The sequence below is a fragment of the Vibrio furnissii CIP 102972 genome, from assembly GCF_000176175.1.
In the GTDB taxonomy this organism is placed as follows: domain Bacteria; phylum Pseudomonadota; class Gammaproteobacteria; order Enterobacterales; family Vibrionaceae; genus Vibrio; species Vibrio furnissii.
In genome coordinates this window covers 1-57671 of sequence record NZ_ACZP01000020.1, presented here as the reverse complement: position 1 = coordinate 57671, position 57671 = coordinate 1, and the positions used below count along the sequence as shown (strand labels likewise).

At 51.3% G+C, this 57671-nt stretch carries 50 protein-coding genes, 1 rRNA gene and 1 other annotated feature (1 of these 52 running past the window's edge); of the genes, 28 read left to right on the top strand and 23 right to left on the bottom strand.

All coding sequences use genetic code 11. The annotated features are described in order from the left end of the window. Both vpsR and VFA_RS20765 read left to right on the top strand, forming a co-directional pair. A protein-coding gene (gene vpsR / locus VFA_RS20770; protein WP_004728911.1) for a cyclic-di-GMP-binding transcriptional regulator VpsR crosses the window boundary here: on the top strand, positions 1-212 show its 3' portion. It extends 1123 nt beyond the left edge of the window; the window shows 212 of its 1335 coding nt (coding positions 1124-1335); its start codon lies beyond the left edge, outside the window; it ends in the stop codon at positions 210-212. Between the two features lie 519 nt (positions 213-731). Then, a complete protein-coding gene (locus tag VFA_RS20765; protein WP_004728907.1) occupies positions 732-983 on the top strand; it encodes a hypothetical protein in 252 nt (83 codons plus the stop codon). A gap of 40 nt (positions 984-1023) precedes the next feature. On the opposite strand, the gene VFA_RS20760 is transcribed toward VFA_RS20765, so the two are convergent. Continuing rightward, positions 1024-2058, bottom strand: coding sequence for an NADP(H)-dependent aldo-keto reductase (locus tag VFA_RS20760; protein WP_004728906.1), 1035 nt, complete (start codon positions 2056-2058; stop codon positions 1024-1026). 187 nt (positions 2059-2245) lie between these two features. On the opposite strand from VFA_RS20760, the gene VFA_RS20755 reads away from it, so the two are divergent. Then, positions 2246-2560 carry a DUF6482 family protein gene (locus VFA_RS20755; RefSeq protein ID WP_004728904.1) on the top strand — a complete coding sequence of 105 codons (315 nt, stop codon included), beginning with the start codon at positions 2246-2248 and terminating at the stop codon, positions 2558-2560. Between the two features lie 3 nt (positions 2561-2563). On the opposite strand, the gene mutH is transcribed toward VFA_RS20755, so the two are convergent. After that, positions 2564-3229, bottom strand: coding sequence for a DNA mismatch repair endonuclease MutH (gene mutH, locus VFA_RS20750; RefSeq protein ID WP_004728902.1), 666 nt, complete (start codon positions 3227-3229; stop codon positions 2564-2566). A 618-nt stretch (positions 3230-3847) separates the two neighbouring features. On the opposite strand from mutH, the gene rppH reads away from it, so the two are divergent. From rppH to VFA_RS20725, 5 genes are read left to right on the top strand one after another with little or no spacing between them, the layout of a single operon-like run. Beyond that, a complete protein-coding gene (gene rppH, locus VFA_RS20745) occupies positions 3848-4366 on the top strand; it encodes an RNA pyrophosphohydrolase (RefSeq protein ID WP_004728900.1) in 519 nt (172 codons plus the stop codon). A 2-nt stretch (positions 4367-4368) separates the two neighbouring features. Next, positions 4369-6615 carry a phosphoenolpyruvate--protein phosphotransferase gene (gene ptsP / locus VFA_RS20740; protein WP_004728897.1) on the top strand — a complete coding sequence of 749 codons (2247 nt, stop codon included), beginning with the start codon at positions 4369-4371 and terminating at the stop codon, positions 6613-6615. A gap of 9 nt (positions 6616-6624) precedes the next feature. Next, a complete protein-coding gene (locus VFA_RS20735; protein WP_014204510.1) occupies positions 6625-7419 on the top strand; it encodes a sulfite exporter TauE/SafE family protein in 795 nt (264 codons plus the stop codon). A 31-nt stretch (positions 7420-7450) separates the two neighbouring features. After that, a complete protein-coding gene (gene lgt / locus VFA_RS20730) occupies positions 7451-8266 on the top strand; it encodes a prolipoprotein diacylglyceryl transferase (RefSeq protein WP_004728892.1) in 816 nt (271 codons plus the stop codon). A 9-nt stretch (positions 8267-8275) separates the two neighbouring features. After that, a complete protein-coding gene (locus tag VFA_RS20725) occupies positions 8276-9127 on the top strand; it encodes a thymidylate synthase (protein ID WP_004728890.1) in 852 nt (283 codons plus the stop codon). Positions 9128-9273: 146 nt separating this feature from the next. On the opposite strand, the gene VFA_RS20720 is transcribed toward VFA_RS20725, so the two are convergent. Continuing rightward, entirely contained in the window at positions 9274-10422 is a 1149-nt protein-coding gene (locus tag VFA_RS20720; RefSeq protein WP_004728888.1) for a Na/Pi symporter, read from the bottom strand. 393 nt (positions 10423-10815) lie between these two features. Here VFA_RS20720 and nhaR point away from each other — a divergent pair, with 393 nt between their 5' ends. Together nhaR and VFA_RS20710 are read left to right on the top strand one after the other, a co-directional pair. Next, complete coding sequence (gene nhaR / locus VFA_RS20715; RefSeq protein ID WP_004728887.1) at positions 10816-11706, top strand: transcriptional activator NhaR; 891 nt, start codon at positions 10816-10818, stop codon at positions 11704-11706. A gap of 262 nt (positions 11707-11968) precedes the next feature. Then, a complete protein-coding gene (locus VFA_RS20710) occupies positions 11969-12265 on the top strand; it encodes an ArsR/SmtB family transcription factor (RefSeq protein ID WP_004728885.1) in 297 nt (98 codons plus the stop codon). Positions 12266-12422: 157 nt separating this feature from the next. Here VFA_RS20710 and rpsT read toward each other — a convergent pair whose 3' ends face one another. After that, complete coding sequence (gene rpsT / locus VFA_RS20705; protein WP_004728884.1) at positions 12423-12683, bottom strand: 30S ribosomal protein S20; 261 nt, start codon at positions 12681-12683, stop codon at positions 12423-12425. 258 nt (positions 12684-12941) lie between these two features. Here rpsT and murJ point away from each other — a divergent pair, with 258 nt between their 5' ends. The 6 genes from murJ to ispH all read left to right on the top strand — a co-directional run bounded on the left by murJ (position 12942) and on the right by ispH (position 20558). Beyond that, positions 12942-14504 (top strand): murein biosynthesis integral membrane protein MurJ, encoded by a 1563-nt coding sequence (gene murJ / locus VFA_RS20700; RefSeq protein WP_004728882.1) that lies wholly within the window; start codon positions 12942-12944, stop codon positions 14502-14504. Positions 14505-14575: 71 nt separating this feature from the next. Continuing rightward, entirely contained in the window at positions 14576-15511 is a 936-nt protein-coding gene (gene ribF, locus VFA_RS20695; RefSeq protein WP_004728880.1) for a bifunctional riboflavin kinase/FAD synthetase, read from the top strand. A gap of 63 nt (positions 15512-15574) precedes the next feature. Next, positions 15575-18421, top strand: coding sequence for an isoleucine--tRNA ligase (gene ileS, locus VFA_RS20690; RefSeq protein WP_004728878.1), 2847 nt, complete (start codon positions 15575-15577; stop codon positions 18419-18421). 9 nt (positions 18422-18430) lie between these two features. Next, a complete protein-coding gene (gene lspA / locus VFA_RS20685; RefSeq protein ID WP_004728875.1) occupies positions 18431-18937 on the top strand; it encodes a signal peptidase II in 507 nt (168 codons plus the stop codon). A 181-nt stretch (positions 18938-19118) separates the two neighbouring features. Then, positions 19119-19562 (top strand): FKBP-type peptidyl-prolyl cis-trans isomerase, encoded by a 444-nt coding sequence (gene fkpB / locus VFA_RS20680; protein WP_004728873.1) that lies wholly within the window; start codon positions 19119-19121, stop codon positions 19560-19562. Positions 19563-19595: 33 nt separating this feature from the next. Then, positions 19596-20558, top strand: coding sequence for a 4-hydroxy-3-methylbut-2-enyl diphosphate reductase (ispH, locus tag VFA_RS20675; protein WP_004728872.1), 963 nt, complete (start codon positions 19596-19598; stop codon positions 20556-20558). 118 nt (positions 20559-20676) lie between these two features. On the opposite strand, the gene VFA_RS20670 is transcribed toward ispH, so the two are convergent. Next, positions 20677-22161, bottom strand: a complete 1485-nt coding sequence (locus tag VFA_RS20670) for a carbon starvation CstA family protein (RefSeq protein WP_004728870.1) — start codon at positions 22159-22161, stop codon at positions 20677-20679. 239 nt (positions 22162-22400) lie between these two features. Here VFA_RS20670 and VFA_RS20665 point away from each other — a divergent pair, with 239 nt between their 5' ends. Continuing rightward, positions 22401-22742 carry a DUF2799 domain-containing protein gene (locus tag VFA_RS20665; protein WP_004728867.1) on the top strand — a complete coding sequence of 114 codons (342 nt, stop codon included), beginning with the start codon at positions 22401-22403 and terminating at the stop codon, positions 22740-22742. A 22-nt stretch (positions 22743-22764) separates the two neighbouring features. Continuing rightward, a complete protein-coding gene (locus tag VFA_RS20660) occupies positions 22765-24576 on the top strand; it encodes a cation:proton antiporter (protein WP_004728865.1) in 1812 nt (603 codons plus the stop codon). Here the strand turns inward: VFA_RS20660 and murQ are convergent. After that, positions 24573-25505, bottom strand: coding sequence for an N-acetylmuramic acid 6-phosphate etherase (gene murQ, locus VFA_RS20655; RefSeq protein ID WP_004728863.1), 933 nt, complete (start codon positions 25503-25505; stop codon positions 24573-24575). The two genes, VFA_RS20660 and murQ, sit on opposite strands and share 4 nt — an antisense overlap. Positions 25506-25547: 42 nt before the next feature. Further along, positions 25548-26660: an anhydro-N-acetylmuramic acid kinase gene (locus VFA_RS20650; RefSeq protein WP_004728861.1), complete on the bottom strand. Its 1113-nt coding sequence runs from the start codon at positions 26658-26660 to the stop codon at positions 25548-25550. Positions 26661-26796: 136 nt separating this feature from the next. Between VFA_RS20650 and nagZ the strand changes: the two genes are divergently transcribed. After that, positions 26797-27786, top strand: coding sequence for a beta-N-acetylhexosaminidase (nagZ, locus tag VFA_RS20645; RefSeq protein WP_004728859.1), 990 nt, complete (start codon positions 26797-26799; stop codon positions 27784-27786). Between the two features lie 71 nt (positions 27787-27857). Here nagZ and btsR read toward each other — a convergent pair whose 3' ends face one another. Together btsR and VFA_RS20635 are read right to left on the bottom strand one after the other, a co-directional pair. After that, positions 27858-28574, bottom strand: coding sequence for a two-component system response regulator BtsR (gene btsR, locus VFA_RS20640; protein WP_004728857.1), 717 nt, complete (start codon positions 28572-28574; stop codon positions 27858-27860). Beyond that, entirely contained in the window at positions 28574-30250 is a 1677-nt protein-coding gene (locus tag VFA_RS20635) for a sensor histidine kinase (protein WP_004728855.1), read from the bottom strand. Before VFA_RS20635 ends, btsR begins: the two co-directional genes overlap by 1 nt. Positions 30251-30568: 318 nt before the next feature. Here VFA_RS20635 and VFA_RS20630 point away from each other — a divergent pair, with 318 nt between their 5' ends. Together VFA_RS20630 and tyrA are read left to right on the top strand one after the other, a co-directional pair. Further along, positions 30569-31642, top strand: a complete 1074-nt coding sequence (locus tag VFA_RS20630) for a 3-deoxy-7-phosphoheptulonate synthase (RefSeq protein ID WP_004728853.1) — start codon at positions 30569-30571, stop codon at positions 31640-31642. A 14-nt stretch (positions 31643-31656) separates the two neighbouring features. Next, positions 31657-32784: a bifunctional chorismate mutase/prephenate dehydrogenase gene (tyrA, locus tag VFA_RS20625; RefSeq protein ID WP_004728851.1), complete on the top strand. Its 1128-nt coding sequence runs from the start codon at positions 31657-31659 to the stop codon at positions 32782-32784. Positions 32785-32837: 53 nt separating this feature from the next. On the opposite strand, the gene VFA_RS20620 is transcribed toward tyrA, so the two are convergent. Both VFA_RS20620 and ettA read right to left on the bottom strand, forming a co-directional pair. Next, positions 32838-33215: a PilZ domain-containing protein gene (locus VFA_RS20620; RefSeq protein ID WP_004728849.1), complete on the bottom strand. Its 378-nt coding sequence runs from the start codon at positions 33213-33215 to the stop codon at positions 32838-32840. Between the two features lie 152 nt (positions 33216-33367). Beyond that, on the bottom strand, positions 33368-35035 hold the full coding sequence (gene ettA, locus VFA_RS20615) for an energy-dependent translational throttle protein EttA (protein WP_004728847.1): 1668 nt from the start codon (positions 35033-35035) through the stop codon (positions 33368-33370). Between the two features lie 257 nt (positions 35036-35292). Between ettA and sltY the strand changes: the two genes are divergently transcribed. Both sltY and trpR read left to right on the top strand, forming a co-directional pair. Beyond that, entirely contained in the window at positions 35293-37239 is a 1947-nt protein-coding gene (gene sltY, locus VFA_RS20610; RefSeq protein WP_004728845.1) for a murein transglycosylase, read from the top strand. Positions 37240-37293: 54 nt separating this feature from the next. Beyond that, entirely contained in the window at positions 37294-37587 is a 294-nt protein-coding gene (trpR, locus tag VFA_RS20605; protein WP_004728843.1) for a trp operon repressor, read from the top strand. A gap of 38 nt (positions 37588-37625) precedes the next feature. On the opposite strand, the gene yjjX is transcribed toward trpR, so the two are convergent. The 7 genes from yjjX to VFA_RS20570 form a co-directional block, all read right to left on the bottom strand. Further along, positions 37626-38153 carry an inosine/xanthosine triphosphatase gene (gene yjjX / locus VFA_RS20600; protein ID WP_004728841.1) on the bottom strand — a complete coding sequence of 176 codons (528 nt, stop codon included), beginning with the start codon at positions 38151-38153 and terminating at the stop codon, positions 37626-37628. Continuing rightward, positions 38125-40473 (bottom strand): putative bifunctional diguanylate cyclase/phosphodiesterase, encoded by a 2349-nt coding sequence (locus VFA_RS20595; protein WP_004728839.1) that lies wholly within the window; start codon positions 40471-40473, stop codon positions 38125-38127. Before VFA_RS20595 ends, yjjX begins: the two co-directional genes overlap by 29 nt. Then, positions 40457-41503, bottom strand: coding sequence for a polyamine ABC transporter substrate-binding protein (locus VFA_RS20590; RefSeq protein ID WP_004728837.1), 1047 nt, complete (start codon positions 41501-41503; stop codon positions 40457-40459). The genes VFA_RS20595 and VFA_RS20590 overlap by 17 nt, the downstream gene beginning before the upstream one ends. A 177-nt stretch (positions 41504-41680) precedes the next feature. After that, positions 41681-42862, bottom strand: a complete 1182-nt coding sequence (gene pheA / locus VFA_RS20585; RefSeq protein WP_004728835.1) for a prephenate dehydratase — start codon at positions 42860-42862, stop codon at positions 41681-41683. 12 nt (positions 42863-42874) lie between these two features. After that, positions 42875-42995: a sequence feature (Phe leader region), on the bottom strand. Between the two features lie 111 nt (positions 42996-43106). Continuing rightward, on the bottom strand, positions 43107-43436 hold the full coding sequence (hpf, locus tag VFA_RS20580) for a ribosome hibernation-promoting factor, HPF/YfiA family (protein WP_004728834.1): 330 nt from the start codon (positions 43434-43436) through the stop codon (positions 43107-43109). 294 nt (positions 43437-43730) lie between these two features. Continuing rightward, positions 43731-45176 (bottom strand): MltF family protein, encoded by a 1446-nt coding sequence (locus tag VFA_RS20575; RefSeq protein ID WP_370447164.1) that lies wholly within the window; start codon positions 45174-45176, stop codon positions 43731-43733. Positions 45177-45296: 120 nt separating this feature from the next. After that, positions 45297-46022 (bottom strand): outer membrane protein assembly factor BamD, encoded by a 726-nt coding sequence (locus VFA_RS20570; RefSeq protein WP_004728830.1) that lies wholly within the window; start codon positions 46020-46022, stop codon positions 45297-45299. 155 nt (positions 46023-46177) lie between these two features. On the opposite strand from VFA_RS20570, the gene rluD reads away from it, so the two are divergent. From rluD to clpB, 3 genes are all read left to right on the top strand, one after another. Next, entirely contained in the window at positions 46178-47152 is a 975-nt protein-coding gene (gene rluD, locus VFA_RS20565) for a 23S rRNA pseudouridine(1911/1915/1917) synthase RluD (RefSeq protein ID WP_004728828.1), read from the top strand. 3 nt (positions 47153-47155) lie between these two features. Beyond that, positions 47156-47890: a peptidoglycan editing factor PgeF gene (gene pgeF, locus VFA_RS20560; RefSeq protein WP_004728825.1), complete on the top strand. Its 735-nt coding sequence runs from the start codon at positions 47156-47158 to the stop codon at positions 47888-47890. 99 nt (positions 47891-47989) lie between these two features. Beyond that, complete coding sequence (gene clpB, locus VFA_RS20555) at positions 47990-50563, top strand: ATP-dependent chaperone ClpB (protein WP_004728823.1); 2574 nt, start codon at positions 47990-47992, stop codon at positions 50561-50563. Positions 50564-50660: 97 nt separating this feature from the next. Here the strand turns inward: clpB and VFA_RS20550 are convergent, their stop codons facing one another. The 5 genes from VFA_RS20550 to VFA_RS20530 all read right to left on the bottom strand — a co-directional run bounded on the left by VFA_RS20550 (position 50661) and on the right by VFA_RS20530 (position 54871). Continuing rightward, positions 50661-51647 carry an isopenicillin N synthase family dioxygenase gene (locus VFA_RS20550; protein WP_004728821.1) on the bottom strand — a complete coding sequence of 329 codons (987 nt, stop codon included), beginning with the start codon at positions 51645-51647 and terminating at the stop codon, positions 50661-50663. A 103-nt stretch (positions 51648-51750) separates the two neighbouring features. Next, positions 51751-52227 (bottom strand): nucleoside deaminase, encoded by a 477-nt coding sequence (locus tag VFA_RS20545; protein ID WP_004728820.1) that lies wholly within the window; start codon positions 52225-52227, stop codon positions 51751-51753. Between the two features lie 9 nt (positions 52228-52236). Continuing rightward, positions 52237-53019 carry an ABC transporter permease gene (locus tag VFA_RS20540; RefSeq protein ID WP_004728818.1) on the bottom strand — a complete coding sequence of 261 codons (783 nt, stop codon included), beginning with the start codon at positions 53017-53019 and terminating at the stop codon, positions 52237-52239. Between the two features lie 24 nt (positions 53020-53043). Continuing rightward, on the bottom strand, positions 53044-53868 hold the full coding sequence (locus VFA_RS20535) for an ABC transporter ATP-binding protein (RefSeq protein WP_004728816.1): 825 nt from the start codon (positions 53866-53868) through the stop codon (positions 53044-53046). A gap of 10 nt (positions 53869-53878) precedes the next feature. Further along, positions 53879-54871 carry an ABC transporter substrate-binding protein gene (locus tag VFA_RS20530; protein ID WP_038152674.1) on the bottom strand — a complete coding sequence of 331 codons (993 nt, stop codon included), beginning with the start codon at positions 54869-54871 and terminating at the stop codon, positions 53879-53881. 481 nt (positions 54872-55352) lie between these two features. On the opposite strand from VFA_RS20530, the gene VFA_RS20525 reads away from it, so the two are divergent. Both VFA_RS20525 and VFA_RS20520 read left to right on the top strand, forming a co-directional pair. Further along, positions 55353-56711 carry an amidohydrolase family protein gene (locus VFA_RS20525; protein WP_004728812.1) on the top strand — a complete coding sequence of 453 codons (1359 nt, stop codon included), beginning with the start codon at positions 55353-55355 and terminating at the stop codon, positions 56709-56711. Between the two features lie 489 nt (positions 56712-57200). Continuing rightward, positions 57201-57671 (top strand): 16S ribosomal RNA (locus VFA_RS20520); the annotation flags it as partial.

The window sequence follows — 57671 nt, the reverse complement described above, 5'->3', positions numbered from 1 at the left end:
TGGAAGAGTCGCATCTTGATTTACCGAAACGGGGCGATGGCAAACGCAGCCTGAAAAGCATTCGTGAACGCTCTGAGCGGGATGCGTTGCTGCTGGTGCTGGAGTCGCATTCTGGTCAGGTGTCGAATGCTGCCAAAGAGTTGGGTGTGTCGCGTGCGACCATGTACCGGTTGTTGAACAAGCACAACCTCATTTCTGACAACTCGTACTGATCGCTGTGATGCTGTCAGCTCAAGCCACCTGCGGGTGGCTTTTTTGATCGGGGTATCAGCGGAGGAATGACTATGCCCGAATATGTTGCATATTGGCTTATTCCGCTGGTGAATACGTTATATCTTTCTGTTATTGAGTGAAAGTCTGGAGATATTGGTTGTTTTTTCGCTGATTGTTAATTAAAGGTTGAAGATAACGCTCAGTTGCATAGAATTTAACCGTGAGTCTAGCTCACTGAAAACACACTTCTTTTCGGATTAATGATTTTTGCTTGGAGGCGCAATATGAAACATTTTGTATCGATTCATACCCTTTGCGCTTCTATTCACGGTTCATGTGCCGCGACCGCAGCTCCCATGTCTGCTGATCGTCGTGCCATCGATACCAAAGGCAAAGATTTCTAATTAATCCGTAACCTCTGACAGGCTGCGGAAATTGGCAGCTAACAGGGGTCATCCCATGCTTTCCAGCACCATAGCGCCATTTTCCCAGTCTCAATCTTCAACTGGAGAAAAATTATGCGTCATTCTGTTTATCTACAACTGGCTACACTCTTGGTTCGTGCTGATCTACGTCGTGAAGAACGTGAATGGAAACGAAAAGTTCGCCGCAGTGCGTTTGATATTCCCTGGCACAACGAACATTTACTGAAAGATATCGGCTTGCAAGTGGACGGTCGCCCAATGGGAAGCAGCGTACCGGATGCCATCAAAGCGGAACGCCGTGTGCGTCATATCCGTCGTGTCTTAAGTGCGCGAATACCGACGTAATCAAAAGGGGCTGGCTGCTGCGCCAGCCCCGCTCTGAATTCTAAGGACAAGGATTGGAGTAGCGTGTGCCAATCTCTTGAATCTTAAGCAGCAATTCTTCACTTAACTCAAGCTCTAGACTATCAATATTGGATTTTAACTGTTGCAAGTTGGTGGCCCCGATGATGTTGGCGGCCACGAACGGGCGCTGATTAACAAATGCGAGTGCCATCTGGGCCGGATCGAGACCAAACTCTCTGGCAAGATTGACGTACGCTTCAGTCGCCTTTAAGCCTTGCGGCGTAAAGTAGCGTTGAAACCGTTCAAACAAGCTGCAACGCGCACCCGTTGGGCGGGCGCCATTGAGGTATTTGCCGCTAAGGACGCCAAACGCCATCGGGGAGTACGCCAACAGTTTCACCCCTTCATGATGACTGATTTCCGACAAGCCGACTTCAAAGCTGCGATTAAGCAGGTTGTATGGGTTTTGAATTGAGACCATGCGTGGCAAGTCATGCTTTTCGGCCAAACGCAGGTAGGTCATTAAGCCCCACGGGGTTTCGTTGGAGACGCCGATGTAACGCACTTTCCCCATGCGCACTAAATCGCTGAGCGCTTCGAGCGTCTCAATCAGCGTGACTTCTTCTTGTTTGTCTGGGTAGGGGTAGTTGAGCTGACCAAAGGTATTGGTTTGACGCTGTGGCCAGTGCAACTGATACAAGTCAATGTAATCGGTTTTCAGCCGGCTGAGGCTGTCGTCGATCGCTTGGTGAATGTGGCGATGGTCGAGCGCCATATTGTCCCGAATGTAGGGCACATTGCGCGGACCGGCGACTTTGGTCGCCAACACCACTTTTTCTCGCTTGCCGGATTTTTCTAACCAGTTGCCGATGAATGCTTCGGTTTTCCCTTGCGTTTCTGCTTTGGGAGGCACTGGGTACATTTCTGCGGTGTCGATAAAATTGATGCCGCGTTCGAGCGCGTAATCAAGCTGGCTGAACGCGTCTGCTTGTGTATTTTGTTCGCCAAACGTCATGGTGCCAAGGCACAGTTTGCTGATTTCAAGGCTCGAGTGAGGCAGTTTGGTGTATTGCATGGCACTTCCTTGTCTGCATTCGGAACACGCCGCTTATAGCTTATTGAAACTAAAGCGGCTTTTGATATGAATTTCACTATAAGCGAAGAATTGGTGCAAAAGGAAATGAAATTTGTACGTCGGCAGCAGCGGCTGGAGGAACTTGAGCTCTGTGGCGGCTCGTCTACACTGAGGGAAATGGAGGTGAATGATGCACAAACAACAACTGACGAAGTGGCTGCACAGCCCGCATAAACCCGGCTTTGAGCCGCCGAAAGTGTATGTGATTGGGTGCGCTGATGCGACTCATTATACGTTGGGGGTCGAGGTGAAACATCGTGTGGAACCGCTGCTTGATCGCGGCGAGCCGTTGCATTTTTCATCCCTGCATGCCGCCAAAGATCAACTCTCCCAACTGGGGCTGACCCACGCCTATTTACGCATGAGCTGCGCGTATGAAGAGTGTGGGATCGCCGGCGGCCAGAAATACAGCGATATTCCGCTGCCTATCAGCAAGCATTAAGAGTCAAGCGTAGTAAGTTGCCAAAATTTGTGCGGTAAACTGAGTTCGTAAATAAAAGCCGCGCGGCAGCGTTTGGATTGGGCGGCCATTGGCGCCATAGGCTTCAGTTTTTACGCGGCCGTTGGCGGCTTTCGGGCGCAGTTGCAACACTTCGCCGTGGCGTGCGCTGATTTCCGAAATCTTGCCCAGCACAATGAATTCCATCAACTCTTCCCAATCGGCTTTGAGCTGTGCTTCCTCTTCGGGAGACGGACTCCAGATCAGCGGCGAGCCAACCCGGCGCTGCGCCAGTGGGATTTCTCGTTCACCTTCGACCGGAATCCACAATACGCGAGACAATTTATTGCGCACGTGGCTCTGCTCCCACGTGAGGCCATGCACGCCGGTGAGTGGCGCGACACAGACAAACGTGGTTTCCAAGGGCTTGCCGTTGTAACCGATGGGAATGCTTTTGAGTTCAATGCCCAACGATTCGAAATCTTGTTGCGGTTTACTGCCTGCGGTGGCGCCTAAATGCCATTCCAGCAATTGGCCAACCCAGCCTTTATCCTTGCGCAGATCCGGTGGCACCGCCATCTGTGCCTCTTGAGCGAGCTCGGTAAACGAGACGCCGGCAATGTGCTGCGCCCGTGCTAGCAGTTCCTGTTCGGTTTGTGGTTCTGGTTTCATAAAAAGCGCTGTGGGCAAAAAGGCGATTGTAGCAAATTTTCGGCGTACGCGGATCGTGGAGAAATAATGATCAACGTGTGCAAAAGATCATCTTTTTGCTAGTTATCCACAGGTGGCTCAGGGCTACAAATGAGATTAATGTGACATGTATGCATAAACAGGGGTTTCCGGTTGAATCGCGACCGGGATGACGGCGAAAAAAAGCGCATTTTGACGCGGTGGTGTGGATAACAGCAGAATTGGTGGATCTTTGAGCGTTTTTTGAGTTTGAATGATCTTTTCTTATTTTACGTCTAGCTTGATTGAATTACATGTTTTTTAACTCATGAATTATAAGGGAAAATTATTGGTTTTGTGTTTGGTTTTTGAAGTGGGACATTGTGGGTTTGATGGCTTTTTTACACAGTCCACTGTCTTCTGCACATGGTTATTCACAGAAAACGTGAATAAATGTGGGCTACCTCTCACTCTGCTGTTGATAAGTTTTAATTTGAACAAAACTTATTCAATTTGCAGGTCGCAAGCAATAAATTTCGTGTGAATCACATTAGTAAGTTTGCTCCCGTTGGGGATATGTGGAAAAATCAAAGCAATTAAGATTTTACTAGAGGTTTGCCAGTGATAGATGGCGATGGTTACCGACTCAATGTGGGTATTGTGATTTGTAACAACCATGGTCAGGTATTCTGGGCGAAACGATACGGGCAACACTCATGGCAATTCCCGCAAGGTGGAATAGATGAGGGTGAAACTCCTGAGCAAGCGATGTTTCGGGAGCTTTACGAAGAGGTTGGCTTAACGAAAAAGGACGTCAAAATCATTGCGACCAGTCGACATTGGCTTCGATACAAGCTGCCAAAACGTTTGGTTCGATGGGATTCGCAGCCTGTCTGTATTGGACAAAAACAGAAATGGTTCCTACTGCGTTTGGAATGTGATGAATCAAGAATCAACATGCAGCGTGGTAGCACCCCTGAATTTGATGGTTGGCGCTGGGTGAGTTATTGGTATCCGGTGAGACAAGTGGTCTCTTTTAAGCGTGATGTGTATCGTCGGGCGATGAAAGAATTTGCGTCATTGGCGATGCCGTTTAAAGAACGTAAAGTGAAAGGTAAGCGCAAAAATCGAAGAGGATAGAGATGCTCTCTCAGCTAAGGGATATAGTTGAACAGGTTTCAAAAGTTGAAGACGTTTACCAAGCGTTGGATATTTTTGTAAAACAGACATGCAGTGCGATGAGCACTGAGTGTTGTACTGTCTATTTAGCAAATGAAGAGATGCATCGTCTGGAATTGATGGCGACCCAAGGCTTGAAATTCAAAGGCGATAAAATCCTCATTGATTTTGATGAAGGTCTGGTTGGGTTGGTGAAGCGTTCTGCCGAGCCAATCAACCTCGCTGAAGCGTCGAAGCATCCCAACTTTAAATACTTCAAACAGCTGGGCGAAGAGGTTTACAACTCGTTCCTCGGCACACCGATTATCTACCGCAAACAAGTGTTGGGCGTTTTGGTTGTCCAACAGAAATCTCCTCGTCTGTTTAGCGAGATGGAAGTCTCGTTTCTCGTCACGCTCGCGGCTCAGCTGGCGGTGATCGTCGCGCATGCGCGAACGCAAGGCCATTGGCTGCTGACCAAAAAACAGCAAGCGATCAGTGGGATCCCGGCGTCTCCCGGTGTTGCTATAGGCGAATTATGGTGGGATGACTCCCAACCACAGCTTGCGGAAGTGTATCCGGCGTCAACGCTGGATGTGGATCGCGAACAGGAATGGCTGACGCGTGCCATTGAAAGCGCGCTGAGCGATTTTCGTAAGATGCGTAAAAAGCTCGACAGCGAAATCAACAAAGAAGCGCTGGCGATCTTTGACCTCTTTACGCACCTCTTGAACGACCCGATGCTGCGCAAAGATCTCAAGGTGCAGATTCAAAAAGGCGATCGCGCCGACTGGGCGTTGCGTCAGGTGGTCGAAACCTATTCCAACCGGTTTGCTCGCATGTCGGATGCCTATCTGCGAGAACGGGCACAAGATGTTCGTGAACTGGGACAACGTCTGCTCTATTTCCTCTACAACACCGAACACGAACAGCAACAGCTTGATAAACCGATTATTTTGGTGGTGCGAGAGCTGACCGCGTCTATTCTGGCGGCGCTGCCCAAAGATAAGTTGTTGGCCGTTGTGTCGCTCGAAGGGGCGGCAAACTCGCATGCAGCGATTTTATCGCGCGCGCTGGGCATTCCCGCCATCATGGGCGTGTCGGTGAACCTCAAACAGATCAATGGCAAGAAGGGCATTGTTGACGGCTACAGTGGCAAGCTCTTTATTTCGCCGGCCAAACAGGTGCTGTCTGAGTATCGCGCGCTCGCCAATGAAGAGCGTGAGCTGTCGAAAATGGTCAACGAGGCGATTTCGGAGCCTGCGTTTACGCAAGACGGGCAACGAATCGAATTGCTGCTCAATGCCGGTTTGAGCGCCGACACCAACATTGCCATCAACCAAGGTGTGGATGGGGTGGGGTTGTACCGGACCGAAATCTCGTTTCTATTGCAGCACCGTTTCCCGTCAGAAGAAGAGCAGATTCAACTGTATCGTACGGTGCTTGCGGCGTATCCGAATCAACGCGTGGTGATGCGCACCCTCGATATTGGCGGAGATAAACCACTGCCGTATCTGCCGATTGAAGAAGACAACCCGTTTTTGGGATGGCGTGGAATTCGCTTTACGCTCGATCACCCCGACATCTTCATGATTCAACTGCGGGCGATGATGCGCGCCAGCCGAGGCTACAACAACCTGAGCATTCTGCTGCCGATGATCTCCGGCACCAAAGAGCTCGATGATGCATTGGCCTTGATTCATCAAGCCTATGCCGAAACGCGCAAAGTCGACGATCAAATTGTGATGCCGGAGATTGGCATCATGGTTGAAGTGCCGTCAATGCTGTATTTGTTGCCGCTGGTGGCCAACAAAATTGATTTCGTCTCGGTGGGCACCAACGACTTAACGCAATATCTGTTGGCGGTCGATCGGAACAATTCCCGTGTGGCTGATGTCTATGAATCGATGCATCCAGCTGTGGTGATGGCGCTAAAGCAGATTCAACACACCTGCGAACAGCATCAGATTCCGGTTTGTGTGTGTGGCGAGTTGGCGGGCGATCCGATTGGCTCTTTATTGCTGATTGGGTTAGGGTACACCGCGCTGAGTATGAACACCTCGAACGTCGCGCGGGTGAAATACTTGGTTCGTCACTCCGACATGAGCGAATTGCGCTCACTTGCTGACAAAGCGCTGATGCAACCCTACGGTCATGATATTTATAATATGATGCTCACTCATTTCGAAGAGAAAGGCTTCGCCGGCTTTGTCAGAGCGGGTAAAAAATAGGAACACAATGTGAGTATCGGATTAATGGCCCTGCTGTTGTTACTTGGGGCTATCGTGGGTGTGCTGGCAGGTTTGCTCGGCATTGGCGGTGGGTTGGTCGTCGTGCCTGCGTTACTGTTTCTGTTACCGCTATCGGGCATCTCGCCGGATATCGTCATGCAACTGGCGCTGGCGACATCGCTGGCAACCATCATCGTGACCTCGGGCTCTTCTGCGCTCAATCATCTTAAACTCGGGAATGTCGACATGTTCGTCGTCAAATGGCTGCTGCCTGGCGTGTTGGTCGGCGGCTTTCTCGGTTCGGTGATTGCAGAGTGGATTCCCAACCACTATTTGCCGAAAGTGTTTGGCGCGATTGTGTTGGTGTTGGCGCTGCAAATGTATCGCTCCATTCGCGTGACGCACACGTGGCCCATGCCGGGTGCGATGATGACGGCGCTCTACGGCAGTGGGATTGGTGTGGTGTCGAGTTTGGCCGGGATTGGGGGCGGTTCGCTGTCCGTACCGTTTCTCAACCATCACGGCGTTGAGATGCGCAAAGCGGTCGGTTCGTCGTCGGTGTGTGGCTTTATGATTGCGATTTCCGGCATGCTTGGCTTTATTTTGCACGGTTATCAAGCCGAAGGGCTGCCGCAATACAGTGTGGGCTATGTGTATCTGCCAGCGCTGGTAGCGATTGCGTCAACGTCGATGTTAACCACCCGGATTGGCGCCAAACTGGCAACGCAGTTGCCGACCACGGTATTAAAGCGCTTCTTTGCGGTTTTCCTTATGTTTGTTGCTGTCACAATGTTGATGCAATGATCTGATTTTAAAAGAAAAGAGAACACAATTTATGTCTCAGGGCTATCTTGAATTTCCAAACATTGACCCCGTTTTAGTCTCCATTGGGCCGATTTCTGTGCGCTGGTACGGCATGATGTATCTGATTGGCTTTATGTTTGCCATGTGGTTGGCGAACCGCCGTGCCGATAAACCCGGCAGTGGCTGGACGCGTGAGCAAGTGTCCGATCTGCTGTTTGCCGGCTTTCTCGGTGTGGTGATCGGTGGTCGAATCGGGTATGTACTGTTCTACAATTTTGACTTGTTTTTGGCCGATCCGCTCTACCTCTTCAAAGTGTGGACGGGCGGTATGTCGTTCCACGGTGGCCTGCTGGGCGTGATCACCGCGATGTTCTGGTATGCGCACAAACATCAACGCACCTTCTTTGGTGTGGCTGATTTTGTGGCGCCGCTGGTGCCATTTGGTTTGGGCATGGGCCGTTTGGGCAACTTCATGAACGGCGAACTGTGGGGACGCACCACCGATGTGCCTTGGGCGATTATTTTCCCGAATGCTGGGCCGCTGCCTCGTCACCCATCACAACTGTATGAATTTGTTTTAGAAGGGATTGTGCTCTTTCTCATTCTCAATTGGTTCATTAAGAAGCCACGTCCGCTGGGTTCGGTTGCTGGGCTATTCTTGGCGGGATATGGTACATTCCGCTTCCTGGTTGAATTTGTTCGAGAGCCGGATGCCCAACTGGGGCTGTTTGGCGGAGTCATCTCAATGGGACAAATCCTTTCAACACCAATGATTATTGCTGGCGTACTGCTGATGGTGTGGGCTTACAAACGTGGCCGTTACCAAGACAGCGTGGCCGCAAAGTAAGGGTTCGAAGTGAAACAGTATTTAGATCTTTGCCAGCGCATTGTCGATGAAGGTGTGTGGGTGGAAAACGAACGGACAGGCAAACGCTGCCTGACCGTGATCAATGCCGATTTAACTTATGACGTGGCCAATAACCAGTTTCCACTGGTGACCACGCGTAAGAGTTTTTGGAAAGCAGCGGTCGCCGAACTGCTGGGCTACATTCGGGGTTATGACAACGCCGCTGACTTTCGCGCGCTGGGCACCAAAACGTGGGATGCCAACGCCAACCTGAACGACGCATGGCTGAATAACCCACACCGTCAAGGTGAAGACGACATGGGGCGCGTATATGGCGTGCAAGGTCGTGCTTGGGCGAAGCCCGATGGCGGTCATGTGGATCAGTTGAAGAAAATTGTCGATGACTTGACGCGTGGCGTTGATGATCGCGGTGAGATTCTGAACTTCTACAACCCGGGGGAATTCCACCTCGGCTGTTTGCGTCCGTGTATGTACAGCCACCATTTTTCCCTGCTGGGGGACACGCTGTACTTGAACAGCACGCAACGCTCGTGTGATGTGCCGCTGGGGCTAAACTTTAACATGGTCCAAGTGTATGTCTTTTTGGCGATCATGGCGCAAATTACCGGTAAGAAGCCGGGGCAGGCCTACCACAAGATTGTTAATGCGCACATCTATGAGGATCAACTGGCGCTCATGCGCGATGTGCAATTGAAACGTGAACCGCTCGCGGCGCCGCAATTTCACATCAACCCAAACATCAAATCGCTACACGATTTGGAAACTTGGGTGACGCTGGATGATTTTGATGTCACGGGCTACGAGTTCCATGAGCCGATTCAATATCCGTTTTCGGTGTAATGGCGAACGACAAAAAAACGCTGGCAGTGCCAGCGTTTTTTTATGCGCGTCGATCTCGAGGATGAGCGTCGAAACAGCGCGTGTTTCTTGTTGATGTCAGGCAAACAAAAAAGCTTCCCGAGAGGGAAGCTTTGGGTTCGGGTCGTTTACGAGGTAAACGCCAGAATCATGCCTGGAATGACGATAAACACCGACAGCAAGTAGCCTGCGACCACCGCTTTGCTCTTAATCGCCCACTCAGAAATCGTCTCTGCGCCTTTGATTGGCAGCTCACGTAAGAAAGGGATGCCGTAAATCAATAGGGTTGCAAGTAAGTTGAACGTCAGGTGGACCAGCGCAATTTGCAGGGCAAACACAGCAAACTCACCCGATACCGCGGTCGCTGCTAGCAGCGCCGTAATGCACGTCCCGATGTTTGCGCCCAGCGTGAATGGATACACGTCACGCACTTTCAACACACCAGAGCCAACCAGTGGCACCATCAGGCTGGTGGTGGTCGATGACGATTGTACTAGCACTGTAACCAGCGTGCCTGAGGCAATACCATGTAGTGGGCCACGGCCAATGGCATTTTTCAGCAGTTCACGTGCACGGCCGACCATCAAGCTCTTCATCAGTTTCCCCATGACGGTGATCGCCACGAAAATGGTCGCAATGCCCAGCAGGATCAGGGCCACACCGCCCAAGGTATCCCCCAAGGTGGCGAGCTGCTCTTTCAGCGCGCTGATGACGGGTTTGGTCATTGGCTTAATAAAATCAAAGCCTTTCAGGCTCATGTCGCCTGTCGCCAGAAGTGGCGAGACCAACCAATGCGAGATTTTTTCCAGAATGCCAAACATCATTTCCAAGGGAAGGAAAATGAAGACGGCGAGCAAATTAAAGAAGTCGTGAATCGTAGCGCTGGCAAAAGCACGTTTGAATTCTTCTTTGCAGCGCACGTGGCCGAGGCTGACCAGCGTATTGGTGACGGTTGTACCGATGTTGGCACCCATGACCATCGGAATGGCCGTTTCAACAGGCAAGCCGCCCGCCACAAGGCCGACAATAATTGAGGTGACTGTGCTGGATGATTGAATCAGCGCCGTGGCCACCAAACCAATCATCAACCCAGCGACCGGGTGAGAAGCAAACTCAAACAGGACTTTTGCCTGATCGCCGGTTGCCCATTTAAATCCGCTGCCCACCATGGCAACTGCCAGTAGCAGTAGATACAGCATGAAAGCCAAGTTTGCCCAGCGTAGCCATCGCGTCGTCGATGAGATTGGCGCGGCAGTGGTAGTCGCTTGGTTTATCATTGTTTTCTCCATTGACCTTCTGAATGTCTTTGGTCGGTTGTTGAATCTGTGGGCGATAGTAGAGGGCGAATATTTCAGTAATATGACAATGCTGAAACAAAACGAGAGAATTGTTAATAGGGCGATTGGAACGGTCAGTTAAAGTGATTTTATGGAATTTAACTTATTGTTTATAAAATGTTTTTGTGAGTTGTGTACGACGCGTACGTCGAGAAATTAATTTGATTTTTTCAGCGGGGAAGGAGGTCAATTATGTCAACTTTAGTCATGAGTGGGATTCAATGTTTCGGTAAATATATTGCTTAGGTGTGAATGGTTCGATTATCCCGATAAATTGCGACGGGGTCGGACATTTGCTATAACCAACGCTCTGTTCATCACAAGTGACTGCTTATGTCTCACCTCAATTACAACCACCTGTACTATTTCTGGATGGTGTGCAAACAAGGCTCCGTGACCAAAGCGGCGGATGCGCTATTTTTGACGCCTCAAACCGTCACCGGTCAAATCAAAGCGTTGGAAGATCGCATGGCGGGCAAGCTGACCAAACGCAACGGCCGCAGTATTGAACCCACCGAGCTGGGGCAGTTGGTGTTTAAATACGCCGACCGCATGTTTGGCCTGAGTTATGAAATGCTGGATATCGTCAACTACAGCCAGCGCAACAACGTTCAGTTTGACGTCGGGGTCGCGGATGCCATTTCCAAGCGCTTGGTGAGCAAGATTTTGATGACCACCATCCCCGATGACAACAGCATTCATCTGCGTTGTTTCGAATCCACTCACGAAATGCTGCTTGAGCAGCTCTCGCAGCATAAGCTGGACATGATTTTGTCAGACTGCCCAGTGGATTCCAGCCAGAGCCCGGGGCTATTTAGTAAAAAGCTGGGAGAAAGCCACATGGGGTTCTTCTCTAGCGGTGGTGTCGACACAACGCGCTATCCGGCGCTATTACAAGAATACAAATTATTGATCCCCGGTAGCCGCACCGCGATGGGACGCAAAGTGCGTCAGTGGTTTGATCATCAAGGCATTCAACCCAACATTTTAGGGGAGTTTGATGATGCCGCACTGATGAAAGCGTTCGCGCTCTATCACCCCGACGTCATCTTTATGGCCCCGCTGCTATATATGAATGAAATGAACCAAGAGCGCGCTTTGCAGCTCATTAGCCGCGTTGACGAAATCAAAGAAGAGTACTACGTCATATTCGCCGAGCGAATGATTCAGCACCCAGCCGTAAAGAATGTATGTGATGCAGATTTTAGTAATTTGTTTGAATGAGAGTTTTATTACTGTTAATAAATAGATTACTATCACGCAACCGATGAATACTTGTCCTGTTTTACCGCAATGGTAGGAGGTGTTTTCGGCACATTTAGGCGTACTCTTTGTCCGTTTTTGCCAGAGCGTTGAACCTGAAATGAACCAACATAATAATGGCGCCGCGAGGATGATTGCCCGCAGCTAATGGTTTGATGCATTCAGGCAGAAACAATGATGTGCATTAGTATCGCTTAAGCGGTTATTTCAAGGGGGCTTGCTCATGAACCTACAGGAAATGGAAAAGAACTCCGCACAAGCAGTGGTGTTATTGAAAGCCATGGCAAATGAGAGACGCTTGCAGATTCTATGCTTGTTGCACAACCAGGAACTCTCCGTTGGGGAGCTGTGTGGCAAACTGGAATTGAGTCAATCAGCGCTATCGCAACACTTGGCTTGGCTAAGACGGGATGGCTTAGTGGAGACGCGCAAAGAAGCGCAAACAGTGTATTACACACTCAGCAGTGATGACGTGAAATCAATGATCGAATTGCTTCATCGTTTGTACTGCTCAGACTGACAGGATGTCATGGCCGAAGTTTTTAATCGATGCACTATATGAAAAATGATAGTCAGAAGGGATGCGAGATGGAAACTTTGGTTTATTTTTGCAAACACAACCAATAAAAAAACCGGCCAAGGCCGGTTTTTTTTATCACTGGGATATCAGGCTCAAATTACAGAGCTTTGATAGCAGCAGCGAAACGAGACTTATGACGAGCTGCTTTATTCTTGTGAATAAGGCCTTTAGTTGCCATACGGTCTAGGATTGGTGTAACGACTGCGAATGCAGCAGTTGCAGCTTCTTTGTCGCCTGCAGCGATTGCAGCAACAGTTTTCTTCATGTAAGTGCGCATCATTGAACGACGGCTAGCGTTGTGCTGACGACGTTTTTCAGATTGGATAGCGCGCTTCTTAGCAGATTTACAGTTTGCCAAGGGTCTAACTCCCAAAAACTTTAGTTCGGTGACAATTTAAGGGCCGGAAATATCCCTTATTTGCACTTAATTGTCAAATGATTTGTGCAAAAACCCGTCTAAGCCAAACAAGTTTGGAATCGGAAGGTCTTCGCGGTTAAGATGGCGGGGATTCTAACAGTATTTTTTTGCCAATGCTAATACTTATCTGATCTCTCACTGACATTATTTCCCGGTGAAGAAGGATAATGTTGTTTTAGCGTATTTTTCGAGGTTACCGTGAGTAAACGCTTACTCAAGTCAGGCATGGTTGTCAGTGCCATGACGTTGATTTCACGCGTCCTGGGACTGGTGCGCGACATTGTTGTCGCCAACCTGATGGGCGCAGGCGCCAGTGCCGATGTTTTCTTTTTTGCCAACCGTATTCCCAACTTCCTGCGTCGTCTGTTTGCGGAAGGGGCATTTTCTCAGGCGTTTGTTCCGGTATTGACTGAATATCATGCATCAGGGGACATCAATAAAACACGCGAGCTGATTGCTCGGGCAGCGGGGACGCTGGGTGTCTTGGTGACCATCGTCACCGTGCTGGGGGTGGTGTTCTCTGGGGTGGTCACGGCGCTGTTTGGTGCCGGTTGGTTTTTAGACTGGCTTAATGATGGGCCGGCGGCACCGAAGTTTGAACTTGCCAGCTTGCTGCTGAAAATTACCTTTCCTTATTTATGGTTCATTACCTTTGTGGCGCTTTCTGGCGCGGTATTGAATACGCTGGGTAAGTTTGCGGTCTCTTCTTTTACGCCGGTTTTTCTCAATGTCATGATGATCCTGTCGGCGTGGTATATCTCGCCATTGTTGGATCAACCGGAAATCGGTTTGGCAATCGGTGTCTTTTTAGGTGGTTTGGTGCAGTTTCTGTTCCAACTGCCGTTTTTGATCAAGGCCGGCGTGCTGGTTAAGCCCAAATGGGGCTGGAAAGATCCCGGTGTGGTGAAAATTCGTACACTGATGATTCCAGCACTATTTGGTGTCTCAGTCAGTCAAATCAACCTGTTATTTGATTCGTTTGTGGCGAGTTTTCTGCAAACAGGCTCCATCAGCTGGCTTTACTATTCCGACCGTTTATTGGAATTCCCGCTGGGCTTGTTTGGTATTGCGATTGCAACGGTGATTCTGCCAGCGCTGTCACGTAAACATGTTGATGCACACAGTGATGGGTTCGCGCAAACCATGGACTGGGGCGTGCGCATGGTCATTCTACTTGGCGTGCCAGCCATGCTGGGGTTGATGGTGCTGGCGAAACCGATGTTGATGGTGCTGTTTATGCGCGGCGAATTTACGCCAGATGATGTGCACATGGCGTCGATGTCGCTGCTGGCGTATTCCGCAGGCTTGCTCAATTTTATGTTGATCAAAGTGTTGGCGCCGGGGTACTACTCGCGTCAGGACACCAAAACGCCGGTGCGATTTGGGATTGTTGCGATGCTGAGCAACATGGTGTTTAACGCCATCTTTGGTTGGTTTTATGGCTATGTCGGCTTGGCCGCCGCCACGGCGCTGTCGGCCTTCATTAATATGGCGTTGTTGTACCGAGGTCTGCACAAGCAAGGGGTGTATGTCATTTCTGCGCGTACGATTGGTTTTATTGTTCGTTTGCTGGTGGCTGGTGGCGCGATGGTCGCTGCGATTTTATGGCAGATGGAGTCGATGTCAGTTTGGTTAAGCTGGGGGCTGACGCAACGCGCTCTGATGCTGACTGGATTGATCGCACTTGGCGCGATTGTGTATTTAGTCACCGCTCTGGTGCTGGGCGTCCGTTTAAAAGACTTAAAAGCGGCGACAGATTAACGCCGATTAGGTTATAATCCGTCGGTTTCACACCAAGATAATTGAGAACTATAGGTTTTAAGCGTATTCCAATGGAATTGATTCGCGGTATTCATAACATCAAGTCACGCCATCATGGCTGTGTATTGACCATAGGTAACTTTGATGGTGTCCATTTGGGGCATCAACAGGTATTGGATCAGGTTGCTGAGCGCGCGAAAGCGTTGAACCTGCCTTCGGTTGTGATGACCTTTGAACCGCAACCTATGGAGCTGTTCTTAAAAGATAAGGCTCCAGCTCGGTTAACAAGATTGAGAGATAAGTTTGTCCAACTCGGCAAATTGAATCTCGATCGGTTATTGTGTGTGAACTTTAATCATCATTTTGCCAACTTAGACGCACAAGCGTTTATCCGTGACTTGTTGGTCACGCGTTTGGGGGTGAAGTTTTTGGTCGTTGGCGACGATTTTTGCTTTGGTCAGGGGCGCAAAGGCAACTTTGCTATGCTGGAACAAGCAGGACGTGAATACGGCTTTGAAGTGGTGAGCACCCAGAGCTTCTGCTTACAGAAACTGCGTGTCAGTAGTACCGCCATTCGCGAGGCATTAGCGGCCGATGCGTTGGCGGATGCCGCCGACATGTTGGGGCGCGATTACAGCATCAGCGGACGCGTGTCTCACGGGCGTAAGCTCGGACGCACCATCGGATTTCCGACGGCGAACATTCCGCTCAAGCGGTGCGTGTCTCCGGTGTCTGGTGTGTATGTGGTCGAAGCGTATGGGTTAGGCGAACAACCGATTGGGGGCGTGGCGAATATTGGCCAACGTCCTACGGTCAATGGGGTTCGCCAACAATTAGAAGTGCATTTATTCGACTTCCATGGCAATTTGTATGGCAAACAGCTAGAAGTCGCACTTTTACATAAGTTGCGTAATGAACACAAATTTGAGTCCTTTGAGGCACTCAAACAGCAAATAGAATTGGATGCTGAGGCAGCAAGGGTGTGGCTGCGTCAGCTTAAGGGTTAACCGGATGATTCCACCGGCTAACATAATGTCTAACTTCGCCCAATATAACGGAATTAAGAATCGATGAGTGAGTATAAAGATACCCTGAACTTACCTGAAACAGGGTTTCCAATGCGCGGCGATCTGGCTAAACGTGAGCCAGAAATGCTTAAACGTTGGTACAAAGAAGATCTTTACGGTGCAATCCGTGAAGCAAAGAAAGGCAAGAAATCGTTCGTACTGCACGATGGTCCTCCATACGCCAACGGTGATATTCACATTGGTCACGCACTAAACAAGATTCTTAAAGACATTATTATTAAATCCAAAACACTGTCAGGTTTTGACTCACCTTACATCCCCGGTTGGGACTGCCATGGTCTGCCAATCGAACTGATGGTTGAGAAGAAAGTTGGCAAGCCTGGTCAGAAAGTGACTGCGGCTGAATTCCGTGAAAAATGTCGTGAATACGCTGCCGGTCAAGTTGAAGGCCAAAAAGAGGGCTTCAAACGTCTGGGTATCTTGGGTGAGTGGGATAAACCTTACCGCACCATGGATTTCGCGACCGAAGCGAACATCATTCGCGCGCTGGGCAAAATTGCTGACAACGGCCACCTGCTGAAAGGGTTCAAACCGGTTCACTGGTGTACTGATTGTGGGAGTGCGCTGGCAGAAGCGGAAGTTGAATACAAAGATAAAGTGTCGCCATCTATCGACGTGCGTTTCAAAACGGCCGACGAAGCGGCGCTGCTGTCTAAATTTACCCTGACCGAAGGTCACGAAGGCCACGGCGATGTGTCTATCGTCATCTGGACCACCACCCCATGGACACTGCCAGCGAACCGCGCGGTGTGTCTGCGTGATGATCTGGAATACGTCCTGATCCAAATCGAAGGCGAGCAGCCTGAACGTATCATCGTGGCCTCTGAACTGGCGAAATCCGTGATGGATCGCGCAGGCATTGAACACTTCCACTTCCTTGGCTTTGCGAAAGGTGCGGATCTGGAACTGTCTCAGTTCAACCACCCATTCTACAACTTCACCGTGCCAGCCATCTTGGGCGATCACGTGACTACGGATTCCGGTACCGGTGTGGTTCACACGGCACCTGGCCACGGTCAAGAAGACTTTGCTGTGGGTCAGAAATACGGCCTAGAAGTCGCTAACCCTGTGGGTTCAAACGGTGTTTACCTGCCAGACACTGAACTGTTTGCGGGTCAACATGTGTTTAAAGCCAATGACGCCGTGATTGAAGTGTTGAAAGAGCACGGTGCATTGCTGCACCACCACGCGTACGAGCACAGCTACCCACACTGCTGGCGTCACAAAACGCCAATCATCTTCCGTGCCACACCACAATGGTTCGTGTCGATGGATCAAGCGGGTCTGCGTGAGAAAGCGCTAGGCGCAATCAAAGGCGTGAAATGGATGCCGGATTGGGGTCAAAGCCGTATCGAAGGTATGGTGGAAGGTCGTCCTGAATGGTGTATCTCTCGTCAACGTACTTGGGGTGTGCCAATTGCACTGTTCGTCCACAAAGAAACCGCAGAACTGCACCCGAAAACGCCTGAGCTGATTGAGCAAGTTGCTCAACTGGTTGAACAGAAAGGCATTCAAGCATGGTGGGATGTCGACACGGCTGAGCTGCTAGGCGCTGACGCGGAACAGTACGAGAAAGTGCTGGATACGTTGGACGTTTGGTTTGACTCAGGTGTGACGCACTACGCGGTAGTGGATAGCCGTGAAGAGTTCCACGGCGCGGAAGCGGACATGTACCTAGAAGGGTCTGACCAACACCGCGGCTGGTTCCAGTCTTCGCTGATCTCATCCATTGCGATGAAAGGCAAAGCGCCATACAAAGAAGTGCTGACGCACGGCTTCGTGGTTGACGGCCAAGGCCGCAAGATGTCGAAATCGATCGGCAACGTGGTTGCGCCAAAAGATGTGACCAACAAACTGGGTGCTGACATTTTGCGTCTGTGGGTTGCATCAACAGACTACACCGGTGAAGTGGCGGTTTCAGACGAAATCCTGAAACGCAGCGCTGACTCTTACCGTCGTATTCGTAACACCGCTCGTTTCTTCCTAGCGAACCTGAATGGCTTCAACCCGGCAACCGACATCATTGCGGCTGACGAGATGGTGGCACTGGATCGTTGGGCTGTAGCGCGCGCGATGGCTGCACAACAAGAGATCGTCAAAGCCTACGCCGAGTACAACACACACGCGGTTGTACAACGTCTGATGCACTTCTGCTCGGTTGAAATGGGTTCATTCTACCTCGATGTAATCAAAGACCGTCAATACACCGCGAAACTGGGCGGAAACGCACAGCGTAGCTGTCAAACGGCGCTGTACTACATCGTGGAAGCGCTGGTGCGTTGGATGGCACCAATCATGTCGTTCACTGCTGATGAAATCTGGAACGCGATGCCAACCAACCAAGCCAACGGCGAAGCTCGTGGTAAATTCGTATTTGCTGATGAGTGGTACGAAGGTCTATTTGATCTGGCAGAAGGCGAAGAGCTGAACAACGAATTCTGGACGGATATTCAGAAAGTTCGTGGTGCGGTGAACAAACTGCTGGAAAATGCGCGTAACGAGAAAACCATCGGTGGTTCTCTGCAAGCGGAAGTGACTTTGTTTGCAAGCGATGAGCTGGCGGCGAAAATCAACAAGCTGGAAGATGAACTGCGCTTTGTCTTGCTGACGTCAAAAGCGAACGTGAAACCGCTGGCTGAGAAGAGCGATGCGGCGCAAGCCACCGACATCGACGGTCTGTTTGTTCAAGTGAACAAAACCGAAGCGGAGAAGTGTGATCGCTGCTGGCACTACACCCCAGACGTGGGCACCATCAAAGGTCATGAAACTATTTGTGGTCGTTGTGTGTCAAACGTGGACGGTGAAGGCGAAGTTCGCAAGTTTGCTTAAAGGAACTGCATGACACAGCAAGCATTAACGCTTAAACAATCAGGAGTTCGCTGGCTATGGCTGGCGCTCCTCATTTTTGTCGCTGACATCGCGATCAAATTGGTGGTGATGAACGGCATGGGGTACGGCTGGGAGAATCGCATCGAGGTTCTGCCATTTTTCAATTTGCTGTACGTGCATAACTACGGTGCCGCATTCAGTTTCCTGAGCGATCAGGCGGGCTGGCAGCGTTGGTTGTTCACTGGGATTGCGTTTGCCGTGGTGGGCCTGTTGGCCTTCTGGATGCGCCGCCTACCGTCGAGTGACAAATGGAATAACATGGCTTACGCATTCATCATTGGTGGTGCGGTCGGCAATGTGTTCGACCGAGTCGTGCACGGTTTTGTGGTCGATTACCTCGACTTCTACTGGGGCACCTACCATTGGCCAGCGTTTAACCTCGCTGACAGCGCCATCTGCATTGGTGCGGCGATGATCATTTTGGATGGTTTTCGCGGTAAAAAGCAGACGGCGTAAGTGATTAAGCCGAAATAACCCTAAGCGCCGCCCGTTGATTCGGGAGGCGCTTTTTGTTATCAAGCAGATTCAATTCAAGAGTATTGGATTGAGCACACGCTGTACCCACCTCATCACATGAAGAAATGAGGGAAACATCCACGAAGGCGTTGCCCTTCGATTACCTTAAGGAAGCCAGAACGTGACGACACATTCAACAACCATCACTCAAGATTCTACCGTAACGTTGCATTTCACCATCAAACTCAAAGACGGTTCGGTGGCAGACAGCACGCACAACTTTGGCAAAGCGGCCCAGTTGGTGATTGGTGATGGGAGCCTAAGCGACAACTTTGAGCAGTGCTTATTGGGCATGCAAGCCGGCGAAAACAAATCGATTGAACTGGCGGCAGCTGATGCGTTTGGTGCACCGAACCCAGATAACATTCACCACATGGACCGCGCGCGCTTTGTGGGCGATGCTGAAGTAGAAGTGGGCACCATCATGGCCTTCAGCGGCCCCGATGGCATGGAAATTCCGGGCATCATCACGGACATCGCCGGCGATTCCGTCACCGTGGATTTTAACCACCCCTTGGCCGGACAAGATGTGATCTTCGACGTTGAAATTTTGTCTGTCGAATAACTTGCCGTAGAATAGCCAGCCAGAAAGAGAACCATGAGCAAATCCATGAAAATACTGTTAGCAAACCCGCGCGGCTTTTGTGCCGGCGTTGATCGCGCCATCAGCATCGTTGAGCGTGCACTTGAAATGTATCAGCCTCCGATTTATGTTCGTCATGAAGTGGTGCACAACCGCTTTGTGGTAGAAGGGTTGAAGCAGCGCGGTGCGATTTTCGTTGAAGAGCTGCACGAAGTGCCAGACGACAACATAGTGATTTTCTCCGCTCATGGGGTATCACAGGCGGTGCGTATGGAAGCCAAAGCGCGTTCGTTAACGGTGTTCGATGCAACCTGTCCGCTGGTGACCAAAGTGCACATGGAAGTCGCGCGTGCCAGCCGCCGCAACATGGAAGTGGTGCTGATTGGTCACGCCGGACATCCGGAAGTGGAAGGCACCATGGGGCAATACGCCAGCGACACCGGTGGCATGTATCTGGTGGAAAGACCCGATGATGTGGTTGCGTTGCAACACAAAGTGAAAGATCCGTCTCATCTGCATTATGTCAGTCAGACCACGCTGTCGGTCGATGAAACGGCAGACGTGATTGATAAGCTACGCGAAGTGTTCCCTGAGATTCAAGGACCGCGCAAAGATGACATCTGTTACGCCACGCAAAACCGTCAGGATGCAGTGCGTCTTCTGGCGCAGGATGTGGATGTGATGGTGGTGGTCGGGTCGAAGAACTCCTCAAACTCAACCCGCTTGAAAGAGCTGGCGGAGAAACTGGGCACGCCGGGTTACCTGACCGATTGTCCGGAAGACATTCATCCAGAATGGTTTGATGGCGTGAGTAAAATCGGTGTCACGGCGGGCGCGTCTGCCCCGGAAGAACTGGTCAATCAGATTCTGAACCGCATCAAAGAGTTGGGGGCAACCTCAGTGGATGAAGTGCTGGGCCGTGAAGAGAATATGTTCTTTGAAGTGCCGAAAGAGTTGCAAATTAAGCAGGTCGACTAAACGAGTTTGCTGCTGGTCTTGGCGGTGGCAAATGGCAGATTTAAGCCAATCAATTCAATCCAAAAGACAAATAAAAAAGGGCTCCTATGGGAGCCCTTTTGCGAGGTGTGTTGCGGGATTAAGCCGTTTCAGTGACGCCTGAAGGTTTATCTTCATCCGCCAGATCCGTTTCCCCTTTACCTTTAGAAATCTTCATCACGTAGAGCGTGATGGCTAGCGTTGCCACAATACCGACGATGGTCGAGATTTGCATTGGCAGACCAAAGCCCAGCGTGCTGTTGTTTAGAATAAAGGTAATACATACCGTGGTCATGAACACGGCTGGAATGGTGGTGATCCAGTGCAGCTTGTTATGACGCAGCAGGTAAGCTGAGGCAGTCCACAACATCATCACGGCCGTGGTTTGGTTTGCGAAACCGAAGTAGCGCCAGATGATACCGAAGTCAACTTGAGTCAGGATGCCGCCAATCACGAACAGAGGCATCGCCATCAGCAGACGGTTACGCAGGGTTTTCTGTTCCATGTTGAAGTATTCAGCCAAGATCAGACGGCTGGAGCGGAATGCCGTATCCCCAGAAGTAATCGGCAGGATAACCACACCCAAGAAGGCGATGATGCCGCCGAACACGCCCAGCAGACCAAACGATGCGCTGTATACCACGTTACCAGGGCCACCGTTTTTCACTGCCTCAGACAGTGCGTCCAGCGAACCGAAGAATGACAATGCAATCGCACACCAAATCAGGGCGATGATGCCTTCACCGATCATGGCGCCGTAGAACACAAAGCGGCCATTCTTTTCGTTTTCAAGACAACGCGCCATCAATGGCGATTGCGTCGCGTGGAAACCGGAGATCGCACCACAGGCGATGGTGATGAACAGGGCAGGCCACAATGGCATGTCGTTCGGGTTCATGTTGTGCAGCATGTCGCTGACTTCAAAGCCACCCAGAACTTGGTGTTCGCTCGAGAACGCGATCGCGGTGATGAGACCAACGGACATGAAAATCAGCAGCGCGCCAAATAGCGGGTAGAAACGACCGATGATTTTATCCACCGGCACGATGGTCGCGATGATGTAGTAAGCAAAGATGATGACAACCATGGTCGACATGCTTACGGTCAAGCTGGTTTGTTCGTTGATCAGGTTGGTGATCATGCCTGCAGGTGCAGAAACGAAAACCACACCAACGAGCAGCAGTAAGACAATGGCAAAAATGTTCATGAAGTGTTTAGCGCCATTGCCTAGGTAACGACCAGACAGTGAAGGAACGGATGCACCGCCGTTACGGATTGACAGCATACCCGAGAAGTAGTCGTGGGTTGCACCCGCAAAGATACAGCCAATCACGATCCACAGCATGGCGGCAGGACCATACAGCGCACCCATGATTGGGCCGAAAATCGGGCCGACACCTGCGATATTGAGCAGTTGAACCAAGTAAACTTTTGGCGTCGACATCGGGACGTAGTCCACACCGTCGGTTTTGGTGTGAGCTGGGGTTTGGCGTTTTTCATTGATGCCGAATACTTTTTCCACGAACGCGCCGTAAATGAAGTATCCACCAATCAAGGCAGCGACACAGGTTAGAAACCACAACATAGCGTTTGTCCTTTATTATGAAGTAGGTGTTATTGAATTAATCTCAGGCTGGATACTAAATTATCAATAAGCGAGCTTCATTGGGTTTCCGGGTCAGTGGTCGTATAGTGAATTAAGTGGTATTTAACGCCAGTGAGTGGTTTTTGATGGCGAGTGAACGGCGAGTAACGCAAAATAAGCGCTCATTGCCTATTGTTAAGGATGAACACGTTATCCAAGGGCTAAGTAAAGGTAAAATAATGAAAAAAACAGTATTGATGTTGGTCGTGGCTGGGTTAATGGGCTGTGCCGCCAGTGACAGTGATTTGGCCCAACAGGGCGATTGGTACCAGATTGGTTACAACGATGGGATCGCCGGACACACCCAACGCTCCCATAAAGCGTTGGCGCAATTAGGCCAAGCTAATCAAGCCGATTACAACCAAGGGTATGTGGAAGGGGTGAATGAGTACTGCAACCCGAATTTCGCTTATCAGATGGGTGTCAACGGCCAGTATTACGAAGGGGTGTGTGAAGGCACCGAACAAGCGCAAAAATTCCGTATGGAATGGCAGCGTGGCTGGAATGAATACAACAACTAATCGGCGCTAGGTAACAAGAGCCATGCATGAAGAATACATCGCCCTGGCATTGGCCGCTGTGGGTGTCGTTGGGCTGGGATGCCAATGGTTGGCGTGGAAACTGCGTCTGCCTGCCATTTTATTTTTGTTGCTGGCGGGAATTCTCGCCGGCCCTGTTTCTGGGGTGCTTAATCCCCAACAACTGCTCGGGGATTTGCTGTTTCCACTGATTTCACTCGCGGTAGCGGTGATTCTGTTTGAAGGCAGTTTAACCCTCAATTTCAAAGAGATTCGCGGCGTGAGCAACACGGTGTGGAGCATCGTCTCTCTGGGCGCGCTTATCTCTTGGGGCGTCACTTCGTTTGCCACACATGCGCTGCTTGGCTTTGATTGGCCGCTGGCCTTGCTGTTTGGTAGCTTGACGGTGGTGACTGGCCCAACGGTGATCGTGCCGTTGCTGCGTACCGTGCGGCCCAATGCCAAACTGTCCAACATTTTGCGCTGGGAAGGGATTTTAATTGACCCGCTCGGCGCCCTGTTTGTGGTGATGGTGTATGAGTTCATCGTCTCTAGCAGTGAAGCACACAGCTTGCATGTGTTTGGTCTGATTTTGCTGGTCGGCGTTGGCATCGGCGTGCTTTCGGGCGCGGCGGTTGCTTATGTGCTGCGCCACGGCGGCTTGCCAGAATACCTGCAGCCGTTTGCGGTTCTGAGTGTGGTGCTCGGCGTGTTTGCGGCGTCTAACGCACTGGAATCGGAGTCGGGTCTGCTGACGGTGACCATCATGGGCATGTGGCTGGCCAATGCCAAAGACGTCAATATTCAGCACATATTGCACTTTAAAGAAAATCTCACCGTTCTTCTCATCACCGGGCTCTTTATATTGCTGGCGGCGCGAATTGAAGTGGACGATTTCGCCACACTGGGCTGGAGCGCGATCGCGCTGTTTGTGGTGATGCAATTGGTCTCGCGCCCGCTGTCGATTTTTCTGGCCACGCTGCGCAGCAGTTTGCAGTGGAAAGAGAAAGCGTTTTTGGCCTGGGTGGCACCGCGCGGGATAGTTGCCGCATCGATTTCATCGCTGTTTGCCATCAAGCTGGAATCGTTTGGCATGGCCGAAGCGACGTTGCTGGTGCCGCTGACGTTTATGGTCATCATTGGCACTGTGGTGTTGCAAAGCGTAACGGCCAGACCCGTTGCAATTGGATTACAGGTGGCCGAGCCGGCGCCAAAAGGTTTCTTGATTCTGGGCGCGAACGATGTCGCACGTCAAATTGGCGGTGCGATTGCCAAGTACGATTGCCGCGTCGTGCTGACCGATTCCAACTGGGATTACATTCGCCAAGCACGCATGGCTGGGCTGGAGCATTATTACGGCAACCCCATTTCTAGTCACGCAGACGAATACCTGAACTTGATTGGCATTGGTCACGTGTTGGCGCTCAGCCCAGATAAACACTTCAACATCATGGCGTGCATGCAGTTTCTTTCCGATTTCGGAGAGAAGCGTGTGTTCTGTTTGAATGACAACGTAAACGGGAATGGCAATGGCAACGGTAGTGATAAACACACTGTGGCACAGGCCTCACATGGGTTGCCCTTTTTAGGGGGCGAGGTGAGTTATAAGAAACTCGCCAGTTTGCTCAACCAAGGCGGGGAGATCAAACACACCAAACTGAGTGACAACTTCACCTATGACGATTATCAACAGCAGCACAAAGAGAGTTATGTGCTGCCGCTGTTTGTGGTCGATCATCGTGGCCGAATTCAGATGTGTGCGGATGTCGCGAATTTCAGCGCTAAAGAGGGCGAAACCGTGGTTGCCCTGATCAAGAAACCGACCGAGAGCCGTTAGCGGCTCTCGTTGTCATCGTCTGCCATTGCGCGGCGCAGAAAACCGTCGGAGTCAGACAGTTTGGCTTTGGCTTGCGCCGCATCCACGCCAGTCAGGTGCATCAAAATCGCCACTTTGGCGTTGTTGTCACTTTCTGCCAACAGCGCTTCGGCGGTGTGGCGGTCGCAATCGGTCGCTTGCATGACAATGCGCACTGCACGTGCGACCAGCTTTTTGTTGGTCGCTTTCACATCCACCATCAGGTTTTGATAGCTTTTCCCAAGGCGAATCATGCTGGCGGTGGTGAGCATATTGAGCACCAGTTTCTGCGCGGTGCCCGATTTCAATCGCGTGGAGCCGGTTAACGCTTCCGGGCCGACCACCGGGCTGATGGCGATATGGGCCAATTCGGCAATCGGCGAGTTGGGATTGCACGACAGCGCGACGGTGACAGCGCCTAAATCGTTGGCGTATTCCAGCGCACCAATCACATACGGCGTGCGGCCACTGGCGGCAATGCCGACCAGAACATCCTGCGCACTAAAATGAATGGATTTGAGATCATCAATGCCGAGTAGCGGGGAGTCTTCGGCACCTTCTTGCGCGCTAAACATCGCGTCGCGCCCGCCCGCAATCAGGCCCACCACCATGTGATGTGAGACTCCAAACGTCGGCGGGCATTCGGAGGCATCGAGTACGCCTAAACGACCGCTGGTGCCGGCACCCATGTAGATCAGGCGTCCACCTTGCTTGAACGCTTCGGTAATTTTATCGACCGCGAGGGCGATTTCCGGCAAGACTTTTTCGACGGCTAACGGCACCAGTTTGTCTTGCTGATTGAGACGCTGCACGATCTCCTGCGACGAGAGCAGGTCGATATCCATGGTGTCGGGATTGCGACCTTCAGAAACCAAATGGGAGAGGGCAGCGAGCAGGGCATCATTCGTCATGGGGATTGTCCATATCGGTTAAATCAAACACAGAAAAGTCAGTTAATCGGCGGGGTAAATTACGCCGAGAGAAGCCAAGCGCGTCGCACCCGTCACACGGGGCAGATTGCTCGGCAGATTATGCATGCGGCGTTGCGCCAGCCAGGCAAAGGCCATGGCTTCCATGTAATCGCCATCGACACCTTTGGCGGTGGTCGGCGCCACTTGCCAACCCGGCAGCAAAGCGTGTAATCGCGCCATTAACAGCGCATTTTGCGCGCCGCCGCCGCACACCAACAGTTCGGGGGCGGGGCCTTCGGCAAAGCGCTGCACGTCATTGGCAATACTGCGCGCGGTCAGTTCACATAAGGTGCGCTGCACATGGCTAGCCGCGACATGATGATCGGCCAGTTTGTTGTCCAGCCATGGCAGATTGAACCATTCGCGTCCGGTGCTTTTCGGCGCCGGCTTTGCAAAGTAGTCGTCGCTTAGCAGCGTGGTGAGTAGCGCAGCATCGAGTTCGCCGCTGCGTGCCCAGTCGCCATTGCGATCATACGCTTGGCCGGTGTGGCGCTGGCACCAACCATCCATCAACACGTTGCCAGGGCCGGTGTCATAACCCACCACGTCACCGCCGGGTTTGAGTACCGACACGTTGGCGATGCCGCCGATGTTAAGCACCACCACGCTGGAATCGCGCACATCAAAAATCGTGCGGTGGAATGCTGGCACCAGAGGCGCGCCTTGACCGCCCAATGCGATGTCTTTGCGACGAAAGTCCGCCACGGTGGTAATGCCCGTGCGGGCGGCAAGAATATTGTGGTCGCCAATTTGTAGGGTGAACGGAGTTGCACCGTTTGGCTGGTGGAAGACCGTTTGGCCGTGATTGCCAATCGCGCGAATCTGACTGGCGTGATGGCCGCTGTGCTTCAGGAGGTTGAGCACAGCATCGGCATACAGATGACCAAGCAAGTGATCCAGCGTGCCAATCTCTTGCACGTTGGTTTCCTGGCCCAGACATACCGCCAAGAGGCGCTGTTTGAGATCGGCAGGCATGGGCAGAAAATCGTGTGCCAGCAGTTCAATCTGATGGTCCGTCAGGGCGACCAGCGCCGTGTCGACGCCGTCCATGCTGGTGCCAGACATGATGCCGATGTACAGTTCGCGTTCAGTCATTCTGTTATCCGATTGTCATATTTCTCGTTTCCGAGGGCGAAGTCTTTAAAACTCATTGTAATTGAAAAACAAACTGAATAACCTCATTTGCTGTGACAAATTTTGACAATCCACCGTGATGAATGAAGGGGAAAACATGGGACCGTTATGGCTAGACGTTGAAGGTTGTGAACTGACGGCGGAAGACCGCGAAATACTGGCGCATCCTACCGTTGGCGGTGTCATTTTGTTTGCTCGTAACTACCACGACAACCAACAATTATTGGCGCTGAACACCGCCATTCGTCAAGCGGCGAAGCGCCCGATCCTGATTGGTGTGGATCAAGAAGGTGGCCGCGTGCAGCGCTTTCGCGACGGGTTCAGCAAGATCCCCGCGGCGCAACTGTACGCGCGCAGCGACAATGGCGAGCAGTTGGCCGAAGACGGTGGCTGGTTGATGGCGGCGGAACTCATCGCGCACGACATTGATCTCAGCTTTGCGCCTGTATTGGATAAGGGCTTTGATTGCCGTGCGATTGGCAACCGCGCCTTTGGTGACGATGTGCAAACCGTGTTGACCTACAGCAGCGCCTATATGCGCGGGATGAAATCTGTGGGGATGGCGACCACCGGCAAACACTTTCCCGGTCACGGTGCGGTGATTGCCGATTCCCATCTGGAAACGCCTTACGATGAACGTGATTCGATTGCTGATGACATGACGATTTTCCGCGCGCAGATTGAAGCGGGCATTTTGGATGCCATGATGCCAGCGCACGTGATTTACCCGCATTGTGATGCCCAGCCCGCCAGCGGATCTCCGTATTGGCTGAAACAGGTTTTGCGTCAGGAACTGGGTTTTCAAGGCATCGTGTTCTCGGATGACTTGAGCATGGAAGGTGCGGCGATCATGGGCGGCCCGGCAGAGCGTGCGCAGCAGTCGCTGGATGCCGGTTGCGACATGGTGCTGATGTGCAATAAGCGCGAATCGGCGGTCGCGGTGTTGGATCAGCTACCAATCAGTGTGGTGCCGCAAGCACAGTCGCTGCTGAAACAGCAACAGTTCAGCTACCGTGAACTGAAAGCGACTGAGCGTTGGAAGCAGGCGTCTCAAGCGCTGCAGCGTTTGATTGACGCGCACAGCTAACGGCACATTCGCGATCAAGAAAAGGCTCCCATGGGAGCCTTTTGTCATTGCAGCGATTGCGCGGCCAACGGTTAGTGAAAGCCCAATTTCTCTTTTAGTTCTTTGAGGTAACGGCGACTGACGGGTACTTGATGGCCGGAGCGGGTGATGATCTCCGCCAACCCGTTTTCCAACAGTTTGATTTCTTTGATCGCTTTGGTGTTCACCAGATACTGGCGATGACAGCGCACCAACGGCGTTTTCTCTTCCAAAATTTTGAGCGTCAACTGGCTGGTGGCGCGTTGCTGATGGGTTTGTACGTGCACGCCGCTGATGTCGCTAAACGCAAACTCCACATCGACTGTCGGCACAATCACAATGCGGTTCAGGCCAATGCATGGCACCTGATCCAGATTATTTGGCGCCAGGGCGGAGTAGTCTTGCGTCTTGTTCACGCTGCGCCCCAAGCGTTGGATGGTTTTTTCCAACCTTGCCGGGTCAATCGGCTTGAGCAGGTAATCAAACGCATTGTCTTCAAACGCTTGCAGCGCGTATTGATCATAAGCGGTGACAAACACCACTTTGGGCATGGTGTCTGGATCGAGCATGCCTAGCAACTCAATACCGGTGATTTGTGGCATCTGAATGTCCAGAAACACCACATCTGGCTTGAGCTGATTGATTTTTTTGAGCCCTTCGATGGCGTTGTTGGCTTCGCCAATCACCTCGATCTCACCACTCTCTTCCAGCAATTCTGTCAGCTCTTCCCGAGCGAAGAGTTCGTCATCAATGACCAGTGCAGATAGCATTAATACGTTCCTTTATGCGGAATGACAAAACTCATCCGCGTGTATTGATTGGGTTCCACTTCAATGTTTAGCGCGGAGCTGGCGCCGAATTTATAGGTCAGGCGCTTGGCCACAATTTGCATGCCGAGGCCATCATGATCCTCACGTGGCGCTTGGTAGCTGCCAGCATTGTCTTCCACCACGATGCGGTGCCCACGAGCATCGGCCATGCTGTAGATGCGCACTTTGCCCCCTTCGAGCAAGTTGGAGGTGCCATGTTTGATGGCGTTTTCCACCAACGGCTGCAAGGTAAAACTCGGCACGTTGCGCTCCAGCAGCGCTTCGTCGATGGCAATCTCGACATCCAGCCGATCGCTAAAGCGTGCTTTTTCAATCGTCAGATAGGCATTGACGTGGGCCAGCTCTTCTTTGAGTGTCACGGTGCCGATGTTCTGCTTGAGGTTGCTGCGAAAGAACTGCGACAGGTGTTGGATCAGCTCGCGCGCTTTGTTGGGATCGCGGCGAATCACTGCGCTGATGGTGTTGAGTGCGTTAAACAGGAAATGCGGATTGACCTGCGCTTGCAGCAGTTTGATTTCCGCGCGCGACAACAAAATTTGTTTCTCTTGATACTCGCCATACAGAATCTGACTCGACAGCATCTGGGCGATGCCTTCCGCCATCGACATATTGATGGTTGAAAACAGCTTCCGTTTCGGTTCGTACAGCTTAATGGTGCCGATGACCCGATCACCGGCGCGAAGCGGAATGATCAGCGCTGAACCGAGTTTACAGGTTTTCGACAGTGAACACTGATACGGGTGCTCTTTGCCGTCGAGGTAGATGATGGCGTTGCGCGCAATGGCATCTAACGTGCTTTGCGATGAAATCGGCGTATTGGGTTTGTGGTGGTCATCGCCGATGCCCACGAAGGCGAGGATCTTCTCGCGGTCGGTAATCGACACCGCGCCCACGTTGGTTTGTTCGTAAACGATGCGTGCGATCTTCTCGGCATTCTGCGGGTTGAAGCCTGCGGCCAGAATGCCGACCGAGCGTTCAGCAATGTTCAGTGCCCGGCGTGAAAACGTGGCCGAGTACTCTTCAAAGATGGTTTTGCGATCTTGCAGAATGCTCATAAACAGCGCCGCACCGACAGAGTTGGCGATGATCATTGGCGCCGCGATGGTGGAGACCAGCGCATAGGCTTCATCGTACGGTTCGGCAATCATCAGAATCAGCAGCATTTGCACGATTTCGGCAAACAGCGTGACGGCAAACACCACGCTTGGGCTAAACAACAAACGGCCTTTGCCTTTGCGCAGCAGATAGGTATGCAGTAAGCCGCCAATGATGCCTTCGGCGGTGGTCGAGACCGCGCAGGCCACGTCGGTAAATCCCCCTAACGTGTAGCGGTGAATCCCGCCGGTAAAACCGACCGCAAAGCCAATCACAGGGCCACCAAACAATCCGCCCATCACGGCGCCAATCGCTCGGGTATTGGCAATCGCATCATTGATTTGCAGGCCAAAGTAGGTGCCCATGATGCAAAACAGCGAAAACAGCACATAAACACTGAGCTTGTGATTTAAGCGACGTGAGATATTAAGCAGCGGCAAAAAGATGGGGGTCTTGCTGAGCATGTAAGCCAGAACCAGATACACACACATCTGCTGCAACAGAGAGAGAACTAAATCCATATACCTTTCTTCATTGAATGCGAGACGTCATGCCTCGATGTCAATCTCATGTTTGTCACCGCTTTCTGAAGCCTGCCGTTGACGCACAGAGAAAGGGTGTGAATGTGGTTATTTTAGGGGAGTTAGAACGAATAAAACACGCTTGATTCGTAACTTTGGGTATCAAGCAGCGAAAATAATGAATGTAAATTTAATTTTACATTAAATGTTTTTTAATATTTACACTTGCATTGTTTTTAAAGGCTGTTAATTTGTTGCTTATTCGGTTTGGGCACTCATGACGATGTTGAGTGTAAATAAATTTATACAGGTGATGCGATGAAGAAAAGTGAACTAAGCGATATCAACATTGTTGATGAACAGATACTGATTACCCCGGATGCACTGAAGGCAAAATTGCCATTGAGTGACAACGCGCGTCGTTTTATCCGTGAATCGCGTCAAACCGTTGCGGACATTATTCACAAACGTGACCATCGCCTGTTGATTGTGTGTGGCCCGTGTTCGATTCACGATGTGGATGCGGCCAAAGCGTACGCCAAGCGTCTGAAAGCACTGTCAGAACAACTGAAAGATCAACTCTACATCGTGATGCGCGTGTACTTTGAAAAACCGCGCACCACCGTGGGCTGGAAAGGCCTGATCAACGATCCGCATCTCGACGGCACATTTGACATTGAGCACGGTCTACATGTTGGCCGCCAACTGCTGGTGGAACTGGCGGAGATGGAAATTCCCCTCGCGACCGAAGCGCTGGATCCGATCAGCCCGCAATACTTGGCCGATACGTTTAGCTGGGCGGCGATTGGCGCGCGCACCACGGAATCACAAACGCACCGCGAGATGGCCAGCGGCCTCTCAATGCCGATTGGCTTTAAAAATGGGACTGATGGCAGTTTGTCCACGGCGATCAACGCCATGCAGGCCGCATCGTCGAATCACCGCTTTATGGGGATTAACCGTGAAGGGCAGGTGGCACTGCTGACCACCCAAGGCAACGCCAACGGCCACGTGATTCTACGCGGTGGCAAGCAGACCAACTACGATTCAGTCTCTGTGGCGGAATGTGAAGAAGCGCTGGAAAAAGCGGGCTTAGACGCCGCGCTGATGGTTGACTGTAGTCACGCCAACTCACGCAAAGATTACCGTCGTCAGCCGCTGGTCGCTGAGGATGTGATTCACCAAATTCGTGAAGGTAATCAGTCGATTATCGGTCTGATGATCGAAAGTCATCTCAACGAAGGTAACCAATCAGCAGAGCAGCCGCTGGATCAAATGGCTTACGGTGTGTCGATTACGGATGCGTGTATTAATTGGGAATCAACTGAGGCATTATTACGCCACGCTCATCAGGAGCTGATTCCCTGTTTAGAAAATCGCCTCAAAGGTTAAGTAAAGGATTGCCCATGGCCGTAGAACTCAATGAATTGCGTGATCAGATTGACGCTGTCGACAAGCAGATGGTGGAACTGTTGGCTCGTCGTCTGGCGTTAGTGGAAAAGGTTGGCGAGGTCAAAAGTAAACATGGCTTGCCCATCTATGTTCCCGACCGAGAAGCCGCCATGCTGGCCTCTCGCCGTGAAGAAGCGGAGCGCAAAGGCGTGCCACCGCAACTCATTGAAGACATTCTGCGCCGCACCATGCGTGAGTCATACGCCAGTGAAAAAGATTCTGGCTTTAAATGCCTCAACCCTGAACTGCGTTCGGTGGTGATCATCGGGGGGAACGGTCAGTTGGGCGGTCTGTTTGGCCGCATGTTCCGACTCTCGGGCTACCAAGTGAAAGTCTTGGGCAGCAAAGATTGGGATCGCGCCGATGAACTGCTCAGTGATGCAGGTTTGGTGGTAGTCACAGTGCCCATTCATCTCACCTTGGGTGTGATTGAAAAACTGAACAACTTGCCGAAAGACTGCATTTTGTGCGACCTGACCTCGATCAAGGCCAAGCCGCTGCAAGCGATGCTCAAAGCGCACCAAGGCCCGGTGGTTGGGTTACACCCGATGTTTGGCCCCGATGTGCCGAGTTTGGCAAAGCAGGTAGTGGTGTATTGCGATGGTCGTGGTGAAGAACACTACCAATGGTTGCTAAAACAGATTGGGATTTGGGGAGCGAGTTTGTGCCAAATTGATGCGGCAGAACACGACCACGGCATGACCCTGATTCAGGCGTTGCGTCACTTTACGTCGTTCGCCTACGGTCTACACCTGTCTAAAGTGAATCCGAATCTGGCCCAATTGCTGACGCTCAGTTCACCGATTTACCGCTTGGAGCTGGCGATGGTTGGGCGTCTGTTTGGTCAGGATCCGAATTTGTATGGCGACATTATTCTTTCGTCGGAAGATAACGTGGAGATGATTCAACACTTCTACCGCAACTTTGGTGAAGCGGTCAAACTGATTGCTGACCATGACAAAGACGGGTTTGTACAGAATTTTGAAAAAGTCAGCCAATGGTTTGGCAACTACTCTCAGCAATTCATGCTTGAGAGCCAGAATTTATTAAAACAAGCAAATGACTCGATTCATCGAGGCTAATCTCCCCCGAATATTTGCGCTGCTTTGGCAGCGCTTTTTTTTTTGCCTGTGCGTCACGCGTCCTCGCTGTCGCCCAAATCCGCTAGGTATTCCATTTCACGATGCAGCAAACTGTCGCTGCCGACGTTCAGCTCCACCAACCGTTTGAGATGGCCAATACTGTCAATGTCAATGTGGTCGATTTTGAGGCGTAAAATACGTTCATCCTGACTGATCAGGCGTGCGGTCAATGTGATGTTGATGTCGCTGTCGGGCAGCATAAAGGCCACATCGACCAATCTGGTGGGGTCCAAATCGGGCTCATCGACGGCCCATAACAGCAGCCCATGTAGCGATAAGTCCTGAATACAGGTCGCCAATTGATACTCTCCCTGAAAGAGAGTGGCCGGAGCCTGATAAATGATGCGGGAAAATCGGCGGCGTTCAATCATAGCGTTCTCACTTTACTGGCAGGTCAAGCCTTTCAAGCATAGCAAACCTGAGCCGATTCCACCGAATGAGTGACTGCGAATCGTCGCCATACAAAAAGGCCGCATGATGCGGCCCTTTAATTGTGTCTGTGAATGACTTGCGTGTCTGCGAATTACTTGGCAATACGTTTGTATTTGATGCGGTGTGGTTCTGCCGCTTCAGGGCCAAGGGTTTTCTTCAGCCAATCCATGTATTCGGTGTAGTTGCCTTCGTAGAAGTTTACTTGACCTTCATCGCGGTAGTCGATGATGTGGGTCGCGATACGGTCGAGGAACCAACGGTCGTGCGAGATCACCATGGCACAGCCCGGGAATTCCAGCAGCGCTTCTTCCAGTGCACGCAATGTTTCGACGTCCAGATCGTTGGTTGGTTCGTCGAGCAACAGCACGTTACCGCCGGCTTTCAGCAGTTTCGCCAAGTGCACACGGTTACGCTCACCACCAGACAGTTCGCCGATCACTTTTTGTTGATCCGAGCCTTTGAAGTTAAAGCGAGAGCAGTATGCACGCGCTGGAATTTCAAAGTTGTTGATCTTGATGATGTCTGCGCCTTCCGAGATCTCTTGGAACACGGTGTTCTTGTCGTTCATTGAATCACGGAACTGATCCACAGACGCCAGTTTCACCGTGTCGCCCATTTCGATGGTACCGGAATCGGGTTGTTCTACGCCGCTCAGCATCTTGAACAATGTGGATTTACCTGCACCGTTGGCACCGATGATGCCGACAATCGCACCTTTTGGCATGTTGAATGACAGATCGTCGATCAGCAGACGACCGTCAAATGACTTGCTCAGGTTCTTCACTTCGATCACTTTGTCGCCCAGACGTTCGCCTGGCGGAATGAACAGTTCGTTCGTCTCGTTACGTTTCTGGTGATCAGTGCTTTGCAGTTCTTCAAAGCGAGCCATACGCGCTTTTGATTTTGCTTGACGACCTTTCGGGTTTTTACGAACCCACTCCAGCTCTTTCTCGATGGTTTTTTGACGAGCGCTTTCTTGCGATGCTTCTTGTTGCAGACGCGCATCTTTTTGCTCTAGCCACGAGGTGTAGTTGCCTTGCCATGGAATCCCTTCGCCACGGTCAAGTTCTAGAATCCAGCCCGCTGCGTTGTCTAGGAAGTAACGGTCGTGCGTGATGGCCACGACGGTACCTGAGTAATCCACCAGGAAGCGTTCCAGCCAAGCCACAGATTCCGCATCCAAGTGGTTGGTTGGTTCGTCGAGCAGCAGCATGTCTGGTTTTTCTAGTAGCAGACGACAGATCGCAACACGGCGACGCTCACCACCGGACAGATGGGCAATTTTCTGATCCCATTCAGGCAGACGCAGCGCATTGGCGGCACGCTCAAGCGCGTTTTCAAGGTTGTGGCCATCTTTCGCTTGGATCAGGGCTTCGAGGTCGCCTTGCTCTTTAGCCAGTGCGTCGAAGTCTGCGCCGTCTTCAGCGTAGGCCGCGTAAACTTCATCCAGACGCTTGAGAGCGCCTGCAACGTCAGAAACGGCTTCTTCAACCACTTCGCGAACGGTTTTTGATTCATCCAGGACAGGTTCCTGAGGCAGGTAACCGACTTTTAGACCTGGTTGTGGACGTGCTTCGCCATCGATATCGGTGTCGATGCCCGCCATGATACGTAGCAGAGTCGATTTACCCGCACCGTTCAGACCCAAAACACCGATTTTTGCCCCTGGGAAGAAACTCAGAGAGATGTCTTTTAGAATTTGACGCTTAGGTGGCACAATTTTGCTCACCCGTGACATGGTATATACGTATTCAGCCATTGCCGATCGTTCCTAATCTTTCCAACAGAATAAAGCCGACATTCTATACTAAAGCATTCTCATTTGTTACTAGCGGCCAAGCTTTTCCCGCGTAATTGATGAGTCGCTCTAATAGTGTTTGCTGAGTTTGTAACGCTGGCACTCTTTTTATTCTCTGTCGCATTATTTACATCAAGTTTACATCTGGCTGCTTTACATTTCGCGCTAGAATTAGCGTAATAAATATCGGTTAAATCAGCTTTAAAGGAATAAGAGCCATGACGCTTTGGTGTGTTTTTAAGCCGCATCGTCTTGTATCGTCAATGTTGATGTTCAGTTCATTGATTAGCGGCACAGCGTTTTCAAGCTCTCTCGATCTGGATGCTCAGCGGGATCTGTATGATCAAGCCCAGCAGTGGCTTGATGACAAAAATGTAGATGAATTTAAGAAACACCGCCGTCAGTTGGCCGATTATCCACTGACGCCCTACCTCGACTACCGCAGTTTTCTCATTGATTTGGGCTCCAAGCCGCCGATTGCGGTGCGGGCGTTTATCGATACGCACCGTGATTTTCCCTTTGCCAATCGCATCAGTGCGCCGTATCTGGATGCACTCGCCAGTCAGGAGAAGTGGGGCGCGCTGCTACAGTTTTCGCCCAACGAACCCAATGGGGAAACATATCGCTGCCACTATTACAACGCCAAGTTGCAAACGGGCAAACGGGCAGAAGCTTATGCGGGAGCGAAATCGCTGTGGCTCAGCGGCGGCAGCGTTGCAGATGCCTGTGACCCGCTGTTTGAGGCGTGGGACAAGCAAGGTGGCCTCACGGATACCTTGGTCTTGGATCGCATGGTGCTGGCCTTTGAAGGTCGCAACCGCGCGCTGATGAAGTACCTACTCAAGAAAATCGATCGCCCAGCCAACGCCAGCATCGCGCAAGAGATGCTCGACTTATACGATAAACCGGAAACGGTGGTGGCGTTTGCACAGCGTCATGCCAAAGCGGCGCTGGCACGACGCCAAGCTGAGTTGGCGTTGGAAAAACTGGCGCGCATCGATGAACTGAAGGCGCAACGTGCGTTGGCCGAGGTGGTCAAAGCGCAGCATTGGAGCGCCGCTCAACAGGCGCGCATTGGCCAATACATTGCGCTGCGAATGATGGATGCCGAATCACTGGAACTGCGTCAATGGCGTGATGGCGTGATTGCGGGCAGCAGTAACATCAACCTGATTGAAACCCGTATTCGTTTGGCGCTACGCCATGTGGATTGGCAGGGCGTGACCGATTGGATTCAGCAACTCCCTTCAGCAGAGCAAGCGACCACGCGTTGGCAATATTGGCTCGGTCGCAGTGACATGGCGCTTGGGCACAAAGATGCGGGAATAAAACGGCTACAAGCGATTTTAGGGGAGCGCAATTTTTACAGCGTTGCGGCCGCCAAAGCGGTGCAGCAATCGGTGAATTATCCGGTGTCGACGCTTGATCTCGATTCGAACAAGGTCAAACCGTATCAAACGGCGCTGGTGAGAATTCAAGAGCTGATTGATCGCGATAAAATAGCCGCGGCGAAAAGTGAATGGAGCTGGCTACTCAGCCGCGTCACGCTGGAAGAAAAAGAGATGTTGGCCGCCTATGCGGCGAGTAAACGCTGGCATCACCTGACGGTCACCGCATCGATTTCGGCACGCATGTGGGACAACATGACGCTGCGCTTTCCGATGGCGCATCAATGGTGGTTTAACTTCTACGGTGAAAAGCACGGCATTGATCCGATCATGCTGATGTCGCTTGCGCGTCAGGAGAGTGCAATGGATTCGGAAGCCCGCTCGCCTGTGGGCGCTCGTGGCATCATGCAGATCATGCCTGCGACTGCGCGCTATACGGCGAAGAAATATCAGCTCACGTATGATGATGCGGACGAGTTGTACCAAGTCGGCAAGAACATCGAAATCGGCAGCCATTATCTCAATGGTTTGCTGGAACGATATGACAACAATCGAATCTTTGCTTTTGCGGCGTACAATGCCGGGCCGCAACGGGTCGACCGTTGGCGCAAAGAAACCGATGGCCAGTTGGATGCATACGCCTTCATCGAAGCGATTCCATTTCGAGAAACACGCGGCTATGTGCAGAACATTTTGATGTTTGAAACCTACTACCGTGACTTGATGGGCGTGGACGGTGCATTTTTAAATCAGCATGAGGTGGAGACAAAATATTGATTCTGTTTGAGTGTTCTCTACAATAGAGGCGTGTATCACTCAACGAGTACAATCATGTCCCAACAACCTGAGTACAGTGACTGGTCGCAGCTGATGACGTTAGTCAAACAGGCCGCAGACCAAGAGCAGCACGCGATGCTGCTAACGATGTTAATGACCCCAGATGAGCGCGAAGCGTTGGTGGCGAGGGTCAATATTCTCTGTGAACTGTTGAAAGGTGAGATGTCACAACGACAGGTGAGTCAAATGTTACGGGTCGGTGTTGCGACAATTACTCGTGGCTCCAACGAACTGAAATCTCGTTCTGACGCCGATCGGGCCATCTTGAGTCAATTGATTCTGAAATAAAAAAACCAGCCTTGGGGCTGGTTTTTTTATCCCTGCACTTACAGGTTGGCGGGAAAGTGGTCGGGGTTTGTAAACGGGATCAACGCTAAAATCAGCGCCTGATGGTACACCGAGCTGCGAGTCAGGTGATGCTGAGTCAGTAAGCCAATGGCGCCGCCTTTCTGTTTGATGTTCTCGGTGCCAAACACCGCATCCATCACATCGCCCAATTCATGGGCATCGGCCAGTTGATGCAGCACTTCAGGTGGCAGCATCAAGCTGGCAGAGCGCGATTCACCGCGCTGAGTGTCCGATTCGATGATCATCCACGCAAATGTCACTCCCGCATCAATGCCCGCTTCAAGCCCCACGTAGAAATCTGCGCCGGGACGATGTTGCTTGGCATTGCGCACGCGATTGAGCGCGCCCAGTTTGGTCTCGTGGTCGCTCATCGGCTGATCGGCCACTTCGCTCGGGAAGCTGATGCCTTCAAAGGCAAATGTGTGTTCAGGAAATACGGTTGAAAAAGCACTCTCCACCGCACGAATTTTCGCAGGGTTAAGAGAAGCAATGATCACTTTTTTCATAGGACGGAGTCATCTCATTCGGTTGTTGCCAGGCACAAACTTCGCTCAGTGACATGGGTTTCCCAAAGAAGTATCCCTGCATGTAATCGCAGCGATAATTCGCCAGCCACTGATGCATTGTTTCACTTTCGATGCCCTCCGCGGTCACTTTCATGTGCTGGGAGTGGCACAAGTCAATCAGGGGTTTAATGACTTTCTGTTTGTTGGTGGCGATCAGTGTATCCAAAAATGCGCGGTCGAACTTAATTTTTTGCACAGGGTACTGCACCAGTTGGGCAATGGAGGTGTAGCCCGAACCGAAGTCGTCAATGGTCAAGCCATAGCCCAAGCGGGACAGCTCATGCAGCAGCGGGAAACTCTTGGAGTCGGCGGCAAAGGTTTCAGTAATTTCAAAGTCGACCCAGTGCGGCACCACTTGGTGTTGCTGCGCATGCTGGTGGATAAACTGCGCCAGGTGTTGGGAATCTAGCTCCGCCGACGAGAGGTTGATGGAGATTTGAATCGGCTGGGTAAATTGTTCGCGCAGCGTGTTGAGTTCAGCAAACGCGGACTGAATCACCCAGCGGTCAATCTGGCCAAACAACCCGGTTTGTTCAGCAATTGGAATGAATTCATCCGGCGAGACGTCGCCCAACTGTTCGGACTCCCAACGCAGCAGCACTTCAAACCCAGCGACTTGATGGCCTGAGCAGGTGAAATACGGTTGATAGACCAAACTGAATTCTTGATCAAAATGCCCCAAGCGCAACGCGCGCTCAATCGTGTTGCGGCGCTGAACGATCTCATCGAGCTGCTGAGAGTAGTAAGCCACTTGGTTTTTGCCCGCGTTCTTGGCTTGATACATCGCGGTGTCGGCGTTAAGCAACAGTTTTTCAATCTGCTGGCCATCTTCTGGATAAGTGGCGATGCCGATACTGGCGGTGATTGGAAAGTGGCCCAATGGCGAGTTGTCCTGTTTTTGCATCGGGTCAAGCAGACGCTGGGCAAACTGAGTCGCGCAATCGACCTTGCGGCTCGGCGCGCAGAGCACAATCGCAAATTCGTCGCCGGACAAACGCGCGGCCAAACTATAGGTGTAGTGCTGTTGGTTGAACTCCTCACACAAGCGGCGTACGTGATCGGCAAAGCTGACCAGCAGCGAGTCGCCGATCTGGTGGCCGTATTTGTCGTTGACGTATTTGAAGTTATCCAAATCGATATACAGCACCCAGATATGGCTGTTTCGCGGCGTCTCCAGCAAGGTTTTTTCCGCTTGCACCTGAAATTGACGGCGGTTGGCCAGCTTGGTCAGGTGATCGTATTCCGCCAAGGTTTTGGTGCGTTGATAGGTGCTGTCGAGCTCGGTATACATGGCGTAGAAGCGTGAAGAGAGACGGCCGATTTCATCTTGGCTGTTCAGAATTTCAATGTTCTTACGCTGTTTGTTCTCAACTTCTTGTAGCTGCTTATCGAGGCGAAGAATCGGATTGATGACATGTTTGTAGAGCAGGATCAGCAGCAGCAACACGGTGACCAGTGCCGAGAAACCAAACGCCAGCATCAGCTCCTTTTGAATGCGTGCCAAGCGGTCACGAAACAGCAATGGCGCAGGGTCCAAAATGGCGTACATGCCCGGTTGCAGCTCGACGCTCTGCGTCAGACGCTGCGTGTTTTGCGGTGGATGGTCTTGAAAGAAAATGGGGCTTTGGTTATCAAATTCAATGTGTTGGCGCAGCGCGTTAAATTTATCCAGCACCACATACACCACGATAAAAAAGACTTCGTCGCGGTTGTAGCTCAGCGGTGTTTGCAATGTTTTAGTATCCAGCACGTCGTAGCGCACCAATATGCCTTCACCGGCTGAGTTTTCGGTGTAGCTGACATCGGAAGTACGCGCGGTTTGATTGAACCGCTGATCGACGAACTGTTTGACCAACGGATCCATTTGAGCAAACGGGTCGTAGCTGTTCTCGGCGTAGTAGAGAATGTTTTTGTCACCGTCGAGGATCGACAGCGCAACATGCTGACTATCGCTGGGTTGAAGAATACTGATGGTTTGATGCAAATTGTCCACGAGTTCTAATTCGCGGTAAGGATTGTGTTCGTAGTAGAAGTAATGGCGAATGATGTCGCTTTTGGCGAGCGTGAAGGAGTAACTGTTGACCAAGGCGCGCGTTTGCCTGAAATGGCTGGCCAGCTTTTCCATGCTCAATTGCAAATAGCTGTCGGTCCGTTTCAGCAACGCATCTTTCTGGCTGGTGTAAATGATATAGCTGGAGGCTGCAGCACTGAGCAGAATCACCGGCGCAATCAGCAGAAGGATTCTATGGTTGAGCTTCATGTTGGTTGATCACACTGTTAATTATTTTGGCTCTGACGTTGAGATTGCCCGGCGAGAGTTCGCTATCGATGATCCCTTGTTCGACGAGATCCGGTGCGGGAAACAGCGTCGCATCATTGCGATACTCGGGCGGCAAGAGATGCATGGCCCGCAGGTTCGGCGTTGCGCCTCGAATATCTGCGGCGTTCATGGCTGCAATCTCCGGTTGCATCAGGAATTCGAGAAACGCTTTGGCCTCTTGCTTGTAGAGGGAATGGCTATTGATCGCCATGCAATCTACCCATAAATAAGGTTGGCCTTGCGGCAGGCTAAAGCTCCAGTCATCGTTCGCAAAGAAACGATTGAGCGAATATTGATCGCCACTGTAGGCTAATGCCATGTAAAGATTGTCGTTTTCGGCATGGCTACGAACGTAACTGAGGGCATATTCGTAGGTCAAGATATTGGGATTGGATTGCTCCAATGCCAGATACGCCTGTTTGAGTACATCGATGGAATCGGTAATCGGTGACACTCCCAAGCTGTACAGCGTGGGCAGCAGTGTTTCGACGCTATCAGAAATGAGCCCGACGTGGCCGCGCATGTTCGGCGCAATGTGCACCAGTTGCGACCAATCGGTGGGGGGCTCGGCCAGCTTGCTTTTACGGTAGGCAATGCCCACGTATCCCCAGAAATAGGGCACGGCATGGCTGCCACATGCTTGATTCCATTTGGCCGCATTGTTGTCGCGGTTGGGCAAGTGTGACAAATCTTCAAACAGATCTTGGCGAGAGAAAATGTGGGCGGAGACGTTATCGAGCACCACCACGTCAAAAGGCAACTGCACGCTTTTGAGCATCAGCAAGCTGCGCTCGTCATCGTTATCGAAATGATAGAGGTTGAGCGGCGTGTCGGGATGGCGCTGATGCCAAGCATCGACGACTCGTGGAGAGAGCGTGTCTTCCCATAAATATAAGTTGAGTTCGCTACTTTGGACTGATGCTGTGAGGGCGCATCCCCCGAGCAAGGCCGTGAAAATCGATTTCGTCATCCGTTTTGAGTTCGCCCGGCTCCGCCGGTTCGATATCCTATTGCTGTCTTCGCCCAGTGCGCGACGAATCAAAAACTCGCCGGCAGTGCATGTATCACCACACGTGGAAATTTGTTGTGGCTATTATAGGGTTTCAATATGCAACTGCCAGCGTTTGCAGCCAAATGTATGATTCAGTTATCGTTCAGCAAGTTTGACTTGGGTTGGCTTGACGTTCTCGCTGGGGTAGCAGCCCAGCACTTTGAGGTGGCGCGTGAGGCGCGTCAATTCGATCAGTGCTTGCTGCATGTTTTCTGAATCCAGATGAGCGGAGAGATCGACGTAAAACATCTCTTCCCACGGATTGCCCATGATTGGGCGGGATTCCAGCTTGGTCATGTTGATGCCAAGGCGTTGCAGCACAAGGAGTGTGGAGACCAAGGAGCCTGCTTCTTGCGATGTGGACATGATCAGCGTGGTTTTGGCCGGGATTTGCGCCGAGACTTCAACCGGTTTGCGCGCGACAACAATAAAGCGAGTGTGGTTTTCGGTTTGGTTGGCGATGTTACCTTGAATCGCTTGCAGGCCATAGAGTTTGCCGCTGGATGCGTTGCCAATCGCAGCGACGTCAGTGCGGTTGAGCTCTTGTACTTTTTTCATGGCATCTGCGGTGCTGGCGCACGTTTCCAGTTTCACCCCTTTGAGACGGCCCAAAAATTCACTGCACTGCTGATGTGGCTGCGGGTGCGAATACAGCACTTTGAGATCTTCTAGACGAATGTCTTTTGTCGCAACCAAGCAGTGTTCAATCGGCTGTGTGATTTCACCCACGATATACAGCGTGGTGTGTTGTAGTAGGTCGTACACCTCATTGATGGAGCCGGAGCTGGTGTTTTCGATTGGCAGCACGCCATAATCGGCATGGCCAGATTCCACCGTGCGGGTGACTTCTTTGAATTGATCGCAGTTGAGTTCAATGAGTTCGGTATTTTTACGGCTGAAATACTCACGGGTAGCCAGATGAGAGTAGGAGCCTTTCGAGCCAAGAAACGCCACACGCGCCAACGGTTTGCGACTTTGTGGGTTAGCCAGATTCTGTAAGTAAGCCTGCTGCAGGAGAACCGAGTCTTCAATGATGGTGTGAAAGAGCTTGGTGATGTACTGGGCATCAAGTTGGTATTTGTCTTTGCCCGCGTGGATCAATTTGACAAGCAGTTGCTGCTCACGTGCAGCGTCACGCACGGGTTTGGAGGTTTCGACTTTGCTTTTGGCCACTTCAATGCTGAGTTTACGGCGTTCTGAAAGCAGGCTCAGCAGTTGGTCATCAAGTTCATTTAAGCGCAATCGAATCTCTTCGAGCGAGTATTGTCTGTCTGTCATGTAAATTATCCTTATAAAAAAGCCTCCCGTTGGGAGGCTTTCTGTTCGTTTTTGACTTATCTTCCGTAAACGAGCACGCCTCCAAGGTTATTGGAGAAAAAAGAAGTCAAAAAAGAACAGGGAATGAAGTGTCATGTTTTTCCGAGGAAAATGTTGATTGATAAGCCAACACAATAAGCAAGCGGGGTGGGAGCGTCAAGCAAAAAAATAGCGCCCGAAGGCGCTATTCTGGAAACCGTATCTTTTACTCTTCCACTTCTTCTTCCAGCTCAGGTTTGTCCGTACGACGGGCCTCTGGTTTGTGACGAAGTTTATTCAGTTGACGCTCTAGTTTTTGTTCTACCTCATTCACAGCGGCATACAGATCTTCGTGGATAGCGGAGGCAACTAATTGTCCTTTTGGAATGCTGACGGTTGCTTCGAATTTTTTCTGTTTGTTTGGTTCCTCACTGAAACTTGCCTGACATCCGATGATGTCCACCTGCCATTTTTCCAGCTTTTTGAATTTGCTCTCAATGTGATTGCGGATTGCAGAGGTGATTTCGATGTTTTTACCAGTGATGTTCATTTGCATAGTGCTTTTTCCTCTGTTGCATCCCTTGTGGGTTAACTTCAGATTACTCATCCCAAACTAAAAGAATGTGATTCAGATCAATTTACGCGTGTGTGTTTTTGGCTTTGAAACCAAACGTGATCTTCCGCAAAGAGTCGTGAAACAGACGAGCGAAAAAGCTTGAGATTCTGATGAAGTTGGCTAAATTGGAAGAGTAATTGACTGAAAATCTTCCCATTTTTAGGGCATTTCCTCGGCCCATTAAATCCTCCTGTATGTTTCCTGAGCAACTTTTTTTGTGAACTTGATCGTCAATTAGGGCGCCATCGGTGCGTTGTCGGTCACTTCATCCAAATTTGCGCTTTGATTTTCGACCTTAGCACGCTGCAAGGCATCCAGTTGTTTGTACACCACGTAATAACGACTGATGTTTGAGACGTAGCGAATCGGCTCTTTGCCAATGTTGCGCCGCGTGATCACTTCAACATGTTTAAACCAGACGTTGGGATTAAAGCCGTGTTTTTGGGCCAAGCGCCGCATTCGGTTGATGCTCGCCGGGCCAGCATTGTAGGCTGCGAGGGCAAAGTACACTTGATCATCGGGGCTGATGTGTGGATCGGTGAAATAACGGTCCTTGATAAAGCGCATGTACTTGATGCCAGCATGAATGTTGTTGTCGACTTGATCGATGTGAGGAATGTTGACGTTTGGATCTTGAGCGGTAGTCGGCAGCACTTGCATGATGCCGATGGCCCCTTTGGGCGATATTTTGCGTTGATCGAGGCCAGATTCCTGAAACGCTTGTGCCGCCATCATCAAATCTTCGAATGCGTACTGATTCGAATAATGAGTAAAGATTTGCCTCAGTTGCGCGAGCTTGGCGAGTTTTTGTGGGTTGAGCGCTTTGGTCAGCCAGCGTGTGTCATCAATGTATTTGCTATAAATGACGTTACCCAGCAAGGTGCCCGATTTGACGGTTTTCAGATATTGGTTGATGAGCGTTTTCAGCTTCGGGCTCTCTTTTCGCAGCGCCCAAGCGATTTGGCCATTTTCCCGCAGCGGAAGTTCGCTGTGTACCTGAATATTTTCCATCACATGCTGCCATAGCTCGGCTTTGTGGCTGTCGAGCACCGTGGCGGCAACATGGCCGGCATTGACCATTTCCAGCAGCTCATAGTCTTGCAGTGCTTCATCAATAAAATGCACCTCAACGAGCGGACGGTTCATCGCGCGCAATGTGGCGTTGACGGCTTGAATGCTGTCCCAATAACTGGAACTTTCACGCAGCCAAATTTGGCGTCCACTTAATTGTTCAAGGGTGCTGATCGGCGCTGCGGCTTTGCTGGTGATGACAAATTCTTGCAGATCTTTGGTCAAGGGGGCGCTGAAATCGACTTGCTGGAGCCGATGAGGTGTGATGGTTAAATTGGCGACCGCGAGATCAGCAAAGCCGCGTTCAACGCTGAGGATGAGTTCATCACGCAGCACGGGAATGATCTGTACATGCACATACGGCGATTGCTTTTTCAAGTATTGCTCAAAATGGTACAGCAGTTCGGCGCCAATCCCTTTGGGGCGACCGCCTTCCACGTAATAAAACCCTAAATCGGCTGAAACTACGACACGCAGGGTGCCTTTGTCTTTCAAGACAGGCCAATCTCCGGTGTAGGGTTTGGCGCTTAATGGGGAGAGTTCCAAACTGTGGGCTGGCCAACCAAGGCAATATGCCAAGGCGAACAGTGCCATGTTCAATAAACGCAAAATGCCGCTCCTTTTGCATTTTAGATCGGCTTTAAGTGTATGAACGAACGGCAAAAACGGCAACGTTCGTCCACAAAAAAAGCCACTGCAAGCAGTGGCTTTTTCTCATGATGTCGAGGATTACTCTGGGTTGAGTTCCATCAGTTGCTGAGTACGGGCGATGGAGTCTTTTAGCCCCAGCTCCTTGTATGCCTGCAACTGAATTTTGAGCGATTTACGTGCTGCTTCAGTATCAGGATAGGTTTTTTGCAATTCCTGAGTGCGGTTGATGGCCGCAATCCAGGCTTCACGGCGCAGGTAGAAATCTGCGGTGGCTAAGTCGTAGTCGGCGAGGCGGTTTTTCAGCGCAAACATGCGGCGCTGCGCGTCTTCGGCGTACGAACTATTGGGGTAACGTTGCAGCAGGCGTTTGAAATCGGCAAAGGCTGCTTTCACTGGCTCTGGATCGCGGTCACTGCGATCGACGTTGAACAGGTCGTGCATAAAGTTACGGTCTTGCGCCATGTGCGATAAACCGCGCATGTACAGCACCCAGTCCATTTTCTCGTGGGTGGGGTTGAGTCGCATAAACCGTTCAATGGTCGCGAGACCCAGCGCGAGATCATCGTTTTTGTAGTAAGCGTAAATCAGATCCAATTGAACTTGCTCGGAGTAAGCACCAAACGGGTAGCGGGAATCCAAAGCTTCAAGCTTTTCAATCGCCGTCATCCAGTTACCGCCTTGCAGCGAGGTTTGGGCTTCGGTGTACAACTGTGCCGGCGGGACGTCCGGAACAATCTCTTTATTACTGGAACAGCCAGCCAGAAGAGATAACGCGAGTAAGCCTGATAAAGTTTGGTATTTCATGTCAGGAGTGAGTTCCTTGCAATTAAAGCTTATACACTTGGAGCGTCGGCGCTCCGCAAAACGTTTCGTTACTTTCTTGGCAGTAACAGATACAATGGCGCCATATTTTTCCACACTAGTGGCTATTAGTCTCACGGTTTTTAAAAAAGTTCGATATGGCTCAGCAGATTGAATTAACTCAAACAGTAAAAGAAAGCCAGCTTGGTCAGCGTTTAGACCAAGCTGTGGCTGAATTATTTACCGATTTTTCCCGTTCACGCCTGAAAGAATGGTTGTTGGAAGGCAAAGTCATGGTCAACGGTAACGTGGTGACCAAACCTCGCACCAAAGTGATGGGCGGTGAAGCGATCACGGTTCAGGCGGAACTGGAAGATGAACAACGCTGGGAAGCTCAAGATATTCCATTGAATATCGTTTATGAAGATGACGACATTATCGTGATCAACAAACCGCGAGACTTGGTGGTGCATCCGGGTGCTGGTACGCCAGATGGTACCGTGCTCAACGCATTGCTGTTCCATTTTCCACCGATTGCTGAAGTGCCACGTGCGGGTATCGTGCATCGTCTGGATAAAGATACCACGGGCTTGATGGTGGTGGCGAAGACGGTGCCGGCGCAAACGCGTTTAGTGCGTGAACTGCAAAAACGAAACATTACCCGTGAATACGAAGCGATCGCGATCGGTAAAATGACGGCGGGCGGTATGATTGATAAGCCGATTGGCCGTCACTCCACCAAACGTACACTGATGGCGGTGAGCCCGCTGGGTAAACCGGCAGTCACTCACTACCGTGTGGCGGAACATTTCCGCGAGCACACGCGAATTCGCCTGCGTCTGGAAACCGGTCGTACGCACCAGATTCGTGTTCACATGGCGTATTTGCAACACCCACTGTTGGGCGACACTGCCTACGGCGGCCGTGCGCGCATTCCTAAAGGGGCGACGCAAGAGCTGACGGACATGATTCGTGGTTTCGATCGTCAGGCGCTGCACGCAGTCATGCTGCGTTTTGAACATCCTATCACCGGTGAACCGTTGGAATTCCACGCGCCAGTGCCGGATGACATGGTTGAAATGACCGAAGCGTTGCGTGAAGACGCTCAACTGAACCATTCAGAAGAGTATTGATCGATGAGTTGGATTATCCCACGCTGGCCTGCACCGGTTTCGGTGAAGGCGCTCTCTTCAACCCGAGTTGGCGGTTTTTCTCTGCCGCCTTACGATGGGTTGAATGTGGGCATGCACGTTGGGGATGATCCACATCGGGTTGAGCGCAATCGCTATTGGTTGCAGCAGCAAGCAGGTATGCCCAGCGCGCCGATATGGCTCAATCAAACACACTCCACCGTGGTCGTGGAAGTAGACGCGCCGACGGCTCAAGTGTTGGATGCGGATGGTGTTTGGACTCAAGCGCCGAACGTGGTGTGCTCTGCAATGACCGCCGATTGTTTGCCTGTGTTGATCGCCAACACCCAAGGGACAAAAGTCGCTGCGGTGCACGCGGGGTGGCGCGGCTTGTCTGCGGGCATTGTCGAACAGGCGCTGACACAGTTTGCCAACGATGATGTGGTGGTGTGGTTGGGGCCGGCCATTGGCCCGCAAGCGTTTGAAGTGGGTGATGATGTACTGGCTGCGTTCAGTGCGCATGATGACCACGCGCATCTCGCGTTTAAACCCGGTCATCAAACGGGAAAATGGTGGGCTGACATGAATCACCTGACGCGTTTGCGTCTGCGTCAGCTGGGCATTGACGCTGTGTTCGACAACGGTCTGTGTACCTATCAACAGGCTGATCAGTTTTATTCTTACCGCCGCGATGGCGTGACCGGCCGTCAGGCCAGCTTTATCTGGATTGAAGCAAATTAAACCCGATAAAGTTAATGGTCTTCACTTGAAAATTTCCCCCTGCGTAACCATCTTTCTTAACGTTGTTAGTTTATCTCAGACGAGGTTAGGAAGGTTGTTATGCGTCTTGACAGATTTACCAGTAAATTTCAAATAGCGATTTCCGACGCTCAGTCACTCGCGCTCGGGCGAGATCATCAATACATCGAACCCGTGCACCTGATGGTAGCGTTGCTTGATCAAAACGGCAGTCCAATTCGTCCTTTGTTGACGATGTTGGATGTGGATGCGATGCAACTGCGCTCAAAGCTGGGGGAGATGTTAGATCGTCTGCCTAAAGTGAGCGGCATTGGTGGCGACGTGCAGCTCTCCAGTGGGTTGGGGACGCTGTTTAACCTGTGTGACAAGGTGGCGCAAAAGCGTCAGGATGCCTACATCTCGTCTGAAATTTACCTATTGGCGGCATTGGAAGACAAAGGTCCTTTGGGCCAGTTGCTGAAAGATTTCGGTTTGACCGAGAAAAAAGTGACCGCGGCGATCGAAAAGATCCGTGGTGGTCAAAAGGTCAATGATCCGAATGCGGAAGAGCTGCGCCAAGCGCTGGAAAAATTCACCATCGATCTGACCGAACGGGCTGAACAAGGCAAACTGGATCCAGTGATTGGGCGTGACGATGAAATTCGTCGTACCATTCAAGTGCTGCAGCGTCGTACCAAAAATAACCCGGTCATTATTGGTGAGCCGGGCGTCGGTAAAACCGCCATTGTGGAAGGTCTTGCGCAGCGCATCATTAATAACGAAGTGCCGGAAGGCCTGCGTGGTCGCCGTGTGCTGTCTTTGGACATGGGCGCGCTGGTTGCAGGGGCGAAATACCGCGGTGAGTTTGAAGAGCGCTTGAAATCTGTTCTAAATGAACTGGCGAAAGAAGAAGGCAACATCATTCTGTTCATCGACGAACTGCACACCATGGTGGGCGCAGGGAAAGGTGAAGGTTCGATGGATGCCGGTAACATGCTCAAACCTGCTTTGGCACGTGGTGAACTGCACTGCGTCGGCGCGACCACACTGGATGAATATCGTCAGTACATCGAAAAAGATCCGGCGCTGGAACGTCGTTTCCAAAAAGTGCTGGTGGATGAACCGAGCGTGGAAGATACCGTGGCGATTTTGCGGGGCTTGAAAGAGCGTTATGAGCTGCACCACCACGTTGAAATTACCGACCCAGCCATCGTGGCGGCGGCAACGTTGTCGCATCGTTATGTGTCTGATCGTCAGTTGCCCGATAAAGCCATCGACTTGATTGATGAAGCGGCCTCTAGCATTCGTATGCAGATGGACTCCAAACCGGAAGCGCTCGATAAGCTGGAACGTAAGATCATTCAACTGAAAATCGAGCAGCAAGCGCTGAGCAATGAACACGATGAAGCGAGTGAAAAACGTCTCAACATCCTCAATGAAGAGTTGCAGGAAAAAGAGCGGGACTACGCTGAGCTGGAAGAAGTGTGGAATGCGGAAAAAGCTGCGTTGTCAGGCACTCAACACATCAAATCCGAACTGGAACAAGCGCGTTTGGATCTCGAAGTAGCGCGTCGTGCCGGCGATTTAAGCCGCATGTCTGAGTTGCAATACGGCCGCATTCCTGAGCTGGAAAAACAACTCGACTTGGCCGCGCAAGCAGAAATGCAAGAGATGACGCTGCTGCGTAACAAAGTTACCGATGCTGAGATTGCCGAAGTGCTTTCTAAACAGACCGGTATTCCTGTGGCCAAAATGCTCGAAGCAGAAAAAGAAAAACTGCTGCGCATGGAAGACGTGTTGCACCAACGTGTGATTGGTCAGGTTGAAGCGGTGGAAGTGGTTGCGAACGCGATTCGTCGTAGCCGTGCGGGCCTGTCGGATCCAAACCGTCCAATTGGTTCGTTCCTGTTCTTAGGTCCAACTGGTGTGGGTAAAACCGAACTGTGTAAAACCCTCGCCAACTTCATGTTTGACAGTGAAGATGCCATGGTGCGGATTGATATGTCGGAGTTCATGGAGAAACACTCTGTGGCTCGTTTGGTCGGTGCGCCTCCAGGTTACGTGGGTTATGAAGAGGGCGGTTATCTGACCGAAGCGGTGCGCCGTAAACCGTACTCCGTGATTTTGCTGGATGAGGTGGAAAAAGCGCATCCGGATGTGTTCAACATTCTGTTGCAGGTGCTGGATGATGGCCGTTTAACCGATGGTCAGGGTCGCACGGTTGATTTTCGCAATACGGTGGTGATCATGACATCGAACCTCGGTTCGTCACGCATTCAGGAAAACTTTGCGTCACTGGATTACCAGGGCATCAAAGAGCAGGTGATGGAAGTGGTGAGTAAACATTTCCGCCCTGAGTTCCTCAACCGTGTGGATGAAACCGTGGTCTTCCACCCACTGGGTCGTGAACACATTAAATCCATCGCATCGATTCAGTTGGAACGCCTGCGTAAACGTCTGCTGGAAAAAGACTTCGAACTGCAAGTCAGCGACGAAGCGTTGGATCTGATTGCGCAAGTGGGCTTCGATCCGGTATACGGTGCGCGTCCATTGAAACGGGCAATTCAACAAAATGTGGAAAACCCATTGGCGAAATCAATTCTGGCGGGAACATTCCTGCCGGGGACGCCAATCAAACTCGATGTGAACGATGGCAACATCACCGCATCGCAATAATTGATCGTAAGAGTAAAAGCCACGCATTTGCGTGGCTTTTTTTTGCAGTGCGCTCACCATAACAGAGGCCTGTGGTGCCTTGGTTCGGTGAAGCGGATTAAGCGAAATTAGCGTTGAGGCGCATCTTTAAATAATCCTGCGCGGTGATGGGAGGATAGGTTTGTTTCGGGCCTTGAATCACCTGATCGCGGTTCGCCTGACAGAAAAAGGCCATGCTGTAGCGTGAGCCCTGATTTTCCTCGGCGGTTGGCATGCGCACGCGGTGCAAGGTCGATTTCAATTCGTCATCGCTCCAGCGCATCAACATGTCGCCGATATTGCAGGTAATGACACCAGTTTGCGGGGTTACATTGCTCCACACCAAGTTTTGCTGAGCGTCTTTGCCTGCGGCGACTTGCAATCCACCTTGATGCTCCTGTTGAAACACCAAGGTTAAACAATCGAAATCGGTGTGCGCGCCCGCGCGCCAATAATCGCCCTTCGCAGGAATATCACTCATCGGAAAATAGTGCAGCATGCGCAGCGTGCTGAGGTAATGCGCTGAATCACGTTGATGCGCCCGAGTAAAAAAGTCCCGCTCAAAACCTAACTTGTCGGCAAAGCAAGAGAGAATCTTCATCCCTAACTGCCATGCCTGATACTCCATACTCAGTAGGTGTGACTGAAAATTGGCCACCAAATCTTGCTCTGGCCACAACGTATCCATGTGTGGCAGCGTGATTTGATAAGACTCCTTTTGATCCGCCAAACCCGTCGATGGCCGAACTTGCTGACGAAATTCCCAGCCTGCATTGAGCCCCGCTTTGAGCGGAAAGCGTTGCTTTTGCTCAGCTGGCAGTGCAAAGAACTGCTCACTAAGGGCAAATGCCTGATGTATATCGCTGTGTGTGATGCCGTGATTGATCAATTGAAAGAAGCCGACCTCGGTGGCCGCTTGCCACAGTTGTTCGCTGATCGCGTCACGGCGGGTATCAAAATCTGACAAGTCGATGAGTGGAATGGCGCCGAGTTCTGCTTCGGTGCCGCGCCCGCCAAGGGTCGTTTCGAAGTTGAGTTCTTCGAGTGAATAAGCGTGTTGAGTCATTGTTATTTCTCCAATTCAGCATGTGCGTGTGATTGGAGCAATGTCCAGCAATCATCGAGATTGCAGACCGCTTCTACTCCGGGGTTAAGATGAATGATCGCGCTTACCAAGCGCCGTGCTGGACTTGCTCGGCTTCCGCCTCTAAGAGTGGCCCGTGCACTTCTGTTGTGCGCTGGCCGGATTCAAATACGATTCGACACGGTAGCGCTAAGGTTGGGTTTTCCGGATGATTGCCCGTCAAGGCTTTCAAACGAGTTTCGCTCAAGCCATACACGACACGTCCGACGCCAGCCCAGTAAATCGCACCCGCGCACATGGCGCAGGGTTCGGCGGACACATACAGCGTGCATTGGTTGAGAAAATCGGGGCGATACAACTTGCTCGCTTGCGTCATGATCAGCCGCTCGGCGTGTCCGGTCATATCCAAATCAGGCAGATAGCCGTTGATTTGCTCAAGTAAGATCTCGCCGTTGGCATCGACCAGTACGGCAGCAAAAGGGTGAATGCCGCGCGATTTGGCATCTTCTGCCAGCGCAAAACTGTGGCGTAGCCAGCGGTAATCGAGGGTTGGGTTGAGCATGTTATGTCCTTATCGTTGTTTTTCTTCATCACTCAGGCTCCAAGCAAAGTAGCCTTTCTGAATCCAACTGACCGATTTGAATAGCACCATGCTCACCACGGAGAGAAACACCAGTGCCGCAAAAGCTTGGGGGATTTTGAAATACGAAGTGGAGAACTGCACCAAGTAGCCGAGCCCTTTTTCGGCGGCGACAAATTCGGCAATCACCGAGCCGATCACGGCTAACGTGATCGCAACTTTTACGCCGCTGAAAATGTGTGGAATGGCATAAGGCAGGCGAATCTGCCAGATGGTCTTATGGTTGCTGACGTTGAGTGAGCGCGATAACTCAATCAGTTCCGGCGGCGTGGCCAGCATGCCTGTGGTGGCAGACACCACCAGAGGAAAAAAGGTGATCAGGCAGGTGATGGCCAAGCGAGGGGCATCGCCAGTGCCCAAGATCACGATCAGTAGTGGCGCGATGGCGACCACTGGCGTGGACTGAATCACAACCAGCAGCGGGAAGATGGCACGGGTTAAAAACTTAGAATTGACCATCATGATCGCCAGAGGGATGCTGAGTGCGAACGACAGGGCAAAACCAAACAGTGCAATCCTCAGTGTGGCCCAAAGATTGTCGAGCCAGCGTTCGGCGGACACTTGGGTAAATGCCAGCGCGATGTCGGATGGCGCAGGAAGAATAAAGGTTGGCACGGCAAACAGATGGCAGACCCCTTCCCATATCGGGAGGAGCGTGAGCATGGCCAATAACGGCAGCCAGTTCTGCGACCGCTTCGCGAGTAATTTTTTCATAATGAATCCTTAGTGCAGATGGGCTCAAGCAACAGTGCGATGCAGCTGTGTGACTTTCTCAGCATTTGCGGTGGCAGAGTCGTCATGCGGTGGTCGATAAAAATACTCACGAATCCGATTGGTATAGCGCCCGAAATCCGTCTCTTTTAGGGTATTGATGGTGCGTGGGCGTGGCAGGTTTATCGTGATTTCTTCCAGCACCGTGCTGGGGCGAGGTCCCATCACCAGCACTTTATCCGCTAGCAATACCGCTTCCGAAATCGAGTGGGTAATAAAAAGAACGGTTTTGGGTTTTTCCAGCCACAGGCGTTGCAGCTCAAAGCCCATCTCTTCACGGGTTAATGCATCAAGGGCGGAGAACGGTTCATCCATGATCAGAATGTCGGGGTTGAGCAGCAGTGCTCGCGCAATCCCAACCCGTTGCTGCATCCCGCCGGAGAGCTGATTCGGTAGGCTGGTGGCAAACTCACTCAGGCCGACTTTGTCCAAAAGCTCGGTGGCCAATTGGCGATCTTTCGCGCTGACGTGGCCGAATTTATGCTGTAGCGGAAACAGGACGTTATCCAGTACATTTTTCCACGGCAACAGTGTTGGCTTTTGAAAGACGATGCCGATGTCTTCACGCGGCCCCGAGACAGGATGACCAAACACTTGAATGTCACCTTGGGTGGGGTGAATCAACCCGGACAGCAGGCGCAGCAATGTCGATTTACCACACCCGGACGGGCCAACAATGGCGACGAATTCATGTTTATTGATGTCAAAAGTCACGTTATTGAGCACCGTGACCGCGCTGTGTTCACTGGTGTAAGTGTGCCCGATGTGACGAAATGAGACGAATGGCTGCATGATGTGCTCCTTAATAGAAGTCGCGCGAAATGGCGCTTTCCGGATCGAGCTTATCGAGGGCGATGTTCTGCGCTTCTGCGGTCCATTTCCAAGTTTCAGCCAGTCGATTTGGTGTAAAGACGCCGACGCCATCGCGTTCACTGACTTCGTTCAAGACCAATCCACGAATCGAACGGATGGTATCTGCGGCTTGATCGGTGTCGACTTCGGGGACCATTTTGTGCACGTCAGCGGCGCTTTGTTCGGGATTGGCCCACGTATAAGCGACGGCTTTGGCATAAGCGGCGACAAAACGGCGAGCGACATCGGGTTGATTGGCAAGAAAGCGGTCGCTGGCGATGATCGATGAAGAGTAGAACTCCAGTCCGGCGTCATACCAAGGCAGCACGGTGAGTTTTTTCCCCGCCTGTTCAGCTTGCTGCTGGTTTTTTACCGCATCGGTCATCCATGAAATCATGATGTCCGATTGACCGGTGATCAGCATGGGGTTGAGTGCGCCAGGATCGGCTTTGAGCACTTTGACGCTGCTGTCATCAATGCCATTTTTTTTCAGCATCAGTGGTAAAAAAACATTGGCTGATGTGAATGGCGAAGTCACGATGGTTTTGCCCGCGACATCCTTGATGCCGGTGATCGCCGAGTCATCCAAGGCATAAAACGCGTAAGGCGCTTTGCTAAACAGTGAATAAATGGCTTTGACCGGTACGTTGTCATTTGCTTTGGCGACCAGCAATGCCACGATGTCAGAAGAACCGATGTCGGCTGTGCCTGTTGCGACTTTGGTGATCGCATCGGTTGAGCCTTTGCCCTGTAAAATGGTGACATCGAGATTTTGCTCGGCGAAAAAACCTTGCTGCACGGCGACATACACCGGCGCTTTGTCTCCACCGGGTAGCCAGTCGAGCTGAAAGGTGACTTTGTCTGCTGCCCAAGAGCTTGCTGAGGCACACGCCAATGAGAGGGATAGTGTTAGTGTTTTGAGGTGTGAAATAGGTGTCTTCATAGTTACTCCGTGTCTTCCTTGCACTGTCAAAGGCGAGGATGCATCGCCTTTGACGAACTATGAGCAATGTCCCGATGCCATCACGACATCTAACCGCTTCTACTCACGAATGGTGTCTATGACCAGAGCAAGGGGCGTGCCACAGCATTAAACTAATGGCTGAATTGATAACCTTTTATTAACAATCGCTTGTCTGGCCGATGTTTGTTTCAATCGATGCTTGTATACAATGAGCCCTCTGCATGGAGTGATGAGCGGTGTTTGTGCACACCAATTGAGCGTATTTTTCACTGTTATGGTGCAACTTATTCTTTTTTCGTTCGATTTTGCAGGTGTTGAAGCTGGTCTGTGATTTGCATTGTATACAGCTTGGTTGACGTTGAAACAAAGGATGTGAGTAGAAGCGGTCAGGAGGAACGCTCCGGGGCATTGCTCATGAGAACGCCCATCATGGTTTTGGTATTCTTATAAGGAAGTGAGCATGAATTATCTCATCAAACAGGCAAGCGCCATCTATTCCCAGTCTGGTCATCAGGACATCCGCATTCAAGATGGCATTATCACCGAGCTGGGGAGCGACCTGCTGCCTTCTCATCATGAACATGTCGTCGATGCCCGAGGTTGTGTGGTTTATCCCGGTTTCGTGAATACTCATCATCACTTGGCACAATCCGTGTTGAAAGGGATCCCCGCAGGTTTAAATGATGGCCTAGGCGAGTGGCTGGCACATGTTCCGTATCGCTATTGGCCGCAGATCACACCAGAGATTATGTATTGCGCGGCGAAATTGGGTTTCTACGAATTGCTTCGTTCTGGCGTCACAACCTGCGCCGATCATCATTACCTTTATCATGCCAACAGTTCGCAGGAAGTCGAAGATGCGGTCTGGCAAGCCGCTGAAGAGATGGGGATTCGGTTTGTGCTCTGTCGAGGGGGAGCAACGGTCAAAGGCAGCCATAAAGGCTTGGCCAAAGCAGGCGTCGAGCCAGAATCGTTAGAGATGATGTTGGCGCGTTTAGATCATTCGCGCCGGCGCTATCATCAAGATGAACAGAACGCGATGCGACGTCTGGTGGTTGCTCCGACCAGCATTGTGCATTCCTCGACTCCTGATGATCTGAAAATGTTGGCGGAGTATGCGCGCGCTCATCAGCTACGGATGCACTCCCACCTCTTAGAAGTCGAGTTTGATAATCAACAAGCGATGGCTAAATACGGTTGTAGCGCGGTGGAGTTTGCACAACGTTGTGATTGGTTGGGGGAGGATGTGTGGTTTGCTCACTTAGTCAAAGCTACACACGAAGATATTGCCTTGTTAGCGAGCACCCAAACGGGGATTGCGCATTGTCCAACATCCAATTGTCGTTTGGGAAGTGGGATCGCGCCGGTTATCGACATGGCGAAAGCGGGGATGCCGATTTCTATCGGTGTGGATGGATCGGCATCAGCGGAATCGGGGTCAATGCTGCAAGAGCTAAATCTGACTTGGTTATTGCACCGCGCTCAACATGGCGCGGCTGCGACGTCCGTGAACGGTGTCATTGAATGGGCCAGTGCAGGGGGCGCATCAATGGTTGGGTTCGATCATCTTGGGTATATAAAAGAGGGGGCGGTGGCCGATTTGGTTCTCTATGATATTCAGCTGCCTCGCATGGCAGGATGTCACTCTGAGATCAGTGCGCCAGTTGTGTGCGGAGAACCGGCTCAAATTAAAGCCACTTTCATCAATGGTAAACGGGTTTATCAAGCAAGCGATGAAGATGCTTATCAAGAGTTGGTCGCCAATGTTCGTGAATCGGTGCGAGCGCTCAACCGTAAAGTCGCAGTATTAGGCATTTAATTTCGGTCATTTTGTTCACTAAAAATCCACTTTGGCGTTTATTTAGGCGGTCAGTCAGAAAAGCGAAGTTTTTGGCTGATTTGCTATTGCCAAGCGTTTTTTCCTCCCTATAATGCGCATCCGTTGTCAGGCAATTCTGCATAAGAAAGCAAGGCAACACGACGGCAAATTTGATTTCTTAACCTAAAGAAAATTAAATAAAAAAAGTTGTTGACTCGCTAAGTTAACTCGCTAAAATGGCCGTCCGCTTTGAGAAGAAAGTTTCGAAAAGCAAAGCTCTTTAACAATATAAACCTATCAATCTGTGTGGGCACTCGTTGATGATAATCAAAGATGATTCTAAAGAATCAACTTAGGTATCAATGAACTGAGTGACCAATCGATACTTCGGTATCGGCACAGTCAATTCATTATCGTTCTGTTGGAACGATAATAGCTTTGAATTACTAAGGTAATTTGAAGTCAGTATTCATTGAGCCACAAAATCTTAAATTGAAGAGTTTGATCATGGCTCAGATTGAACGCTGGCGGCAGGCCTAACACATGCAAGTCGAGCGGCAGCGACAACATTGAACCTTCGGGGGATTTGTTGGGCGGCGAGCGGCGGACGGGTGAGTAATGCCTGGGAAATTGCCCTGATGTGGGGGATAACCATTGGAAACGATGGCTAATACCGCATGATAGCTTCGGCTCAAAGAGGGGGACCTTCGGGCCTCTCGCGTCAGGATATGCCCAGGTGGGATTAGCTAGTTGGTGAGGTAAGGGCTCACCAAGGCGACGATCCCTAGCTGGTCTGAGAGGATGATCAGCCACACAGGTACCTGAGACACGGTCCAGACTCCTACGGGAGGCAGCAGTGGGGAATATTGCACAATGGGCGCAAGCCTGATGCAGCCATGCCGCGTGTATGAAGAAGGCCTTTGGGTTGTAAAGTACTTTCAGCAGTGAGGAAGGGGATAT

Excerpts from the sequence above, each read along its gene's own strand:
- VFA_RS20765 (WP_004728907.1), top strand. The coding sequence starts at position 732 with ATGCGTCATTCTGTTTATCTACAACTGGCTACACTCTTGGTTCGTGCT.
- VFA_RS20760 (WP_004728906.1), bottom strand. The coding sequence starts at position 2,058 with ATGCAATACACCAAACTGCCTCACTCGAGCCTTGAAATCAGCAAACTG.
- VFA_RS20755 (WP_004728904.1), top strand. The coding sequence starts at position 2,246 with ATGATGCACAAACAACAACTGACGAAGTGGCTGCACAGCCCGCATAAA.
- mutH (WP_004728902.1), bottom strand. The coding sequence starts at position 3,229 with ATGAAACCAGAACCACAAACCGAACAGGAACTGCTAGCACGGGCGCAG.
- ptsP (WP_004728897.1), top strand. The coding sequence starts at position 4,369 with ATGCTCTCTCAGCTAAGGGATATAGTTGAACAGGTTTCAAAAGTTGAA.
- lgt (WP_004728892.1), top strand. The coding sequence starts at position 7,451 with ATGTCTCAGGGCTATCTTGAATTTCCAAACATTGACCCCGTTTTAGTC.
- VFA_RS20720 (WP_004728888.1), bottom strand. The coding sequence starts at position 10,422 with ATGATAAACCAAGCGACTACCACTGCCGCGCCAATCTCATCGACGACG.
- nhaR (WP_004728887.1), top strand. The coding sequence starts at position 10,816 with ATGTCTCACCTCAATTACAACCACCTGTACTATTTCTGGATGGTGTGC.
- VFA_RS20710 (WP_004728885.1), top strand. The coding sequence starts at position 11,969 with ATGAACCTACAGGAAATGGAAAAGAACTCCGCACAAGCAGTGGTGTTA.
- ribF (WP_004728880.1), top strand. The coding sequence starts at position 14,576 with ATGGAATTGATTCGCGGTATTCATAACATCAAGTCACGCCATCATGGC.
- ileS (WP_004728878.1), top strand. The coding sequence starts at position 15,575 with ATGAGTGAGTATAAAGATACCCTGAACTTACCTGAAACAGGGTTTCCA.
- lspA (WP_004728875.1), top strand. The coding sequence starts at position 18,431 with ATGACACAGCAAGCATTAACGCTTAAACAATCAGGAGTTCGCTGGCTA.
- ispH (WP_004728872.1), top strand. The coding sequence starts at position 19,596 with ATGAGCAAATCCATGAAAATACTGTTAGCAAACCCGCGCGGCTTTTGT.
- VFA_RS20670 (WP_004728870.1), bottom strand. The coding sequence starts at position 22,161 with ATGTTGTGGTTTCTAACCTGTGTCGCTGCCTTGATTGGTGGATACTTC.
- VFA_RS20665 (WP_004728867.1), top strand. The coding sequence starts at position 22,401 with ATGAAAAAAACAGTATTGATGTTGGTCGTGGCTGGGTTAATGGGCTGT.
- VFA_RS20660 (WP_004728865.1), top strand. The coding sequence starts at position 22,765 with ATGCATGAAGAATACATCGCCCTGGCATTGGCCGCTGTGGGTGTCGTT.
- murQ (WP_004728863.1), bottom strand. The coding sequence starts at position 25,505 with ATGACGAATGATGCCCTGCTCGCTGCCCTCTCCCATTTGGTTTCTGAA.
- VFA_RS20650 (WP_004728861.1), bottom strand. The coding sequence starts at position 26,660 with ATGACTGAACGCGAACTGTACATCGGCATCATGTCTGGCACCAGCATG.
- nagZ (WP_004728859.1), top strand. The coding sequence starts at position 26,797 with ATGGGACCGTTATGGCTAGACGTTGAAGGTTGTGAACTGACGGCGGAA.
- btsR (WP_004728857.1), bottom strand. The coding sequence starts at position 28,574 with ATGCTATCTGCACTGGTCATTGATGACGAACTCTTCGCTCGGGAAGAG.
- VFA_RS20635 (WP_004728855.1), bottom strand. The coding sequence starts at position 30,250 with ATGGATTTAGTTCTCTCTCTGTTGCAGCAGATGTGTGTGTATCTGGTT.
- VFA_RS20630 (WP_004728853.1), top strand. The coding sequence starts at position 30,569 with ATGAAGAAAAGTGAACTAAGCGATATCAACATTGTTGATGAACAGATA.
- tyrA (WP_004728851.1), top strand. The coding sequence starts at position 31,657 with ATGGCCGTAGAACTCAATGAATTGCGTGATCAGATTGACGCTGTCGAC.
- VFA_RS20620 (WP_004728849.1), bottom strand. The coding sequence starts at position 33,215 with ATGATTGAACGCCGCCGATTTTCCCGCATCATTTATCAGGCTCCGGCC.
- ettA (WP_004728847.1), bottom strand. The coding sequence starts at position 35,035 with ATGGCTGAATACGTATATACCATGTCACGGGTGAGCAAAATTGTGCCA.
- sltY (WP_004728845.1), top strand. The coding sequence starts at position 35,293 with ATGACGCTTTGGTGTGTTTTTAAGCCGCATCGTCTTGTATCGTCAATG.
- trpR (WP_004728843.1), top strand. The coding sequence starts at position 37,294 with ATGTCCCAACAACCTGAGTACAGTGACTGGTCGCAGCTGATGACGTTA.
- yjjX (WP_004728841.1), bottom strand. The coding sequence starts at position 38,153 with ATGAAAAAAGTGATCATTGCTTCTCTTAACCCTGCGAAAATTCGTGCG.
- VFA_RS20595 (WP_004728839.1), bottom strand. The coding sequence starts at position 40,473 with ATGAAGCTCAACCATAGAATCCTTCTGCTGATTGCGCCGGTGATTCTG.
- VFA_RS20590 (WP_004728837.1), bottom strand. The coding sequence starts at position 41,503 with ATGACGAAATCGATTTTCACGGCCTTGCTCGGGGGATGCGCCCTCACA.
- pheA (WP_004728835.1), bottom strand. The coding sequence starts at position 42,862 with ATGACAGACAGACAATACTCGCTCGAAGAGATTCGATTGCGCTTAAAT.
- hpf (WP_004728834.1), bottom strand. The coding sequence starts at position 43,436 with ATGCAAATGAACATCACTGGTAAAAACATCGAAATCACCTCTGCAATC.
- VFA_RS20570 (WP_004728830.1), bottom strand. The coding sequence starts at position 46,022 with ATGAAATACCAAACTTTATCAGGCTTACTCGCGTTATCTCTTCTGGCT.
- rluD (WP_004728828.1), top strand. The coding sequence starts at position 46,178 with ATGGCTCAGCAGATTGAATTAACTCAAACAGTAAAAGAAAGCCAGCTT.
- pgeF (WP_004728825.1), top strand. The coding sequence starts at position 47,156 with ATGAGTTGGATTATCCCACGCTGGCCTGCACCGGTTTCGGTGAAGGCG.
- clpB (WP_004728823.1), top strand. The coding sequence starts at position 47,990 with ATGCGTCTTGACAGATTTACCAGTAAATTTCAAATAGCGATTTCCGAC.
- VFA_RS20550 (WP_004728821.1), bottom strand. The coding sequence starts at position 51,647 with ATGACTCAACACGCTTATTCACTCGAAGAACTCAACTTCGAAACGACC.
- VFA_RS20545 (WP_004728820.1), bottom strand. The coding sequence starts at position 52,227 with ATGCTCAACCCAACCCTCGATTACCGCTGGCTACGCCACAGTTTTGCG.
- VFA_RS20540 (WP_004728818.1), bottom strand. The coding sequence starts at position 53,019 with ATGAAAAAATTACTCGCGAAGCGGTCGCAGAACTGGCTGCCGTTATTG.
- VFA_RS20535 (WP_004728816.1), bottom strand. The coding sequence starts at position 53,868 with ATGCAGCCATTCGTCTCATTTCGTCACATCGGGCACACTTACACCAGT.
- VFA_RS20530 (WP_038152674.1), bottom strand. The coding sequence starts at position 54,871 with ATGAAGACACCTATTTCACACCTCAAAACACTAACACTATCCCTCTCA.
- VFA_RS20525 (WP_004728812.1), top strand. The coding sequence starts at position 55,353 with ATGAATTATCTCATCAAACAGGCAAGCGCCATCTATTCCCAGTCTGGT.